50 protein-coding genes and 2 pseudogenes (1 of these 52 running past the window's edge) are annotated in these 57,671 nt (G+C 41.5%); 28 read left to right on the forward strand and 24 right to left on the reverse strand.

Features of this window, described 5'->3' with window-relative positions; all coding sequences use genetic code 11:
• Positions 1–63: 63 nt before the first annotated feature.
• The 6 genes from LEP1GSC185_RS19335 to prfB all read left to right on the forward strand — a co-directional run bounded on the left by LEP1GSC185_RS19335 (position 64) and on the right by prfB (position 7,364).
• Positions 64–801: a TetR/AcrR family transcriptional regulator gene (locus LEP1GSC185_RS19335; protein WP_008593089.1), complete on the forward strand. Its 738-nt coding sequence runs from the start codon at positions 64–66 to the stop codon at positions 799–801.
• Positions 802–829: 28 nt separating this feature from the next.
• Positions 830–1,210 carry an iron chaperone gene (locus LEP1GSC185_RS19340; RefSeq protein ID WP_008593302.1) on the forward strand — a complete coding sequence of 127 codons (381 nt, stop codon included), beginning with the start codon at positions 830–832 and terminating at the stop codon, positions 1,208–1,210.
• Between the two features lie 162 nt (positions 1,211–1,372).
• The gene (locus LEP1GSC185_RS19345; RefSeq protein WP_008593262.1) at positions 1,373–4,021 is read left to right on the forward strand and encodes a valine--tRNA ligase; all 2,649 of its coding nucleotides are present in this window, start codon (positions 1,373–1,375) and stop codon (positions 4,019–4,021) included.
• Between the two features lie 32 nt (positions 4,022–4,053).
• Entirely contained in the window at positions 4,054–5,325 is a 1,272-nt protein-coding gene (gene purD / locus LEP1GSC185_RS19350) for a phosphoribosylamine--glycine ligase (RefSeq protein ID WP_008593093.1), read from the forward strand.
• Positions 5,326–5,329: 4 nt separating this feature from the next.
• Positions 5,330–6,175 carry a hypothetical protein gene (locus LEP1GSC185_RS19355; RefSeq protein ID WP_008593213.1) on the forward strand — a complete coding sequence of 282 codons (846 nt, stop codon included), beginning with the start codon at positions 5,330–5,332 and terminating at the stop codon, positions 6,173–6,175.
• An 85-nt stretch (positions 6,176–6,260) separates the two neighbouring features.
• On the forward strand, positions 6,261–7,364 hold the full coding sequence (gene prfB / locus LEP1GSC185_RS19360; RefSeq protein WP_008593100.1) for a peptide chain release factor 2: 1,104 nt from the start codon (positions 6,261–6,263) through the stop codon (positions 7,362–7,364).
• Positions 7,365–7,381: 17 nt separating this feature from the next.
• Here prfB and LEP1GSC185_RS19365 read toward each other — a convergent pair whose 3' ends face one another.
• The 4 genes from LEP1GSC185_RS19365 to LEP1GSC185_RS19380 are packed head-to-tail and all read right to left on the reverse strand — an operon-like array spanning position 7,382 to position 10,691.
• Positions 7,382–7,954, reverse strand: a complete 573-nt coding sequence (locus tag LEP1GSC185_RS19365; protein ID WP_008593241.1) for a TetR/AcrR family transcriptional regulator — start codon at positions 7,952–7,954, stop codon at positions 7,382–7,384.
• A complete protein-coding gene (locus LEP1GSC185_RS19370) occupies positions 7,951–8,625 on the reverse strand; it encodes an ABC transporter ATP-binding protein (protein WP_008593430.1) in 675 nt (224 codons plus the stop codon). Before LEP1GSC185_RS19370 ends, LEP1GSC185_RS19365 begins: the two co-directional genes overlap by 4 nt.
• Entirely contained in the window at positions 8,625–9,872 is a 1,248-nt protein-coding gene (locus LEP1GSC185_RS19375; RefSeq protein ID WP_008593137.1) for an ABC transporter permease, read from the reverse strand. Before LEP1GSC185_RS19375 ends, LEP1GSC185_RS19370 begins: the two co-directional genes overlap by 1 nt.
• Positions 9,873–10,691, reverse strand: coding sequence for an efflux RND transporter periplasmic adaptor subunit (locus tag LEP1GSC185_RS19380; RefSeq protein ID WP_008593128.1), 819 nt, complete (start codon positions 10,689–10,691; stop codon positions 9,873–9,875). It lies immediately after the preceding gene.
• A 253-nt stretch (positions 10,692–10,944) separates the two neighbouring features.
• On the opposite strand from LEP1GSC185_RS19380, the gene LEP1GSC185_RS19385 reads away from it, so the two are divergent.
• Complete coding sequence (locus LEP1GSC185_RS19385; protein ID WP_008593310.1) at positions 10,945–11,316, forward strand: DoxX family protein; 372 nt, start codon at positions 10,945–10,947, stop codon at positions 11,314–11,316.
• Positions 11,317–11,663: 347 nt separating this feature from the next.
• Here LEP1GSC185_RS19385 and LEP1GSC185_RS19390 read toward each other — a convergent pair whose 3' ends face one another.
• The 4 genes from LEP1GSC185_RS19390 to add form a co-directional block, all read right to left on the reverse strand.
• The gene (locus LEP1GSC185_RS19390; RefSeq protein ID WP_008593168.1) at positions 11,664–13,022 is read right to left on the reverse strand and encodes an adenylate/guanylate cyclase domain-containing protein; all 1,359 of its coding nucleotides are present in this window, start codon (positions 13,020–13,022) and stop codon (positions 11,664–11,666) included.
• An 83-nt stretch (positions 13,023–13,105) separates the two neighbouring features.
• On the reverse strand, positions 13,106–14,473 hold the full coding sequence (locus LEP1GSC185_RS19395; RefSeq protein WP_008593417.1) for a membrane protein: 1,368 nt from the start codon (positions 14,471–14,473) through the stop codon (positions 13,106–13,108).
• A 3-nt stretch (positions 14,474–14,476) separates the two neighbouring features.
• Positions 14,477–15,037 carry a GyrI-like domain-containing protein gene (locus LEP1GSC185_RS19400; protein WP_024864076.1) on the reverse strand — a complete coding sequence of 187 codons (561 nt, stop codon included), beginning with the start codon at positions 15,035–15,037 and terminating at the stop codon, positions 14,477–14,479.
• Between the two features lie 112 nt (positions 15,038–15,149).
• Positions 15,150–16,484 carry an adenosine deaminase gene (gene add / locus LEP1GSC185_RS19405; RefSeq protein ID WP_008597397.1) on the reverse strand — a complete coding sequence of 445 codons (1,335 nt, stop codon included), beginning with the start codon at positions 16,482–16,484 and terminating at the stop codon, positions 15,150–15,152.
• 118 nt (positions 16,485–16,602) lie between these two features.
• Here add and LEP1GSC185_RS19410 point away from each other — a divergent pair, with 118 nt between their 5' ends.
• A complete protein-coding gene (locus LEP1GSC185_RS19410) occupies positions 16,603–17,799 on the forward strand; it encodes a DegT/DnrJ/EryC1/StrS family aminotransferase (RefSeq protein WP_008593346.1) in 1,197 nt (398 codons plus the stop codon).
• A gap of 45 nt (positions 17,800–17,844) precedes the next feature.
• Here the strand turns inward: LEP1GSC185_RS19410 and LEP1GSC185_RS19415 are convergent, their stop codons facing one another.
• The gene (locus LEP1GSC185_RS19415) at positions 17,845–18,444 is read right to left on the reverse strand and encodes a hypothetical protein (protein ID WP_008593406.1); all 600 of its coding nucleotides are present in this window, start codon (positions 18,442–18,444) and stop codon (positions 17,845–17,847) included.
• A 93-nt stretch (positions 18,445–18,537) separates the two neighbouring features.
• Between LEP1GSC185_RS19415 and LEP1GSC185_RS19420 the strand changes: the two genes are divergently transcribed.
• Both LEP1GSC185_RS19420 and LEP1GSC185_RS19425 read left to right on the forward strand, forming a co-directional pair.
• Positions 18,538–19,353 (forward strand): carbon-nitrogen hydrolase family protein, encoded by an 816-nt coding sequence (locus LEP1GSC185_RS19420; RefSeq protein ID WP_008593150.1) that lies wholly within the window; start codon positions 18,538–18,540, stop codon positions 19,351–19,353.
• A 10-nt stretch (positions 19,354–19,363) separates the two neighbouring features.
• Positions 19,364–20,173, forward strand: coding sequence for an SDR family NAD(P)-dependent oxidoreductase (locus tag LEP1GSC185_RS19425; RefSeq protein ID WP_008593125.1), 810 nt, complete (start codon positions 19,364–19,366; stop codon positions 20,171–20,173).
• Between the two features lie 6 nt (positions 20,174–20,179).
• On the opposite strand, the gene LEP1GSC185_RS19430 is transcribed toward LEP1GSC185_RS19425, so the two are convergent.
• The 3 genes from LEP1GSC185_RS19430 to LEP1GSC185_RS19440 all read right to left on the reverse strand — a co-directional run bounded on the left by LEP1GSC185_RS19430 (position 20,180) and on the right by LEP1GSC185_RS19440 (position 23,440).
• Entirely contained in the window at positions 20,180–21,145 is a 966-nt protein-coding gene (locus tag LEP1GSC185_RS19430; protein WP_008593333.1) for an MBL fold metallo-hydrolase, read from the reverse strand.
• 2 nt (positions 21,146–21,147) lie between these two features.
• Positions 21,148–21,723: a TetR/AcrR family transcriptional regulator gene (locus LEP1GSC185_RS19435; RefSeq protein WP_008593184.1), complete on the reverse strand. Its 576-nt coding sequence runs from the start codon at positions 21,721–21,723 to the stop codon at positions 21,148–21,150.
• 115 nt (positions 21,724–21,838) lie between these two features.
• Positions 21,839–23,440: a hypothetical protein gene (locus LEP1GSC185_RS19440; RefSeq protein WP_010516002.1), complete on the reverse strand. Its 1,602-nt coding sequence runs from the start codon at positions 23,438–23,440 to the stop codon at positions 21,839–21,841.
• Between the two features lie 337 nt (positions 23,441–23,777).
• Between LEP1GSC185_RS19440 and LEP1GSC185_RS19445 the strand changes: the two genes are divergently transcribed.
• Positions 23,778–24,314, forward strand: coding sequence for an inorganic diphosphatase (locus LEP1GSC185_RS19445; protein ID WP_024864077.1), 537 nt, complete (start codon positions 23,778–23,780; stop codon positions 24,312–24,314).
• A 2-nt stretch (positions 24,315–24,316) separates the two neighbouring features.
• Here the strand turns inward: LEP1GSC185_RS19445 and LEP1GSC185_RS19450 are convergent, their stop codons facing one another.
• Together LEP1GSC185_RS19450 and LEP1GSC185_RS19455 are read right to left on the reverse strand one after the other, a co-directional pair.
• On the reverse strand, positions 24,317–26,224 hold the full coding sequence (locus LEP1GSC185_RS19450; RefSeq protein WP_008593394.1) for an adenylate/guanylate cyclase domain-containing protein: 1,908 nt from the start codon (positions 26,222–26,224) through the stop codon (positions 24,317–24,319).
• Positions 26,225–26,462: 238 nt separating this feature from the next.
• Positions 26,463–27,284, reverse strand: coding sequence for an alpha/beta fold hydrolase (locus LEP1GSC185_RS19455; RefSeq protein WP_008593283.1), 822 nt, complete (start codon positions 27,282–27,284; stop codon positions 26,463–26,465).
• A gap of 64 nt (positions 27,285–27,348) precedes the next feature.
• Here LEP1GSC185_RS19455 and LEP1GSC185_RS19460 point away from each other — a divergent pair, with 64 nt between their 5' ends.
• The 3 genes from LEP1GSC185_RS19460 (at position 27,349) to LEP1GSC185_RS19470 (ending at position 29,901) form a co-directional block, all read left to right on the forward strand.
• On the forward strand, positions 27,349–28,299 hold the full coding sequence (locus LEP1GSC185_RS19460) for a helix-turn-helix transcriptional regulator (RefSeq protein ID WP_008593107.1): 951 nt from the start codon (positions 27,349–27,351) through the stop codon (positions 28,297–28,299).
• Between the two features lie 87 nt (positions 28,300–28,386).
• Positions 28,387–29,229 carry a GGDEF domain-containing protein gene (locus LEP1GSC185_RS19465; protein WP_008593271.1) on the forward strand — a complete coding sequence of 281 codons (843 nt, stop codon included), beginning with the start codon at positions 28,387–28,389 and terminating at the stop codon, positions 29,227–29,229.
• Entirely contained in the window at positions 29,230–29,901 is a 672-nt protein-coding gene (locus LEP1GSC185_RS19470) for a class I SAM-dependent methyltransferase (RefSeq protein WP_008593446.1), read from the forward strand.
• A gap of 19 nt (positions 29,902–29,920) precedes the next feature.
• On the opposite strand, the gene LEP1GSC185_RS19475 is transcribed toward LEP1GSC185_RS19470, so the two are convergent.
• Entirely contained in the window at positions 29,921–30,460 is a 540-nt protein-coding gene (locus tag LEP1GSC185_RS19475; protein ID WP_008593282.1) for a DUF4442 domain-containing protein, read from the reverse strand.
• 283 nt (positions 30,461–30,743) lie between these two features.
• On the opposite strand from LEP1GSC185_RS19475, the gene LEP1GSC185_RS19480 reads away from it, so the two are divergent.
• Positions 30,744–32,675 (forward strand): ricin-type beta-trefoil lectin domain protein, encoded by a 1,932-nt coding sequence (locus LEP1GSC185_RS19480; RefSeq protein ID WP_010516008.1) that lies wholly within the window; start codon positions 30,744–30,746, stop codon positions 32,673–32,675.
• Between the two features lie 82 nt (positions 32,676–32,757).
• On the opposite strand, the gene LEP1GSC185_RS20065 is transcribed toward LEP1GSC185_RS19480, so the two are convergent.
• The gene (locus LEP1GSC185_RS20065; RefSeq protein ID WP_008593290.1) at positions 32,758–32,922 is read right to left on the reverse strand and encodes a hypothetical protein; all 165 of its coding nucleotides are present in this window, start codon (positions 32,920–32,922) and stop codon (positions 32,758–32,760) included.
• A gap of 125 nt (positions 32,923–33,047) precedes the next feature.
• Here LEP1GSC185_RS20065 and LEP1GSC185_RS19485 point away from each other — a divergent pair, with 125 nt between their 5' ends.
• From LEP1GSC185_RS19485 to LEP1GSC185_RS19505, 5 genes are all read left to right on the forward strand, one after another.
• Positions 33,048–33,491, forward strand: coding sequence for a MarR family winged helix-turn-helix transcriptional regulator (locus LEP1GSC185_RS19485; protein ID WP_232298469.1), 444 nt, complete (start codon positions 33,048–33,050; stop codon positions 33,489–33,491).
• Positions 33,492–33,627: 136 nt separating this feature from the next.
• A complete protein-coding gene (locus LEP1GSC185_RS19490) occupies positions 33,628–34,368 on the forward strand; it encodes an SDR family NAD(P)-dependent oxidoreductase (RefSeq protein ID WP_008593208.1) in 741 nt (246 codons plus the stop codon).
• Positions 34,369–34,376: 8 nt separating this feature from the next.
• Entirely contained in the window at positions 34,377–35,096 is a 720-nt protein-coding gene (locus tag LEP1GSC185_RS19495; RefSeq protein ID WP_008593402.1) for an MIP/aquaporin family protein, read from the forward strand.
• 21 nt (positions 35,097–35,117) lie between these two features.
• A complete protein-coding gene (locus LEP1GSC185_RS19500; RefSeq protein ID WP_008593285.1) occupies positions 35,118–36,074 on the forward strand; it encodes a glycerophosphodiester phosphodiesterase in 957 nt (318 codons plus the stop codon).
• Between the two features lie 33 nt (positions 36,075–36,107).
• Positions 36,108–38,147 (forward strand): PP2C family protein-serine/threonine phosphatase, encoded by a 2,040-nt coding sequence (locus LEP1GSC185_RS19505; protein ID WP_008593258.1) that lies wholly within the window; start codon positions 36,108–36,110, stop codon positions 38,145–38,147.
• 86 nt (positions 38,148–38,233) lie between these two features.
• Here LEP1GSC185_RS19505 and LEP1GSC185_RS19510 read toward each other — a convergent pair whose 3' ends face one another.
• A complete protein-coding gene (locus LEP1GSC185_RS19510; RefSeq protein ID WP_008593293.1) occupies positions 38,234–38,881 on the reverse strand; it encodes a hypothetical protein in 648 nt (215 codons plus the stop codon).
• A 143-nt stretch (positions 38,882–39,024) separates the two neighbouring features.
• Here LEP1GSC185_RS19510 and LEP1GSC185_RS19515 point away from each other — a divergent pair, with 143 nt between their 5' ends.
• The 6 genes and pseudogenes from LEP1GSC185_RS19515 (at position 39,025) to LEP1GSC185_RS19540 (ending at position 46,028) form a co-directional block, all read left to right on the forward strand.
• A complete protein-coding gene (locus LEP1GSC185_RS19515) occupies positions 39,025–40,026 on the forward strand; it encodes a hypothetical protein (RefSeq protein ID WP_008593096.1) in 1,002 nt (333 codons plus the stop codon).
• 332 nt (positions 40,027–40,358) lie between these two features.
• Positions 40,359–41,666: an imelysin family protein gene (locus LEP1GSC185_RS19520; RefSeq protein WP_008593130.1), complete on the forward strand. Its 1,308-nt coding sequence runs from the start codon at positions 40,359–40,361 to the stop codon at positions 41,664–41,666.
• 222 nt (positions 41,667–41,888) lie between these two features.
• Positions 41,889–43,313 (forward strand): annotated as a pseudogene (locus tag LEP1GSC185_RS19525) (di-heme oxidoreductase family protein); the annotation flags it as partial.
• An 11-nt stretch (positions 43,314–43,324) separates the two neighbouring features.
• Positions 43,325–44,563 (forward strand): imelysin family protein, encoded by a 1,239-nt coding sequence (locus tag LEP1GSC185_RS19530; RefSeq protein WP_010516019.1) that lies wholly within the window; start codon positions 43,325–43,327, stop codon positions 44,561–44,563.
• A 119-nt stretch (positions 44,564–44,682) separates the two neighbouring features.
• Positions 44,683–45,099 carry an MAPEG family protein gene (locus LEP1GSC185_RS19535; RefSeq protein ID WP_008593163.1) on the forward strand — a complete coding sequence of 139 codons (417 nt, stop codon included), beginning with the start codon at positions 44,683–44,685 and terminating at the stop codon, positions 45,097–45,099.
• Between the two features lie 209 nt (positions 45,100–45,308).
• Positions 45,309–46,028: a phosphate signaling complex PhoU family protein gene (locus LEP1GSC185_RS19540; RefSeq protein WP_008593292.1), complete on the forward strand. Its 720-nt coding sequence runs from the start codon at positions 45,309–45,311 to the stop codon at positions 46,026–46,028.
• 19 nt (positions 46,029–46,047) lie between these two features.
• On the opposite strand, the gene LEP1GSC185_RS19545 is transcribed toward LEP1GSC185_RS19540, so the two are convergent.
• From LEP1GSC185_RS19545 to LEP1GSC185_RS19555, 3 genes are read right to left on the reverse strand one after another with little or no spacing between them, the layout of a single operon-like run.
• Positions 46,048–46,983: a DUF1554 domain-containing protein gene (locus LEP1GSC185_RS19545; protein WP_008593152.1), complete on the reverse strand. Its 936-nt coding sequence runs from the start codon at positions 46,981–46,983 to the stop codon at positions 46,048–46,050.
• Positions 46,984–46,989: 6 nt separating this feature from the next.
• Positions 46,990–47,703: a hypothetical protein gene (locus LEP1GSC185_RS19550; RefSeq protein WP_008593448.1), complete on the reverse strand. Its 714-nt coding sequence runs from the start codon at positions 47,701–47,703 to the stop codon at positions 46,990–46,992.
• Entirely contained in the window at positions 47,700–48,398 is a 699-nt protein-coding gene (locus LEP1GSC185_RS19555; RefSeq protein WP_029607998.1) for an alpha/beta hydrolase, read from the reverse strand. The genes LEP1GSC185_RS19550 and LEP1GSC185_RS19555 overlap by 4 nt, the downstream gene beginning before the upstream one ends.
• Positions 48,399–48,584: 186 nt before the next feature.
• Here LEP1GSC185_RS19555 and LEP1GSC185_RS19560 point away from each other — a divergent pair, with 186 nt between their 5' ends.
• Both LEP1GSC185_RS19560 and LEP1GSC185_RS19565 read left to right on the forward strand, forming a co-directional pair.
• On the forward strand, positions 48,585–49,385 hold the full coding sequence (locus LEP1GSC185_RS19560; RefSeq protein WP_008593409.1) for a LamG domain-containing protein: 801 nt from the start codon (positions 48,585–48,587) through the stop codon (positions 49,383–49,385).
• A 118-nt stretch (positions 49,386–49,503) separates the two neighbouring features.
• Positions 49,504–50,277 carry a LamG domain-containing protein gene (locus tag LEP1GSC185_RS19565; protein ID WP_008593134.1) on the forward strand — a complete coding sequence of 258 codons (774 nt, stop codon included), beginning with the start codon at positions 49,504–49,506 and terminating at the stop codon, positions 50,275–50,277.
• A gap of 98 nt (positions 50,278–50,375) precedes the next feature.
• Here the strand turns inward: LEP1GSC185_RS19565 and LEP1GSC185_RS19570 are convergent, their stop codons facing one another.
• From LEP1GSC185_RS19570 to LEP1GSC185_RS19600, 4 genes and pseudogenes are all read right to left on the reverse strand, one after another.
• Positions 50,376–51,536 (reverse strand): YheT family hydrolase, encoded by a 1,161-nt coding sequence (locus tag LEP1GSC185_RS19570; protein ID WP_008597358.1) that lies wholly within the window; start codon positions 51,534–51,536, stop codon positions 50,376–50,378.
• Positions 51,537–52,114: 578 nt separating this feature from the next.
• Positions 52,115–52,669 (reverse strand): suppressor of fused domain protein, encoded by a 555-nt coding sequence (locus LEP1GSC185_RS19575; protein ID WP_008593239.1) that lies wholly within the window; start codon positions 52,667–52,669, stop codon positions 52,115–52,117.
• Complete coding sequence (locus tag LEP1GSC185_RS19905) at positions 52,666–53,010, reverse strand: GH-E family nuclease (protein WP_152413510.1); 345 nt, start codon at positions 53,008–53,010, stop codon at positions 52,666–52,668. Before LEP1GSC185_RS19905 ends, LEP1GSC185_RS19575 begins: the two co-directional genes overlap by 4 nt.
• A gap of 231 nt (positions 53,011–53,241) precedes the next feature.
• Positions 53,242–57,671 (reverse strand): annotated as a pseudogene (locus LEP1GSC185_RS19600) (RHS repeat-associated core domain-containing protein) (its annotated part continues 602 nt past the right edge of the window); the annotation flags it as partial.

A 57,671-nucleotide genomic window follows, 5' to 3' on the forward strand; every position in this document is an offset into this window, starting at 1 on the left:
GGATGTATTGTCAAAACCGACTAACGGTCTATACCGACCGTCGGTTTAGCAGGAGGAACCACCATGATCCCAGCGAAAATCTCCACAAAAGAAAGAATTCTCAACGAATCCAGACGGCTATTCTTCGAAAAAGGATACGAAACCACTTCTATTCAGGACATTCTATCCGCATTAGATATAGCTAAAGGAACCTTTTATCACCATTTTCAATCCAAAGAAGAACTTTTAGAAGAAATCGCAGTGCAATTCGCGAAAGAAGCACATGCGGCTATGCAATCAGAAATTGGAGATTTGGGATCAGAAGGCACCGGCCTGGATAAACTCCGCAAAGCACTCATTGTTGCAAGAAACTGGAAAAAGGGTAAATCGGAAGAAGTTCGCTTCCTTCTCGAATCCCTTTTCTCTGCCAGCAATCTTCAATTGAGAGATAAGATCAGACGCAAATCCGTAGACTTAAGTTTTCCGTTATTTGCTTCTTTAATCGTAGAAGGCCAGCAGGACGGATCACTCGAAAGTGCATTGAGAGCAGATCACCTAACTTCCATCATTTTTGACCTAAGCGATGCTTTGGGGGAAAAAGTTGCTTTCTATCTTTTAGGAAGAAGTAAAGATTCCGAAGCCGATATCTACGATCTGATGCTTTCTTATCACAAAACGATAGAAGATCTGCTCGGCTGCCCGGAAGGCGGATTGGATTATTTTAGCAGAGAAGATTGGAGCGAACTCGCTCAGCTTTTCAAAGGTGGTGCGGTTTCTACTCCAAGCTTGGAACCTTTGCCATTGGTTGCGAACGCAGGTTAAGTGAACAGCCTGCCCCTAGGACAAATATATGCTACTTTATGCATTAGTTCCTACACTCCCCAGATTGGATTCCAATTCTAATCCGGACGTGGAGGACTATTTAGAAAAAACTCCTTCCGTTAGGAGTGAAAAATTAAAGGATTTGGTGGATTCGATCCGGGAAGAATTTTCCGATCTAAGAGAAAGTCTGAAATATGGTATGCCTACTTTCGAAAGGAATGGGCGATGGGTCGCATTCTCGAACCATAAAAGCCATCTTTCCATCTATTTCTGTGAAGAATCTTTTGTAAGGGCATTTCGTGCCAAGTTTCCAAAATCGGAAAGCGGCAAGAATTATGTGTCGATCAAGGATAAGGAGAAGTTCCCTTCTTCTTATTTGAAAACCTTACTCAAAAAGACCTTACACTAAGGAAAAGATACTACTCTAGCTACCTTGTTATAAAACTGATCTTTAAGTTTTAAGGCCCTGGAACAACACTCTGGGGCCTTTTTTATAATATTCCCACTTGATTACAAGGTCAGTACGACTTGACCTCACCCTCCGACGGAAAATTCTATCCGAACGAAGGCTATGAAGAAACAAATCAGCGACCGTTACGAACCTACCAGTGTAGAACCGAAATGGATCTCTCTCTGGGAGAAGGAAAAAAGTTTTGAGCCCAACCTCAAAGCAGGGGAATCTTTTACCATCGTTCTTCCTCCTCCTAACGTGACCGGAAGCCTTCATATCGGTCACGCACTCAATCATACTATCCAAGACATTCTGATCCGTATTGAACGTAAAAAGGGTAAATCCGCTCTTTGGGTACCGGGAACGGACCACGCAGGGATCGCAACCCAAGTAGTCGTAGAAAGAGAACTTGCCAAAGAAGGCAAAAAGAGAACCGACTTCACTAGAGAAGAATTCGAAAAAAAAGTTTGGGAATGGAAGGAACACTCCGGTGGAATGATCCAAAACCAGCAAAGACTTTTGGGCGAATCGGTAGATTGGTCTCGTTCCAGATTCACTATGGACGAAGGATTGTCCAAAGCTGTATTTAAAGTTTTCAAAACATTATACGACGAAGGTTTGATATACAGAGGAGAAAGGATCATCAACTGGTGTCCCAAAACTCTAACCGCCATCTCGGACCTAGAAGTAGAGCATAGAGAAGTAAAAGGAAAACTTTATCATTTACGTTATCCTATCGTTGGTCAGCCCGGAAAATACGTTATCGTTGCCACTACAAGACCGGAAACTATGTTCGGGGACGTTGCAGTTGCGGCTCATCCTGACGACGAAAGATATAAATCCCTAAAAGGCGCGGAGTTGGAACTCCCACTTACCGATAGAAAGATCCCGCTCTTATTCGATTCTTTCGTGGATAAAGAATTCGGATCCGGCTTGGTAAAGATCACTCCTGCTCACGACCCGAACGACTTTGAAGCGGGACAAAGATTAGGTCTTAAACCTTTATTAGTGATGAATCCTAATGCTACTCTGAATGAGAATGCGGGAAAATACGCAGGATTAGAAAGATTCGTAGCTCGTAAAAAAGTGATCGATGATCTGCAAGCCCTGGGCCTCGTCGAAAAGATAGAAGAACACACTCATTCCATCGGCCATAACTCCAGAGGTGGAGAAATTATAGAACCATACTTATCCACCCAATGGTTCTGTAAGATGAAACCTTTAGCCGAACTTGCCATCCAAGCTGTCCAGTCCGGAGAGACCGAATTTGTTCCTAAACTTTGGGAAAAAACTTTTTACGAGTGGATGAACAATATTAGAGATTGGTGTATCTCTCGCCAATTATGGTGGGGACATCGTATCCCTGCATATCATTGCAAAAATTGTAAACATATAGAAGTTTCAGAAACCAAAGTTAATAACTGTCCTAAATGTAATTCTACCGAAGTGGAACAGGACACAGACGTTTTAGATACTTGGTTCTCTTCTCAGCTTTGGCCATTCTCCACTCTAGGCTGGCCGGAGAACACGGAAGATCTGAAAAAATTCTATCCTACTTCAGTACTCGTAACCGGATTCGATATCATATTCTTTTGGGTAGCCAGAATGATCATGATGGGAAAGAAATTCTTAGGCAAGGCTCCTTTCCAAAAAGTGATCATCCACGGATTAGTTAGGGATAAGGAAGGCAAGAAGTTCTCCAAGTCTATAGGAAACGTTATCGATCCTTTGGACATGATGAATAAATATGGAACGGATTCTTTCCGCTTCTTCCTGGCTGCTACTTTACCTGAAGCAAAAGACGTCCTATTTGACGAAAGCAGATTGGACGGTTATCGTTCTTTCTGCAATAAGATCTGGAACTCCAGTCGTTTTATCTTAATGAATTTGGATACAGATTGGAAGCTGGAAGATCTGGAATCTAAATACGGTTCCAAGTTAGAGCCGATGGATAAATGGATCCTTCACAGATTCAACGAAACTCTTGCAAATTACGAAAAAGCATATTCCAAATTCCTGTTTTTCGAAATGGCTTCCCAGATTTACGATTTTGTTTGGGGAGATTTCTGCGATTGGTATATCGAACTAGTTAAGCCTAGAATTTATGGAAAACTGGGAGAAGAGTCCAAAGAGATCGCAAAACAAGTACTTGCAAGTATTCTAATCAAAGCTTTAGGACTTCTTCATCCTTTTATGCCTTTCTTAACCGAGGAAATTTACGAAGTATTCAGCGAAGGGGAATTTTTGATCCAAACTCCTTTTCCAACTTCTTATAATGTTTCTGCCGACGATGAAGGCGTTCAAAAGACGATCATTCTTCAAGATGTAGTGACCCAGATCCGTGTTCAAAGAGCGGAGAATGGAGTCCCTTTGGATAAAAAATGTAAGGTGATCCTAAAATCTTCGGAGCCTTTAGTTGTTTCTGCGGTAAAAGACTTTGAGTTTTCTATCTTACAATTAGCTCGTTTAGAAAGTATAGAAGTGAATGCAAACTATGCGGGAGAAAAAACCGACTCCGTCGGTGCGTTCCGTTTTGGAGAGGTAATTCTTCCTTTAGCGGGGATGATAGACTTCGAAAAAGAAAGAGCACGTATAGACAAAGAATTACAAAAGCTGATCCAAGAAGAAGAAAAGCTAGCTTCCAAATTAGGAAACGAGAATTTCATCGCAAAAGCGAATCCGGACGTAATCGAAAAAGAAAAAGAAAAGCTCAAAACTGTCCGTGATAAAAAAGAAGTTCTCCAAAAAGGTTTGGAAAAACTAGGTTAATTTTTTCGGACTTTAAACCGCGGTGAAATATTATGTCTAAGATCCTTTTAATCGGCTCCGGAGGTCGAGAAAGCGCTATCGCTTATAAACTCCGCCAGTCACCTAAACTCGGCCAACTCCATGTTTTTCCGGGTAACGGAGGCTTTCCTGATTCCGAAGTTTTAGCCCCGAATTCTTTCGACCTAAAGGACAAATCATCCGTCCAGAGCTTCATTCAGAAAAATGAATATGATTTAGTCGTAGTCGGCCCCGAGGATCCGTTAGTTGATGGGATCGGCGACTGGTTAGCAGAGATAGGAGTCCCTGTTTTCGGACCTTCCGCCTACTGCGCCCAAATAGAAGGTTCCAAAGAATTTGCAAAGTCCTTAATGATAGAAGCGGGAGTTCCTACCGCGAAATATGCTTCTTTCGAGAATTATGAATCGGCATATGCTTACGTTCAAAAGGAAGGAGCTCCTATCGTAATCAAGGCAGACGGTCTTGCCGCAGGCAAAGGTGTGACCGTTTGTAGCGAACTTTCACAAGCGGAACTGGCACTAAAAGAGATCTTTTTAGATAATAAATTCGGAAAAAGCGGATCGAAAGTTGTTATAGAAGAGTTCATGGACGGACAAGAAGCTTCTATCTTTGCGATCAGCGACGGAAATACTTATTTTACTCTTCCTGCAGCTCAAGATCACAAAAGAGCGTATGACGGAGACCGTGGACCTAACACGGGCGGAATGGGAGCCTACTGTCCCGCTCCGATTGTCACAAAAGAAACATTAGAAAAAGTGAATACTTTAGTGTTCCAACCCGTATTCGAGATCTTCCGAAAGAAGGGAAACCCGTATAAGGGTCTCCTATATGCCGGATTAATGATAGATACGAAAGGAAATCCTAGAGTAGTAGAGTTTAATTGTAGATTCGGTGACCCTGAGACACAATGCGTGCTACCCATGTTAGAAGGCGACTTGTTGGAAATTTTCCAAGCTTCTGCCAAAGGGGCACTCGGCGATGTAAAAATAAGTTTGAGACCCGGAGCATCCACCGTAGTCGTTTTGGCCGCGGAAGGTTACCCCGATTCTTATGAAAAGAATATTCCTTTAAATTTACCTGAAACGAATAGTAAAGATCTGGTAGTTTTTCATGCAGGCACTTCAAAAAAGGATGGAAACTTAATATCGACAGGTGGAAGAATTCTAGGAATCTCTTCTTACGGTAAGGACTTAAAAGAATCTGTGGATAAGGTTTATTCTTATCTAAGCGGTTTTAAAATTCCCAAAACCTTCTTCCGTAAAGATATCGCGAGTAAAGCTCTTTAATTTTATGCCGTTTCTAGTTTCCGGAAATATCGATTTAGTCGAAAGGTCCAACCTTCGCAAATTAGAAAAACATTTAGGGATTATTTTATCTCCTCACCAATATCCGTTAGAGCAGTATAATTTAATTCGTGCTTCCTTAAAACAAAAACTGGATTCGGATACTCTGATTCGTTCCATGACTCGCAGAGAACTATTATCTTTTATTTATATACTAACTCAATTCGGCGACGTGGTCCAAAAAGAAACTCCTGACGAATATTTGGATGTAGAGAATGTTCCGATAGTAATCGAATGGCAGGCCGGTCATTATATGATCCCATATGAAGTTTTGGATTTTCTGGCACAATCAAGGGTATTCCGAAACCAAAATTACTTATTCGCATTGATCCCCGCTCTTCCAAGTAAAGAGAAGAAGGCTTGGTTAGAATGGATCGGAGCAGGTTATGGCAGGACCTTCCCACGCGAGATCAATCACGAACTATATTTCCAATGCAGACATCTGCAAAAACCTTTCCAAGGTAAAAGTTTGGTTCAAGAGGAATCCATTCGATTGGAGCAACTCTGGGCCCCAGGCAAGAACGAGACGGTAGATTGGTTCTATAAAGGGATCATGCCTTTCTACTCTTCCATGAAGGAACTACAACGTTCCGAAAGAGACCCATTCCTACTGCATGTTTTGGACCTGATCCGCTCCGGAAAACTTGTCCTAAAACGACTCCCGGAAGAATTTGGCAGAAAGGAAGAATACCAACTTGTCTCCACGGTAGAAGGAAACACTCCTCAACTCAGAGACACAGTATTTAGCTGGGAAGAAGCCAGAGAAGAAAGCGAAGATTTCCTCTTTCGATAACTACTCTTTCCTTTACAAGACGACCTCGGGTAGCACCCGGAAAATTGCTAATTAGACTAATATTATAATATTTTATTGGACCGAAATGGAAGTTAAGAACGCCAAGGAACTGAAGCGCCTTTCTAAAGAACTTCAAGAGAATTTTTTAAATCGATGGAAACTTCTGAACCTGGATAAAGACCAGGATCAACTCAAATCTTACAATGATCGTATCGCGGAGCCCAGCTTTTGGGATAACCCTGACCAGGCAAAATCGATCAGCCAAAGAAAAACGGAGTTAGAAAGAAAATTAGAGCCTTGGGTCAATATCCGCCGAGATATATTAGATTTTCCTGATTTAGTTGAACTCACTTTCGAAGAAAAAGGAGAAGACGGGGTAGATGAACTTAGTTCCGAATATCAAAGACTAAAATCCGAATTCGAAAGACTGGAACTTTTAGGCGCACTCAATGAGCCGGAAGATATGAAACCCGCCTTCTTGAATATCCACCCGGGCGCGGGTGGAACGGAAAGCCAAGACTGGGCAGAGATGCTTTTCAGAATGTATTTAAAATATTTCGATAAAAAGGGGTATCAGTATAGTGTTGTGGACTTCCAAGAAGGAGACGGCGCCGGGATCAAGAATGCCACCATACATGTGATAGGCGACTTTGCTTACGGTTTTTTAAAATGCGAGAATGGAGTTCATCGTTTGGTAAGGATCTCCCCTTTTGATGCGAACAAACGTAGGCATACTTCCTTCGTGTCAGTTCACGTTAGCCCTGAATTAGACGACGATATAAATATCCAGATAGAGGATAAGGATATCCGAGTGGATGTGTATCGTTCATCGGGAGCGGGAGGACAGCACGTTAACACCACGGACTCCGCGGTTCGTATTACTCACATTCCTTCCGGTATTGTAGTTGCTTGTCAGAACGAAAGGTCCCAGATCAAGAACAGGGATACAGCTTTTAAAATGTTAAAAGCAAGACTCTACGAACTAGAACAAGAAAGATTAAAAGACGATCTTGAAAAAAAATCCGGAGAAAAAAAGGATATCGCCTGGGGAAGCCAGATCCGTTCTTACGTATTCCATCCTTATAATATGGTAAAAGACCATCGTACGGATCATGAAACAGGAAATGTTCAGGCGGTCATGGACGGAGATATAGAACCGTTCATCATGGCTTACTTAAAAACTCTTTAAGGATCTATAATATTACTTTAGATGGGTTTATTTTCTTCCTGTACCCCTTCTAAGAATATGGTAACGATCGCATCGAATGCCATCGTATTAGAATAAGGGCTTTGGAATAAGTAAGTCGGATTTAAGATCCCGTCCACTGCAGCTATTAAAATATCGATCGTTAGCTCCGGAGTGATATCTTTTCGAATTTGTCCCGCCTTTTGTCCTTCCCGGAGGAGGTCCGCTAAACTCAAGATCCTTTGTTTACGGAACTCTCTCATGGTAATAAATAGATCCGGACGCGCCATTTCTATATCTTTTGCAAACGTTTTGGACATCTTAGATCCCAGGTCCGAGATAAAAAACAGGATCTCCTTTAGGCGATCGATTGGATCCTTTGTTTTATCCTGTAAAACTTTATCGAACTTTGCCTGGACTTTGGATCTCATCAACTCGAAAACGGAATCGATCAACTTATCCTTGGTATCATAATATTTATATAATGTTCTTTTGCTGATACCTATATGTTTTGCGATCTGATCCGTATTGGTCTTTGCGAAACCGGAAGACAGAAAAAGGAGAAATGTCCTTTCTAAAATTCTATCTATCATTTCTCCTCCTTTCCATTCGAGATCATGCCATCCACAAGTTTTATCTGTATCTTTGCAGACTTGGCAAAATCGGGATCGTGAGTGACCATGATGACGGTAGTTCCTTCCGTTCTATTGATATCCTTAAAGATATCCATTACGATCTTTGCATTTGCGGAATCAAGAGCCCCGGTGGGTTCGTCCGCAAAAAGATATCTCGGCCTCATAACTAAAGCCCTTGCAATGGACACCCTTTGCATCTGTCCCCCGGAAAGTTTAGAAGGAATATGATCCAGTTTATCTCCCAGATCGAATCGTTTCAAAAGACGAATTGCATCTTCCCTCTTTTCTTTAAGTTTTCCGGCTTTTAAAGCAGGCATCAAAACGTTCTCCAGGGCGGTAAACTCCGGAAGAAGATAATGAAATTGGAATACGAATCCCATATGGAGATTTCTAAAAGAATGCAGATCTGTTTGAGACAAGGAGCTGATCTTCTTTTTGTCTATACTAATAACTCCTTGAGAAGGGTCATCCAAACTGCTGATCAAATATAAAAGGGTGCTTTTTCCGGAGCCTGATTTCCCCGTTAAAGAAACAAATTCATTTTCTTTGATCTCCAGACTGATCCCTTTTATGACGTCGACGGGAGGCTTTCCGAAACTCTTTTTAACGTTTTCTAATATAATTCCCATTATTCCCCCCGAATGATCTCTATTGGAGATAGTTTACTCGCAGATCTTGCGGGAAAAACGCTGGCAATCAAAGTGGCGATAAATGCAAGTAAGAATGCTTGAAAATAAATGGAGGGCGCAAACGAGACCATCATCATGCCGGATTTGGTTTGCATGAGAGGATTTGAAAAGGATACATGCTCTAGTCTCCTGCAAATAAGGTTTCCTAAAACCATTCCCAAAACCCCTCCGGCTATTCCCAAAATCAGACCTTGTATCAGAAATATTTTCAGAATGTCCCCTGCCTCGTATCCGATGGACCTCAGAATTGCGATCTCTCTTCTTTTTTGTCCGATCACTATGTTTAGAATATTATAAATCCCAAATCCAGCTACGAGAAGGATAGTCCCGACTAACGCATAACGGATCGCATCCTGCATTTTAAATAGAGAAATGAATGTGGCATTTACGTCTTCCCAACTTTGAACTTTTACGTCTCCGGATTCTGCCCATTCTCTCGCTTTAAGCGTAGCTTTGGAAACGTCCTTAAGTCGGACCGCAATATCGCTAATACGATTCGGAGTCTGATTTAAACTTTGTACATCTCCTAAATTAGCGAAAGCAGTACTCTCATCGACCGCCTTGTTCCCCATTTGGAAAGAAGCGGCTATCTTAAATGGTATCGGTTCGGATTTTCCAGTGCTGATGTAAACAGTGTCAGATACTCTTGCACCGAGTAATAACCGAAGTCCTTCCCCTATTACTAGTTTGTTACCGCTTTCTTTAATTTCTAAAAAATCTCCTAGGATGATATTCTCTTTGATCCTGGCAACTTTTGCTTGGGATTCAGGTTTCACGCCGATGATCCTTCCTGCTTCCGCAATCTTTCCTCTTCTATATATTACTTTAATTTGAAGCTGAGGAGAACTTGCTTCCACCTCCGGATCGGAAGCGACTTTCTTTTGCCATCCTGCCTGATTCTCGATCTGCTCAGTATCTCTCCTTCCGGATGGAGGAACGGACCAAAATGGAATTTCTTTAGAACGGAAAAGTACCTGATCGAGGTCCTTCTCTCCAATAATTTTTACCTGAGAAGAGATCCTTATATGAGCGTCGTTATTCACTAGTTGATCTATAAGATATTCCCTTAATCCCAACATGATCCCTGAGATCACTATATAGGCGGTCGCTCCCAAAACGATCCCAAGTAGGGTAAGAATGGTTTGTCTTTTGCGGGCAGACATCTGCCTAAGAGCGATAAATAACATTTACTTATCCTCCTGGACAAGCACCTTATCCCCTAAACTCACTTCTCCAGAAACAAGCTCGGCGTATTCTCCATTCGTAATCCCCGTCTCGACCTCTCTAATATGAACATTACCATTTTCTAATACTTTAACTTTTCCGGACTTGATCCCTTTGATCGGGACTAATATCACGTTTTCTTTACTCGAAGTCTCTATGGCGACATCGGCAGTCATGCCGGGAAGGATCTCAGGAGGAATTCCGATCGGAGTGATATTAACTTGAAATTGCCCATCTGCAGGATAAACAGACTTTACTTCTCCCTCGAAGTTTTTATCTCCCAAAGCCTCAAAACGAATACGGACCTTTTGTCCTTTTTTGACCTTTACTGCCCCCTTCTCTTCCAAGGATACAGTCAGGTATCTCTTTTTCAGATCCATCACTGTAACTACAGGCGTTTGAGGAACCACAGTCTCCTTGGTTTCGTAAGCTACGTTAGTCACAACGCCTGAAAAAGGGGACTTCATAGTACCAAAACTGTCAAACTCAACGAGAGGAGTTCCTTCTTGGACCTGATCTCCTTCTTCCACATAGATTTTTCGAATGGCAGAGGGGATTGCCACTCTAAGATGATATACTTCCGACGAGCTAACTGTCGCGAGACCATATACCGATTCAATAATGGAGCCTTTTATGATCTCGGAAGTGTCATTGTCGGAATTCCTACCTTTCCAGATAAGAAGAGCCATAAGCAGGATTATTGGAATACTGCCCCAAAGTAGGAGTTTAGATCTTTGCTTGAGCAAAAGAATCCAACGATCTAATGGAAGAGAAATTTTCATGTCCTTGTCCTACCACCACTAGGACAAGATCCATTTTAAAAAGTAAACTATTTTATTGCATTTTAGTTTACATATAATTGCGCCAAATTGTCATGCTTGGTCTGTATTTACACCTAAGAATTCATAGAGCCCATGTTAGACTGCGGTGTAGGAGTTCTTACAATACATAACCAGTTAACATTCTGCCTCGATTTATATTTACAACTAAGTATGAATTTCTAACTATATCGAATCTCGAAATCAGAGGATCTATATGAACAAAACATTTATTACAGTTTTATATTGGGTAACCACTGGGCTTATCGCTGTTGGAAATTTATTCGGCGCTTATGCATACACAAGCCAAAGTCCACAAGTTTTAGAAGGACTTGCTCATCTCGGTTATCCTGGCTACGTAGCCCTAATTTTAGGACCTGCTAAAGGTTTAAGCGCACTCGCACTTCTTTATCCTAAATTTCCAAGACTAAAAGAATGGGCTTATGCTGGAATTACCTTTAACGTGTTAGGTGCAGGACTTTCTCACCTTTTGGCAAAAGATCCAAACTTCGCGACTCCATTTATTTTCCTAGCATTAGTTGCTGTTTCTTACATCACTTGGAGAAAGTTAGAAGCAGAAAAAGTTTAAGAACGATCCATCTGTAGGAATTCCTACAATGTGTTAGGGCTCGCCCCCACCCTGCATTGGGATTGGGGGGAGTGGCTCGTGGGAGAGCTCTCCCTCCCATATCATTAATTCCGAATCCTTTCAACCAAATTTCACAACCCTCTTGTTGGAATTCCTACAATGAAAATTTACTTGCTCAAAAGACAATTTCACCTCTTACAACCCGCGAGGGATCGAACCGGGGTCATAAAAATCGCGAACGCGATTTTTTGACCGGAGGTGAGAGCCCGGTCCGAGCGCAACTTGTCCTGCCTTTAGGCAAACGCCTCCAGCTTTAAGGCAAACGCGAGGACGCGGCCAAAATATTTTTAAAAGGAAACGATCGGTTCTCTTTTTCCGAATTGTTTGCCGTATTCTTCCCAGAATTTCCCGTTTGGGTTTCGGGGATTTTTTCGATCTCTGAATTCAGGTTTTAATCCTAATAAAAAATACATCGCGGTCTTTTCTTTATTTTTCACCGGTAATTTTCCGCGGGACTTGAATTGAAAATATTCATCGGTTAAGTCAACGATGGATTGGGTAACGTTTACTTTGCCGGGCTCGCTATTGGATTCCATTCGACTCGCAAGATTGACTGTGTCTCCCCATACGTCGTAGGAAAATTTTCGTGCACCGATTACTCCTGCGACGAGAGGTCCGGAGTGGATCCCTATTCTTGCCTTCCAATTTGGGCCTTTTTTCAATTTGGATAATTCTTCCAAACGTTCGAGCATTTCTAATGCAGCGAGCAGGCTATCGACTGCATGTGAGGATCTATAAGAGGGAACTCCGGCTACGCACATGTATGCGTCTCCGATCGTTTTCAATTTTTCTAATCTATGAGTTTCAGTGACTGAGTCGAAATGCCTAAAACAAAAATCCAACTCTTTCACTAAGTCGTTTGGGGTAAGCTTTTCAGCAATCGAAGTGAATCCGTAAAAATCCGTGAATAAGACGGTAGCTTGAGTGATAAGTCTGGGTTCAGAACTTCCCGTTTTTTTGAGTTCTTCCGCAGTCTCTCTGGGAAGTATATTCAATAAAAGTAATTCTGTTTTGGCTTTTTCCTCTTTTAGGGAACGATCCGCTTCCCAGGCGGCTTGCGCCAATTCCTTTCCTATAAACGAAAACCAGGCGACCACAAGGATCAAACTGGTGAAATAGAAATAACTCCTATATTTTGGGTCCAAACTAAGTATAGGATCAAAAAAATACGGTATAATATGCACAGAAACGAACAAAAGAGCAAGTGCAGCTTCCATCATGTAAATGTATTTCTTTTCTTCCGGAGGAAATATATAAAAAGGAAATGCAAAACTTGCAAGAATGTACAGATCCAACCCTGCTTCTTGCGGCAATATCCTTGAGATCATCAATAGCTGCATTGTTCCTACGACTGCAAGTAATAGTCTCGCCGCCTTATGAGAACGTATAAAATTAAAAAATAGAACGAATGCGTATCCGAATACATTTACGGTCCAGAGTAGATACAGCCAGATCGGAAATACTAATCCAAATGTAGTGAATACAATATAATAAACTAATGTAAATATAGCCGTGATCAACACTACTGCATTAGTAGCGACTATATATCTGGCTCCAAGGGCGTCTTCTACTCCGATCGATAGTAATTTTTTCCAGATCTTTTCCGGGACCCGGCAATATTCGAACAAGGTTTTGAAAACGCTCATAGGCGACTATTTCGTCGGAATTTTCAGAAGTTGGAAATACTTATTTTCAGATATCGCAAAATTCTAAAACAGCGACTTTAGCTTTAGGAAGAAACTTCGACGGAGTTACGAATATGATCCAAAACCCTGTAATGAATCTTATGCAAAATCCAATGTATCCAAACATTCCAATATGTAGTAGGACCGAATTTATTTACAAACCAAGTCCTCCCAATCAGAAGTGTCTCATTCTTGCCTAATGAAATGAGTTGAAAACTCCCCTTTTTAGAAGCGAAGTATCCGCCCAAATGTGTAGGCCTAAGATTTTTATAAGGACTAAGCTCTTTCATTGCATCCGGTTGGCGAACCACATCAAACTCTAAGGAATTATTTTCGTCCCATTTGGTGATTGCTTCCACAAATACTCCGTTATTAAACTCACAGTATCGAATGGCGCCGATCCCTTTTCCTTCCACCCTTGCTCTAACCGGATAAGAGACTCCTGCATTAAAGATCAGTTCTTTTGGTTCCGGTATATCAGAAAATTCGAATAAACCTTTCCAGACCTTTTCTTTGGACGCGGAAATTTTCAGACTGGTTTCTACCATATACCAATCGGATTCCTTATCCAAATTCGCTTCCAGATAAGCGATAGAAGGAAGGACCAAGAATAAAAAAGGTATAACAGAGGATACAAACTTGGATTTTGCCTGCAGAAGATAAGCGATCCCCCCACCTAAAAATCCCAAAAAGTAGGCCAATGGAGCCGCCATCATAAGACAGATCGCCCCTTCCATCGCAACTATAAACGTTAAAAACCCGGCCAGAGAAATGGAACTTGCAGAGATCAATAACGCCTGCTTGAAACCTACGAATTCCGTTCTGGAATACAAAGCAACGGAAGTGAAGCCGATTATAAAAGGTCCGCCTATGAACAAACTAGCTCCATATGTCTTTAGTATATCCGTTGAAAAAAGACTGAATAAAAGAGTGATACTCGCAGTGATGAGGATCGACCAAATGGAAACGATCAGTTTTGATTTTGGAATGAATTCTGCGGAAGACTCCGATCCTGGAGACTTGTACAAGTTCTCCGGGAGCACACATAACAGAAAGAACATGAGAAAGTTCAAAGCTGGTACAAAAAATAAAAATACCCAAAAAGGACTTAGGCCGATGCTCCTGAGCCTTTTCAAACAAAGAACGGTTCCCAAATATAAAAACGGAAGAGAGAATCCGATCAGAGTGAAATAGAAAACAAAGTCCTCGGAAGAAGGATCCAAGGTAAACAAGCCTGTCGGATTTTTTATATAATCAGCCGCCCACCATTCCCGATTAAACACGAAATAGGACAAGGATCTATCTATTCCATATTTGATGAAGAAAAGGATCGTCCCGGAGATAAAAAATTTTTTACGATCTATCGGGACCGATACTTTTAAGATCTCACGAAGTTGAGTAAGTATTCCCATGGTTCAATCGATCCCGGGAGAATCCAAAGGAAATAGATATTTCGTTTGTTTTTCAACAATCGGTTCGTAAATTTCCATAGAGGCTTTCCCATTCATATCGCAACCTTTTTCCAGACAGGCTTTCGTAAGTTCCGGATAAACTTTGAAAATTCCAAGAAAGATGGAAACGAAACTTTTCACAGGAAAGTCCGCAGTTAGATATCTTTTCTTTTCGATGATCTTGTATTTTAAAGGTAGAGAAAATCCGGAAGGAATTTCGGCTATAGGCTCGGAAAATAAAGCTCCGACTTCACATCTTAATTTTTCCTCCGGAACGTTTTTTGGATTATCCTTATAGATCCCGAAAAGTTTATAATTTTTAAGTCCCTTTTCCGGAAATTCCTTTTGGATAGTTTCGAAAGTTTCTCCAACATTCCTGTAATTCCCTACTCTATCATGTGAAAGAACATAGAATGGCCCCAATGTTTCTTCCTTTACCTTAACGGTATCGAACGCACCCAAATAATAGAAATAACCGATCCCTGAAATAACTAAGGCAAGAATAACGCCTAAAAAGACTTTCAACTTCATCATCAACTCCGGAAGGGAATTCTAAACGAAGTACGATAACGAATGCAAGAAAGATTTTGATAGAATTTAGAACTGTATCAAGCTGATCTGCGACCCGGATGGAAATTTATTGGACGCTGTGCTCTAAAAGGCCGTATTTCTCTTTTACTTTTTTGATCTGGACTTCCATATCCTTCCAAAGTGTTTCTTTTTGAGGATGGAAAGTAGCATATACACCTTGTCGGATCAGATCCACGATCTCATCCAAGGAGAAGTCCAAAAATCTCCAAAGTTTAAAGTATTCATAAGTCAAGTTGACGTTAAATATCTCAGGATCGTCAGTATTGATACAAAGAGGAAGCCCTTGGTCGTAATAATAACGAACCGGATGATTTTGCTCTTTGCGTACATATTTTCCAGTAAACACGTTAGACGTAACGCAAATCTCGATCGGGATCTTATTTTCTCTTAAATAATTTACCAGTTCAGGATCTTGGATGGCGGAAGTTCCGTGACCGATACGTTCCGCCTTACAAAGTTCCACAGCTTCCCAGATTGCCCAAGGGCCGTCGTCCTCTCCAGAGTGAGCAACCGTTCTGAGTCCTGCTTCTTTAGCTTTTTTGAATACTTCTGCGTAATCTCTGGCCGGTCCCATAAGTTCCGCTCCGCCCAATCCGATCCCGATGACTTCCTTATGTTTGAGCTTAAGAACTCTATTTAAGTTGTTCATCGCATTTTCAGGACCGAAAGATCTGGAAACATCCACAAGAAGTCGGATCTCAATGCCGTCTTTCTGCTTCTCTTCTCTAATTCCCTCCACAAGTTGACTTACCATCTCGTCGAAGTCCAAACCGTTTTGGATAAATTTAGAAGGGGCGAAGAATACTTCGGTATAAAGAATCCTGTTTGCTCTCATATATTCCGCGAGACTTCCCACAAAATAATAAAGATCGGCAGGTTCTTTCACCAAACTTTGGATGAAGAAAAATACTTGGATAAAACCGTTCAGGTCCTTAAAATTAAACTTAGCTTCGAACTCTTCGTCGCTGAGTTGGATCCCGTTCTTGACCATGAGTTTTTTCATGGTCTCCTTATTGACGCAGGCTTCTAAATGAAGATGGATCTCCGTCTTAGGCAATTCTCTGATCAGGTTGATTACATCCTGATCTTGCAACTTTTTGGAAGAAAGATCCGCAGGTTCCAAAAATGCGGAAGCTGTTCTCTGCCCTGAATCGTAAGCGTCAGTATCTCCTAAAAGCCAACGAGGTGGATCTGAAATTTCCAGATCCAAAAGTCGGATCCTTTCGTTCAGAAGATTATTGATCTGCTTGTCGAAAGAAATTTGAAGAGAAGAAGAATAAGGCCTGTCAGCGGGAAGTCTGCTCTTCAGACGGTTCAATTCGGAGACATCCCGGTCTAAGATCCGGATTCTTTCCAAAATTTCTGAGAAGGTCACGCCCACGGGAGCAGGGTAAGAAAACCCCGTCGGATTTCAATTCAGAAAAAGATTCTGAAGGTTTTCCCCTTATCTTTTCCGGAAATCTTCCGATCCTAAAAGAAGCGCCGGAGGATTTTGTCTCATGATCACAGCAAGAAAAACGTTTTTACCTTTCGCTCTCCCCTCGATTTCAGAAAAAGCGATCGAAGAAGTGGCGGCGGTACTGCGCTCCGGTTGGATCACCTCAGGACCAAAAGTAAAAGAATTCGAAGAAGAATTTGCCAAATACACAGGAGCAGAATTTGCCCTGGCCTTAAATTCCGCAACAGCAGGACTTCACCTTGCTTTGGAATCCATCGGACTTTGTTCCGAGGACGCAGTACTTGTTCCTGCAGTGACATTTACCGCGACCGCAGAGACAGTTTGTTACTTCGGAGCCGAGCCTATCCTTACAGACGTTGACCCGATCTTCAACCTAATGACAGAGGCTACCTTAAAGGAAACCATCGAGAAAGAATGTGTGTTCTCCAAAGGAAATCTTGTTCATAAAAAAACCGGAAAGACAGTCCGTGCAGTCATGCCGGTGCATCTTGCAGGCGCTGTCTGCGATATGGATTCCATCAATTCACTCGCGAAAGAATATCATCTTTACGTAATTGAAGATTCCGCTCATGCCTTCCCCGCAGTTCATAAGGGAGAAAGGATCGGAACTCACGGAGATTTTACAGTATTCAGTTTTTATGCTACTAAAGGGATCACTACCGGAGAAGGCGGAATGGTCACAACTCGTCATGCACATTTTGCAGAAAGAATGAAGCTGATGAGACTTCACGGTATCAACAGAGAAACGTACGGAAGACCGGGCTGGTATTACGAAGTAGTTTCTCCGGGATTCAAATATAATATGAGCGATATCGCCGCAGCTCTCGGACTTGTGCAGCTTGCAGAAGCGGAAGATCTTTGGAGAAGAAGGATCCAAATCGCCGAGATCTACCGCTCGGAATTTGCGGATCTACCCTTTTTACATCTTCCTCTTCCTGCGATCGACGGAGAACATTCTTGGCATTTATTCAGGGTAGAAGTGGATACTGTTCCAGGAAAGATCAACAGAGACATACTTTGTAGTGAATTACAAAAACGAAATATAGGTTCCAGCCTTCACTTTATTCCTCTATACGAGCACCCTTTCTACCAAAGATTCGGATTCGAAAGAAAAGATTATCCGAATGCGGATGCAATGTATAAGAGGACTCTTTCACTTCCTCTATTTGCCGGAATGACCGACGGAGACATCGACGATGTTGTCACCGCGGTAAAAGATATTTTTACGAACCTGTAAGGATCGAAGAAGAATTCGGCCGGAAACAATATTCCGGCACTTCTTCTACTTAAAGAAAATATAAAACAAAAATACCTTCACAAAAAGGACCAAAAATCCGTCTTCCAAGTCGGAAGCTTCTTCCGCTTTTTCAAAAGAAGAAAGTGCGATGATCCATTCTTCCACTTCTTCCGCAATATCAGAATCGTCGAATGCTGATAGATCTATCTTTTTGTAACCTGCTTTTGGGATCTCTACCCCGCATACCGAACATAGATCCGAAATAATATCCAAAGATTCCTCTCGGACCAATTCAGAAAATTCTCCCATTTCCTTTGTTTCGATCAAAACCGATTGTCCGAGTTCCAACACATCTTCCATCACGGATTCAGAACCTTCTTCATCCGCTAAATCTCTCCAAGAACGTATTGCTTCCAGAAGAAGGTCCGCAAGTTCCAAAACTTTTTCGGAAGCTTCTTTTTTGTCTTCTTCGGACAAACTCTCAGGAAGGCCTTGCAGCCAGGAAGTTTGGACCGCTTGGATGGCTCCTTCTCCGCTGCTTAAGTATCTGAGTAAAAGATAAACGAGTGCCCAAACATTCTCCTTATGCTTTTTTTCGGAGTAAAACTTTTGGATAGATTTGAATTCTTTCAGGGCGAATGCCATACTTCTCCTAAATTTTGCAGGGAAGCCGCTTCGACAAGCAGAATGTAAAGAATATCATTTTCAATTTGTTCGAGGATCTGGAATACTGAGTCTATGCACCGTTTTCTATTAGGACTGATCCAATTAAACAGCGGATCCGATGTGGACCTAAACTTACAAAAATGTGAGAACTTCATCCGTGAGGCGGCCGCCGAAGGTGCGAAGCTCGTCGGTCTTCCCGAAAATTTTCCTTTTTTAGGATCGGAAAAAGAGAAGTTAGAAAGGGCAAAAGAGATCAAAACAAAAACGGTGGATCTTCTCTCCGTTATTTCAAAAAAACTGAATCTAACTATCCTGGCAGGCGGATTTCCAACCCCTGCTCCTAATGGAAAAGTTTTCAATACGTCCATTATCTTCGGACCGGACGGAAAAGAAAAATTCGAATATCATAAAATCCATTTATTCGATACAGATCCGGGAGACGGAATTGAATATAGAGAATCCAGAACCGTGGAGTCAGGCAAAACCGTTCCGGAAATATATAAAAGTCCGGAACTTGGAAATATTTCCTCTGTGATCTGCTACGATCTTCGTTTTCCGGAATTGTTTCGGGAGATTGCAAGGAAGGATGTGGAAATGATCTTTGTTCCTTCTGCATTTACTAAGATCACGGGACAGGCTCATTGGGAAATTCTATTGAGAGCAAGGGCCATTGAAAACCAATGTTTCATATTTGCACCTGCCCAAACCGGAATCCACTTAAACGGAAGAGAGACCTACGGACATTCTATGGTAGTAGATCCTTGGGGAAATATCCTGGGCAACGCGGGAGAAGGAGAAAAATTACTCGTGACTGAAATAGATCCGGAAGAAGTGCAAAAAGTCCGCAAAAAAATACCGGCTCTAAAACACAGACAAATACATTCTTAAATTCTAATATATGAAAACTACCAGAAAGACTGCGATCATCACCGGAGCCGGAGGCGGCTTAGGAGAAGCGTTAGCGATAGAATTCGCCAAAAAAGATTACGATCTGGCCTTGGTGGATATAGACTCTAAAGGACTTTCCAAAGTAAAAGAGAAAGTTAGGACCCCAAAAAACTTTGTCAGCACACATATCGCGGACGTTTCCTATCCTTCTCAAGTGGAAAAAACGGTCCGAAGTGTGGGAAAACAACATGGCAGAATAGACGTTTTAGTAAATAATGCGGGGATCTATATTGCAGCTCCATTTTCCCAATTAGATCTAAACGATTTCAAAAAGGTAATGGATGTGAATTTTATGGGAACGGTATATTTTACTAAATATGCACTCCCTATATTAAAAAAATCGGATTCTCCCTCGGTGATCAATATCTGTAGCGATTTCGGATTGATCGGCTTTCCGAATAAGATAGCATATTCTTCTTCCAAGGCGGCAATGAGAGGTTTTACGAATTGTTTATGGACGGAAGAAGGAGATAAAAATCTGAATGTGATGATTGTTTATCCTCCTGCGATCGATACAGGCCTTATCAAAAATGCAAAATTCTGGAAAATAGAAAAAAGGACCTTAGAATTCGAATTTGTGCGTAAAAATTCCTTCTCTGCGGAACTAGTGGCAAAACGTATTTTAGATGGAATGGATAAAAGGAAGAAGGTCCTAAGGATCGGATTCACTATCCGGATGATAGATATCGCCTCCAGATATTTTCCGGAGACGACACATAAAATCCTCACTAAATTGAAAAATAGATTCGATTTCGTTTAAAAGAATCTATTCTATCCAATGAGGATATAAGCCCAAACGGTCTATCGCTTCCCCGTCGTGCGCTGGAACAACTTCCAAGTTCGGATAAGCCTTCAAAAGGGAATGCACTCTATAGATTTCTTTACCAACTAATTCCTGGTCCCTGTCCACAATGGATCTAAGCAATCTGGTCCTATGAGAAGGAAGTTCGAAACCTTCTTTTGCCCAAGTAATATCTCCCGTAAAAAAGAATCTTTTTCCGGACGGCAAATTTAGGAACATTCCGATATCTCCCGCGGTATGACCCTCCATCGGGACAAATACAACGGAACCGTCTCCGAACCAATCTAGACTTTTGGAATAGTTCTCATACGGTCTGGAAGAAAAATCCAGATCCTTCCATATTATATTTTCTGAATCTAGTTGTTTTGGTAAATAGCCCTTATTTACTCCGAATTCTTGCAGATGTTTTTTGCCTTCTTCCGTGGACCAGATCCTTGCTTTAGGAAAATCTTCCACTCCGCCTGCATGATCCCAATGCAAATGAGAGAGAACGATATCTCCGATCTTTTCAGGATCTATACCGTATGTTTTTAATTGAGAAACCAAAGGATTCGGATTCTGATAGGCTACCATAGGTTTTACGTAAAATCTATGGTCCTTGTATTGTTCCTGGATCTGTGTCCCAAGGCCTGAATCGAATAAGAAGGTCCCCTTAGGATGTTCTACGAATACGACACTATGATAGATCTGTTTTCTGTGAAATATTGGCCCGCCTTCGAATATGAATGCGGAGGATGCCTTCTTTTCTCCAGTTTTAAAGATCGTAAATTTGAGTTTGGTCATCCCGGAAGGATTTTCCAATCTCGTGTCCTTGGATAATTTTTCGAACTCTGGAACTTCTGAGACTGCTAATTTAGGAATTCCTAATGCAGTGCAGAATACTAAAAGTAAAACGGCGAGTATCGCCAAAAAAGTAATTTTAAGTTTCATAATTATTTCTCCGAAACGAGAAGTTTTGCCGTTTTAGAAGCGGAGCGTATCGCGTTCGTATTTCGGCTTGTCCTGGAAATCAAAATGGCACCTTCCAATAAGGAAAGAATGCCTATCGCGAGTTCGCCGGATTTACTCTCCTCGAATCCGTTCTTCCGGAAAAACGAATCCAATATGGAGATCCAATCCTGGAAAACCGCGGCGCAGGTGGAATTTACTAAAGAAGGTTCCGAGGCTGTCTCGGAAGCTGTGGTCATGATCGGGCAACCCTTGGAAAAACCGGAAGATACAAGTCTGTATTCCAAAACAGAAAATATCCTTTGGATACCGGCCGGAACCGATTTAGCAGAATCCAAACCCGCCTTCAATTCCTTGGCCAATTCATTGCCTGATACCAGAAGAGCTAAAGAGGCCAATTCCTCCTTTCCGCCGGGAAAATGGAAATAGATCGAACCTTTGGGGGCTTTTGCGTCACCTACGATATCGTTTAAGCCGGTTCCCGCATATCCTCCAATCTCCAAACGTTCCGCCATGGCACGGACCATCTTTTCCTTAGCGATTTCTCCCTTCTGACCCATAGGAGCTTTAGATCAGATAAAAATAGACCGGTCAACATATTTTTTAATCTATATAAACAAATTTAAAAGGAGAAGAATAGGATCATATTGAGGAATTGGAACCTTTCCTTTTAATTCAGGGCGATTTTGGGGATTTACCTTCCAGAATTCCGGCCATTTGTTCTCGGACTTCTACGATCAATTCTTCTTTGAGCTTTTGTCTGATGGCGTTGATCTTCTCCTCGAATTTCAGTTTTTCACCCATTTGGTGGTATTGGATATCTCCCAACTCTCTGAAAACATCGGTAAGCATATTCCCTTTAAACCCCAAGAAAAAGACCAACCTCCTATACCAAGGAAATGTATGAGCAAGGCAGCTATAACCCACATTTCGAAAATCTTCCGCAGCGGATTCGTCAGAAAGTAAAGGAAGCAATTTGTCTTTATTTCTGAATAACATTAATAGGAAGCTTAGACTGGTCATATTGTGAAAGGCGAACTTTTCGGATAACTCATGGAGCATATTTTTGATTAAAATTTTATCCCAGGGACAGATGAACAGTTCAGGACCTTCCGGACCGTAATATATGCAGCTCAATAAACTGGAATCGTGTTGGACTGACTTAATAACTTCGGAATCGAATGGAAGATCCCTTCCAATTGACAAAGACATATAACGTGATATCGCGCCTTTTCCGTTCAGCACTACTTTTTTGAGCCCATTCTCCACGCTTTTTTCTCTGGCTCCCTTCAGGAACATATCGCTTTCCAGAGATTTTTGAGTAATTACCCTAGATAAACGAAAGAAGTCGGAATAGGCGCCCTTTTTTCCTGAAAGTTGGGTCAGCTTGGCAAACTCTTCCGAATAAATCGATTTTCGGATCAACAAAGGATCGTTGTTCAATAAGCCAGATTCGTCGGAAAGAATAGTTTCCCTTATTGAGATCAATTGTTCCGCTAATTTTGGATTTTCGGTAACTAACTTAGGAATTACCTTTTTTTCGTATAATTCCGAAACTTGATTAAATAGTATATCTGCATCCTGATCCGGAACATGAATATAACCGCAAGTAGAAGTCCTGGTAAGGATCTCTTCCTCCTGAATAAAAGAATGGATCAGCTTGTAATAATCATCCAGCAAATCCTTATGCATTAAGTTTTTATGATATATTTTTCCTAATAACTCTTTGGCCTTATCCGTATAAGCGTATTTAAAATGAGGCGTATTACCGTCCGCCAAAGAATACAATACCTCGTTCAAAACGATCTCTCTATCCTTTTGGGATGTGATCTCGAAATTTCGGATCGTTCCGGCGGATTTTCGGGCGATTTGGAAGAATGTATCCCTAACGGTATCGGGGTTTCCCTTTTTAGAAGATTTGGCTCCTAATACATGAAGTAGTATCTCCAACTCTCCCGTGTTCTTTTTGGCGTAGATCCTTGGAACCACTAATAATAGACCTTTAGAGATCAGTTCCGTTATCTCTTCTACAAATTTGTAATCCAATTCCGTGGTTGCGGGGTATACCGGGAGTTTGCCGGAATTTAAACCTTCGCTATTCGTATTCTCCCCCGCTATTAACAGAAGCCTTTCCATTTCGGGGCTAAAATAGGGCCTTTCATCGTTGGGATAAGAATCTTTGGATTTGATCTGTAAATATGTGGGCCTAAAAGAAGCGAACTTTCCGAACTCGGTTATTTGTTGGTTTTGTTGGTCAGGTGTACTCATCGCTACCATTTGAACATCCCGAAAAGAAATCAATAAATTTCTTCCTAAAACAAGAAGACGGAAATAACGCAGAAATTATTCGGAATTTTAATATAGTATAATAAATTAACATTCCATTATTGTAAGTAAAATTTTATAAGCGTTCCAAAATTAGTTCCAACGCCTTATTTTTAACCGAAAAATATGTCTTATTACATTTTTTGAATAGATATAGTATACTTCTTGAAATTGAAAATATAAGGAGCGTTCGTTTTAAAACTTTATGTATCGACTTGTCAAAATTCCTACAAAATTTTAGCAGGAATCTGCTTGCTATACATCCATCCGGTTCCAAGATCTCCGCATGATACAACATCCTTGGCACGAGGCCAGTCCTGGCCCAAATCCTCCGCACGAAGTCCATGCACTTGTGGAAATTCCTTCCGGTAGTAAGGCAAAGTTCGAGGTGGATAAGGACTCCGGACTCATCAAACTGGATCGTGTACTTTTTGCCTCCGCTCACTATCCTGCTCATTACGGTTTTATCCCGCAAACTCTAGGAGATGATAAAGATCCTTTGGATATCTTAGTGCTTTGTTCTGAAGAAGTCCCTCCACTATGTTTAGTCCCGGCAAGAGTAGTCGGGGTAATGAGGATGATAGACAGAGGAGAAGGTGACGAAAAGATCCTGGCAGTCGCTTCGGGAGACAGAAGTTTCGACGGAATCGAACATGTCTCTCAGCTTCCGAACTCGTTTAGAGCTGAGTTAACGCATTTCTTCTCCGTTTATAAACAATTGGAAAAGAAAGAAGTCAGGGTAGAAGAACCGGAAGGCCCGGAAGTAGCAAAGGAACTGATCCTAAGAGCATTAGATTTTTATAAACAGAAGTTCCCTAAAAAGTGAGATCAGCCCAAGACCTCGTATACATGGCTGGACTTTGATTTTCCCTTCACTTTTACTTTGCCTAATTTTTTAAAGGAATACTTTCGGCGATTCTTCAACTTGCGGTATGTACTTTCGCTAAGTAGAAGGTTCGCATGAAACTCCTTAGTAAGTCCTTCGATACGAGAAGCAAGATTGACCGCGTCGGAGATCACTGTCCCGTCCATTCTTTCTTCTTCTCCAATCGTTCCAAGCATCAACGTACCTGTATGAAGACCGATACCGATCTGTATCGGCTCATAATGTCGATCCATCCTGGATTGGTTTAGATTCTCAAGCTCTCGGAGCATTTCCATCGCAGCATCCAATGCCTGATCCGGCAAATTTGGGAAAAGCGCCATAATCCCATCGCCCAGATACTTATCCACGAAACCTCCGTGTTTACGAATAATCGGCCCCATTTTTCTCATATAAGAATTCAGGAAGTCGAAATTGTCTTTAGGAGTCATCTTCTCGGAAAGTTGAGTAAAGGATCTAATATCCGAAAACAGGATGGTCATCTCTCTTTGGACCTGATCTCCCAATCCGATCTCTGTGATATTGCTTTTATTTAAAAATTTCAGAAAAGCCAAAGGAACAAATCTACTGTAGGCCTTGTTCACTTCCAACAGGTTATCGGATAGGCGTTCTATATACAAGAATGCCTGAGAAAAACGGAATGAAAGCAAATAGGACTGCACGAATATAAAAACGAATAATCCTAAAGGAAGATAATATCCCGTATTTACCACCGCCTGAGAATATAAACTATCGTTGATAGCTGCAGCAGTTAATGCGATCATCCCGGCGATTGCCATCAGGGAACCTTCTGCTCCGTTTTTAACTAACCGAACTAAAACGAAAAAAATCCACAAGATCGCGAAAATTAAAAATATCTGAAATGGGATCAAAGTATGAGTATAGATACTCGCAGGAGTGATCACTACCGTTGCGGATACGATCAGATTGAATGCTATGAAAAACTTTTTTAGTTTCGCTGAAAATGAATGCGGATACAAAGCATCTAGATAATAAATGAAGAATGGAACAGCTAAGTAGAATGAAATATATTCCAGTTTGTTAAAAAATTCCCAAGGCAGATGAGGGAATTTTTGGATCAAAAATCTTTCTCCGGTTACGAATATCCTAAGACAGATACTAGCGCAAAATGCCCCGAAAAATAATCCGGTCATGTCCCTTCTTCTTAAAGAATACAGACCGAAATGATATAATGCCATTATGATAATACTTCCGAACAAGAACATCTCGCTGAAAGAATTATTATCCCTAAAGTTCAGAAGATCAGCTTCGGTTCCCATCCGTAAGGATTCCCAAAGTCCGCCCTTATAATGATCAAAGTTCGAGATCTCTACCTGAAGTAACATTTCTTTGTTTGGCTGCCCGATAGAAACATAAAGAGGAAGATATTGAGGACGAGATGAATTTTGGTCGGGCCCTACCACTCCGTTTCCCATGATCTTCTTCCCATCCAAATAAATAGAAGCGGCAGTTCCGGCTCCTTGGAAATGTATCATGAGCCTTCCTTGATTTTGGCCCGGAATAATTTTTAAAGTATAAGTACCGTATCCGAACGCCATCAAAGGATTCATTCCTTGCAGCTTAGGGATTTGATTCCAGTTGCCCGGAATATTCACTATATGAGATTGAGCGTCCTTAGGTCCAAGATCCGGCCTGGACACCGCAAGTTTCATCCATTGGAATTTCCACTCTCCATCCAATTTTACGATCCCGTCTTCCCCAAAGTTCCAATCTCTCAGATCCAAAACTCCGTTCTCTGCAAGTGGAGAAATTTTAGGAGAAGTTTTGTTTCGGCAGGAGAATAACGTAAGAACCAGAAATAGAACGAGTGGTATAACTTTCAGAAATTTCATATGGCTTTGATTCGAGATTAGACGATGAGTGTCTCTGTTTTCCTCGGATCGGAAGATGAATTTCCCGGTCCTTCTGCGGAAAGCGGGAGCAATACTAATCAGATTCCCAAATCTATTAAATAAGAAATTTAGAAATTCCGAAGCATTTTTGAAAAATTTTTCCTGCGAGAATCAATAACTCTCGTTCGATGAAAAGTGTCAAAGGGTCCCCGGACAAAACATCCGGGAATTTTATATGTTAGAATTTTTGTAAGAAGGTCTCCAGAATATTTCGGAATTCTTCCGGCTGGTCCATTTGCAACCAATGACCGGCATCCGAAATCACCTTGTGAGGAAATCCTAAATGTAGCCTATGTAACGAAAATTGATCGTCGTTATCCGGAGTGACTATCGCAAGTTTTGGGCCCACATATCTTTTTAAAGAATGGTTTGGATCATAATCCAATAACTCGGAGGTGACCTTGATCACCATATCTTTCGGAGTTCTCGTTAATTCTCCCATAATTCTTTCTTTCACTTCGGGTTTGGAATTTGCCAATAATTGTTCCCAATAGGATTCTGCGGTTTGCACATACGAATCCGAATGTAATGCATTCTTGATTTGTGTACGAACCGATTCAGGTATTTTTTTTGGGTCACCGTTAGAATCCACGAGTACAAGCCCGGCGACTCTACTAGGATTTTCTCCTGCGTATTGTAGCGCTACACTTCCTCCCATGCTATGACCGACGAGAACGAATCTTTGTAGTCCCAAAAGATTTACTACTGTCGCAAGGTCCTGCGCCATGGAAGAAATCCTATAATCTCCATCTTTAGGAAATTCGGAATCCCCATGACCTCTGAGTTCTATCCTGACCACTCTTCTGTTCGGAACAAGGGATTCCTTGATCTCTTCCCAATGAGAGACATTCCCGCCAAAAGAATGGATAAACACCACCGGCATTCCGCCGAATCCCTCGTCTTTATAGGAGATTTTCCCAGTAGGACCATGGACGGAAGTTTTGATAATTTCACCTTTACAAAGAACAATGCCAAAAACGGAAGTTGCTAGAGTAATCATAAAAACAAGTATACTAGAATATACATGACAAGTTCTGTCATATTTAGAGATTTATACTAAATTTATGAGAGCTGATAGGCTTCTAAATATTCTTCTCCACCTACAAGCCAAAGGAAGGACAACCGCAAAGGAGCTTTCCAAAAAATTAGAAATTTCGGAACGAACAGTTCATAGAGACATGGAAGCTCTCTCTTCTGCCGGAATTCCAATCTATGCAGAACGAGGGATCGGCGGAGGTTGGAGTTTAAGCGAGGGTTATAGGACAAACCTTACCGGCTTTAAAAAAGAAGAAGTGATCTCTTTATTATTAGTACATTCTTCTCGAGTCTTGGAGGATTTGGGAAAGAAGAAAGATTTTGATTCTGCTTTCGTAAAACTTATGGCGTCCCTACCTCCCGCGTATAGAAAAGATGCGGAAACTGCAAGACAAAGGATCCATATAGACGGTCTTGGCTGGGGTCGCGCAATCAGGGAACTTCCACTTCTTCCAATATTGCAAGATGCGGTTTGGGAAGAAAAAAAAGTAAAGATCATCTATGAGAAAGAAGGCGGAAAGCCTGAACCTCGAATAATAGAACCTTACGGTCTTGTCGCAAAGGACACGATATGGTATGTTGTTGCCAGACGTGGAAAAGAAATGAGGGTCTATCGGATCTCTCGTATCAAAGAGGCATCGATAACAACGGAGAGATTTGAAAGACCTAAAAAATTCGATCTGAGCAAATATTGGGAAGAATGGATCAAAGAATTCAAGTCTCGAGTTCCCAAATACCTGATCAAAGTAAAGGTCACGGATGCCACCGCGGAACATATCAAAAGTATTCCCTATATGAAATGTCTGAGCCAAAAACCGATGGAAAAAGGTTTTACGGAAATGGTTATCGATATGGAAACCAAAGAATGGGCGTTAGGCAGTATGCTACAGTATTGCGACTCCGTTTTTGTTTTAGAACCTTTGGAATTGCAGGAAGCAATTCGACATAAGGCCAAAGAAATCCTAAAAATTTACGAATAAAAACTTCTTATAGATCGAATTTTTAGAGAGCCGGAAGAAGATTGATTTTCCGGGCAGATCAGGGACAATTTTCTAAATAGAATTTTCATGTCTTCATCTCTTAAAAACTACTGGATACGAAACCTCCACTTTCTGGAAAACCAGGAAGATGCGATACTCATCTCAGACAATAAGGGAAAACTTTTGGATTCCAATGTTCAGGCGAAAGAGCTTGGACTCGTGCCCGAAAAGAATGATATAAAACATTCCGCTTGGTATGCAGAACTTTCAAAAGCAGATTCGAAAGATCATTTTCATCTGACCTTGCATCTTTCTTCCGGTAAAAAAAGATTTATATGCAGGACTATTCCTATCCTGATAGATGAGAAAGAGCCCGCAAAGGCCTTCTATTTTAGGGATATCACTGAAAAAACTTTTACGGAAGCGAAGGCAAAAAGATTCGAGTCCCTCTTTAGAAGAAGAGAAAGTAGAATCAAAGAATTAGAAATTCGTGATAAACTTACGGGCCTTTTCAATCGAGAATATACGATCGAATCCTTCCAAGCGGAACTTTATAGAGCTGAAAGGAGTGGCTCCTCCATAGGAGTGGTCTATTTACATATCGATGGATTGAAAGAGATCAACGAAACATTCGGTAACAGCGGAGGGGACCTTCTTCTGAAAGAAATGGGCCGGATAATTTTAGAAAATTCCAGAAAGAGCGATATCTCTTCCAGGATTGGAGGAGAAAAATTCTTACTTCTTCTTCCTGGAGCACACAAGAATATAGTTTTGGAAAGAGCGGAGAAGATCAAAAGATTATTTTCAGAATCTTGCTCCAACGGTTCTTGGGGAGAAATAAACATCACCGTGTCCTTAGGAGTAGCAATGTATCCTGAAGACGGTTCCACATATGATGTTCTTTTACAAAAAGTCCAGGCAGGAAATTAAATGACACACGTAGAAAAGTTCGAAGGTGAAAGGGCGCAGGTTTATGAGAGAAGGATCGGTAAAATGATCCCGTTCTATTCAGGGATCATGGAATTGGTAGCGATCTATCTTTTAGAAAACACTCCTGAAAAGGGAAAAATATTATCCGTTGGTTGCGGAACTGGAGCAGACTTTTCTAAATTGTTAAAAATTTTCCCGGATCGGTTTTCAATTACCGGTTTGGACCCTTCTCCCGAAATGATCGAGCAGGCTCGGAAAAAATTTCCTCAACTAAAGTTCATCTGTGGAACTGTAGGAGAACTTCCACCTGCAGAAGAATATGATTCGGCCACCCTGTTATTCGTTTTACATTTTCTCCCGGATACCGGGGACAAACTTTCTCTCTTGAAAGAGATCTGCTCTAGATTAAAAAAGGGAGGAAGCCTAATTTTATTCGATCTATTCGATCCGCAAACAGAAGGATCTGAAACTTTATTTAAAAATATAAAATCCTACTTAATCAACTTCCAAGGTTGGGAAGAAGAAGCAGTTGGAATCTATCTAAAAAGAGTATTCGAATTACATCGCATCGGCAGCGCCAGATACACCGAACTTTTTCAAGAAGCGGGATTTTCGGAATATTCTCAAAAATTCAGATCCTTGCATGTGGGCGGATGGATCGCTACTAAATAAGAATCTCCTAAAATGAGTATTAGCTTCTCTTACTCGGCTTAAATGCCGAGGTCATGTTCTTGGAAGCCAACTTCTTTTCGTAAAATTCCTTAGAGGCCGCGTAAATCGTTTTTTCGAAAGTAGCGTACACTGTCCCTTCTTCATCTTCGTATTTTGCGGGAAGATCGAAAACGATTTCACCTTTTTCTAATATATCTTGCTTTGTTTTTTCGATCAACTCTTCCGTGATCAAAAATCTGATCTTTACTTTGTCGAGGATCGGTCGAACGAATTTCACTTTTGCAGCCTTGTCCCAGACCACATAGTCCGATCCGAGTATCCACATCATCATCAGCATATAGTACGGATCCACGGAACTATAGATACTTCCGCCGTAAATTGTACCGACTCGATTTAATGTGCGTAGATTTTTCTTTAGACTTACATGAAGTTCTCTAAGATCGGAAGAGATGAATTGTATTTTGCCGCCGGTGCACCACAAACAAGGCCAATGGTTCAAACGAAAACGCAACCACCAAGAAGATAAGGATTCTTTTTTATCGCTAAGATATAATTTCATACGGATTCTTTGCTGTCAGATTGAAAGTAGTATTCATCTCTGCAAGGCGATTTCCCTTCTGCTCATTCCCGAAAACTACCACTTATATTCCGGTTATATTAAGATAACAAACATAGAACCTTTTTATTCTTTAGAAAACGATCGTTATGTTAACTTTTTAAAAATATTCGAAAGGACGTTGACAGGGATAAGGTTTCGAATATTTCTTTTTCTACTCCGGATATCGGAGCTAAGCATTAAACTTTTATAATGCAGAAAAACAGATCATTTGAATGGTGAAAAAATGAAAAGATCCAAGGTGCTTACTACCAAAATCGTCGCAGCCGCATTTATTTGTGCTGTTTCCCTGATGGGAGCCGGATGTAAAGATTCCTCCTCAAACTACGATTCATTGTTATTTTTAGTCCAAGCCAACGGTAAATCCGGCGGTTCTCTTCCAGCGGACATAAATTATAAAGCGGAATACCTCACTCCTGCGCCTTTAGACCAGCCGAGTGGAATACCTTTCGAAGGGGGCGGCACCAAGGGTAAAAACGGAAGAAGTCCTATCCCTGTTTACGCTCCAAAATTGCAGATTGACCCGCAGGCTTGGATGAGCAGCGGATACCAGTCCAGATCGAATACCCAGCTCAGAAACATTTGTATCCCTGGAACTCACGACTCGGGAACTTACGGGATCAACGGAATAGACGAAAATATCTCCCAAACTCAGGAATATAACGTAGGAGAACAATTGGCTCTAGGATATCGCTACTTCGATCTAAGGATCAAAAAGATAGACGGACAATTTAAGATTCACCATGGGTCCAGCGTTTCTGTTTCCGCTCAGGAAGTGTTCCAACATATCTCCAGCTTCGTAAATAATCGTAAAAAAGAGATCGTATTCGTTCATATCCAGAATGTGGATAGCATGAGCGATGCAGAGCATTACGAACTAAAGGACCAATTGGTTCTTCCATACTTAGGTTCCAGAATGGCTCCTCGTAATTTAGGGAATTCGGTGAACTTTGCCCAACTTTGGGACCTAGACAAGAATGTGATCCTAATCTGGGGCGGCGGAAATTACGCGGACTTATCTCAATTGTATTGGAACCAAGGCCAAACGATGAAAAGCGACTGGCAAAATACCGGAAGCGAATCCGATCTGATCAATGGACTTAGAGCACGTATCAAAGATAATAGAGAAGGTAAATTTTACGTAGCTCAAATGATCCTAACTCCGAATGCGACTCAGATCATCTTCCCACCTTATTGGGGAAGTATAGAAGATCTTACCAATGATAAATTGGATCATGCAAGTTTTGTTTATGACTTGGATAGAGAAGCCAAAAAATCGGGACAACGTTTGAATATCGCAATGGTAGACTTTGCAGGTCCACGCTTCTCTCAATATGCCTTCGAAGCATGTATGGATGTAAACGATCTAGAACCTAGATACTTCACTTTAAAAAGTAAACAATCCAATTTATGTTTAGATGTGAGCAGCAGCGGAACTGATAACGGAACTCGTGTTCAAGTATGGAACTGCAATAACACGAACGCCCAAAAATGGTTCTATGAACATTCTACAAGTTATCTAAGAAGCAAACTGAATAATGATAAATGTTTAGATAACGGAGCGGAGAATTGGAACGGAGGAAAGATTGTACTCTGGGATTGTAAAGATATGAACAATATGAGATTCGATTTTTACGACGATTCTATGCGGGTTAGACAAAACGAATCTATCGCTGTGGATGCAAACGGTTCTACGAGCGGCTCCTTGGTCAGCCAATGGACCTGGCATGGCGGAAACAACCAACGTTGGGAGAAAAATTACGAGTCTCCTTACTTCGCACTCGTAAACCAAGCTTCTAATCTTTGTTTGGATGTAAATAAGAGCAGCACTGATAATGGAGCAAGGATCCAAGTTTACAACTGTAACGGAACGGACGCTCAAAAATGGTATTACGATGCAGGGAACGGTTTCCTCAGAAGCAAACTAAATCCTTACAAATGTATGGATAACGGAGGAGAGGCTCGTAACGGCGGAAAGATCGCTCTCTGGGATTGTAAGGATATGAACAATATGAGATTCGATTTCGTGGGAGATAGTATCCGAAATCGGATCAACTCGTTGTATGCTGTGGATGCAAACGGAACCTCCAGTGGATCTTTAGTGAGCCAATGGGAGTTCAAAAATACGAGCAACCAACTCTGGAAAAGATCATATTAATAAATCCTAATAAGATTTATCCTCTCGGTTTTGAGGCCGGGAATATACAGAAGGTCCGGATCTTGCGGACCTTCTTCTTTTTTTAGCCCCCAAAGCTTGACTTCACAGTTGTATAAGCCTGGGCTAAAAAATACACAAAAACCGAGAAGGAACTAGAAGCAGAGATCATCCAAATCCCTAAACCGATGGGAGATCCCCAAGAATACCAAGGATAATCCGGAATTTCGTTCTTGCTATTTTCTGCCATATTTGTTCTCCTTAAATCGAATTAACTCGATGATTAATTATCTTGATTATCGAGATATTAGATGGTCGAAATAATTGCAAGATAAAAAAATCCCAAAAACGAAACCCGATCTGATGGAATCCATTATGAGCGATTCCAAAAACCTGAGTACAGTATCCATTTTATTCCACCAGACTATCGCCGATCGGCTCGGGCTTTATATCACGGATCACAAATGTGTGGACTTTTTGTTTACTCAGGGCCCTCAAACAGCGGGAGAGATCGCTAAAACGATGGGACTAAGCACTGGCGCAGTAACTTCTCTGATTGATCGATTGGAGAAAAAGGGCCTGGTGGAACGCAAAAACGATCCAAATGACAGAAGAAAGGTGAGAATTTTCCTGACCCAAGATATGGCCGCCATGCAGAAAATAGGAAGCCTGTTCGAAGGTTTAGCCAAATCGGTTTGGGAACAACTTTCTGCTTACACCGCCGAAGAACTAAAGATCATTTTGGATTATACCCGCAAATCGATCCGGATCATGGAAGAAGAAAGAGAAAAACTTTTGCAGAACCGACCGGATTCATAAACTTTTTAGAAGGATTCTACTATTTTGCTTATATTTTTAAGCTTGCTCAACTAGCCGATTTTGCGGAACAATTCTGCGAAAACTTTTAGAACTGAATGAATTCCTAATTTTTCGGGAATTTTTGGGGGAGGAAAGGATGAAAGCTTTAGTCACCGGAGCAAGCGAAGGTATCGGAAGAGAATTCGCAAAACAACTAGCTGCAAAAGGTTATCAGATCACCGCGGTTGCAAGAAACGAAGCAAGACTCAAACAACTAGTAGATGAACTTGGAAAAGGTCATTCATTTATCGTTGCAGACTTATCCGATCCGAAATCAACCGCAAAGATTCAAAAAGAGTTAGAAGATAATCATTACAATTTGCTAATAAATAATGCAGGTTTCGGAGTATACGGACCGTTTGATAAAGCGGATCTCCATAGGTTACAGGCGATGACTCGTCTTAATATCGATTCTCTCGTTTCTTTATCATATTCTTTCTTAAAAAATTCCAAAGAAGGAGATTCTTTGATGAATATATCTTCTACTCTGGGGCTTGTTCCTATGCCTTCTTCCGGAGTATATTCCGCGACCAAAGCATTCGTAACTTCTTTTAGTGAATCCTTATGGTATGAGCAGAGAAAAAGAGGTGTCTACGTTATGGGCCTTTGCCCTGGAGTGACCGTTTCCAACTTTTTCGAAAGAGCGGGAGGAGATCCTAAGGATTTTCCCAAAGCAATCGCCCAATCCGCAGAAACCTTGGTTGAATACGCTTTGGCGGCCTTGAAAAAAAGAAGTTCTCCCACTGTGGTTTCCGGTCTTCCGAATAAAGTTTTAGTAAAAGTTTCTAAGCTGATCGGAAGGAAAGCTACGGTTAAATTGATGGGAAAAATGAGGTAATAAATAAGATGACGTCCCCTTTTTTTGGAGAATTTTTAGGCACATTTGTGCTCATACTTTTAGGAGACGGAGTAGTAGCCGGAGTTTTATTAGAAAAATCTAAAGCAAAAGATTCCGGTTGGATCGTGATCACTGCAGCCTGGGCATTCGCGGTTATTTTAGGAGTTTTTACGGCCAAAGCATTCGGAAGTGCGGATGCTCATTTAAATCCCGCAGTTACTTTAGCTTTTGCGGTACAATCAGGAGAATATTCCAAAATTCCAATATACCTTCCCGCACAATTTCTGGGGGCGTTCTTAGGAGCCGTGGCGGTATACCTGCATTATCTTCCTCATTGGAAGGAGACAAAGGATTCCGGAAAAATTTTGGCAGTGTTCTCCACTGATCCCGCAATTTCTAACCCACCTTCCAACTTTATCAGCGAATTTTTAGGCACCTTCCTATTGATCATCGGACTACATTCCATATTCTCCCCTCAGATCGCAGATGTGACCACTCCGATCGGTGTAGGATATGTGGGCGTTCTGGTCTGGGTGATCGGACTTTCTATGGGCGGAACCACGGGATACGCGATCAATCCGGCAAGAGATCTGGGACCGAGGCTCGCGCATTATATTCTTCCTATCGCAAACAAAGGAAACTCGGGATGGAAATACGCATGGCTTCCAATTCTTGCTCCTTTAGCAGGCGGAACAGTCGCAGGAATATTCTTAAAATCTTTACTATAATCGGCAGGATCGAATCGAAGTATGAAATCACTCCATATCAAGCAAACATTCTTAATACTCTTTTTAATCTATTTATCTTGCGGCGGAGAACAGATTCGAAACGTTCCGATCGACGGAAACTTGGATCTGCAAGGCCATAGAGGTGCCAGAGGTTTAAAACCGGAAAACACCTGGCCTGCATTCGAAGAAGCTCTTTCCCAAGGAATGACCACACTCGAGTTGGATACTGTCCTGACCAAGGATCAGAAAATCATAATACATCATGATTCCGAATCCAATCCCGCATTATGCTCCAAAAAAGACGGATCAGAGATCATTTCCAAATCCATTTACGAACTTACTCTTGCCGAATTAAAACAACTGGACTGCGGAGCTAAAAAAAATCCTAAATTCCCCGAACAGATCTCCGTTCCTGGAACCGAACTTTTAACCATCCAAGAATTTTTTGAAAAGGTCCAAACTTGGGAAAGAACCGGAAAAAGAAAAATTATCCCTAAATTCAATATAGAGACAAAATTCCCGAATGATGAACAGTCACAAGTCTCTAACGAAATTTTAGAAGCTCACGTTAGTCTTTTGATCAAAGCAATCGAAGCTGCTAAGGTTGTAGATCGCACAACGATCCAATCTTTTTATCTTCCAGCACTTCCTTTAGCTAAGAAAAAAAATCCTAAGATCCAAACTTCTGCGTTATTCTCTCTCACTTATCCGCAAGGAGCGGCTATGAAATTCGGGCTCGGTGGTTCCAGACGAGAACTTGTTTTAAATCAAACAAAAGAGTTAAAAGCGGATATTATTTCCCCTTATTTTTTATATGTTACGGATGAATTCGTTTCAAAGGCGCATTCTTTAGGAATTAAAGTGATTCCTTGGACCGTGAATGATACAGTTGAAATGGAAAGATTGATTAAAGCAGGCGTAGATGGAATTATTACGGATTATCCGGATCGGTTGAATTCCGTTCTTAAAAAACATTAGACACACTTTCGGTTCTGCTTATCCTAACTGGAAGTGAAGCGGTCTCTTTTACTTCTTTCCACTTTTTTGTTCTGCTTCTCTTTAGAAGCGGCGCCGATCCGAGACGGAGTGTTGCAAATTTCCCCTCAGGATCTCGAGGAACATTCCGAACTCATTCCATTAAACGGGAATTGGCAATTCTTATATGGAGAATTTGTTTCTCCTGAAAAAAGTTCCGCAGCTAGTTGGGACATGTTATCCGTTCCTCACTCTTGGCAAGATACCAAAAAAGGAGATCAAATTCTTCCGAGAGAAGGAGCGGCAAGCTTTCGTTTATCCATCATCTTCCCGGAAGAAGATCTAAAAAAAGAGATCGGATTGATGATGCCTGACTTCGCATCAGCTTACAAATTATATTATAACGGAAGATTAATATATTCTTCTGGAAACCCGAGCTTAGAACCTTCTTCTGAAATACCTAGGATCAAATCGGTATATTTACCTTTAAGAGTAGAAAGAACAAATACTGAAATTTTAATACAAGGCTCCAACTGGATCAATAATTTCGGCGGTTTCTGGCAGGTTCCAAAAATTGGGACCTTAGAAGCGATCTATAGGGAAAAGCTGATCACTCAATCAAGAGAATCATTTTTGTTCGGTGGACTTCTTCTCATCGGACTTTATCATACGGGACTTTTTCTTTTTAGAAGAAAGGAAAGATCCGCATTCTATTTTGCATTATTTACATTTTTAGTAACTTTGAGAGTCGCATTGATCGGCAATAGGCTTGTTTTGGAAATTTTTCCGGATTTCCCTTGGGAGTCCGTTTTTAGATTGGAGTTCTTCTCTTTCTATACGCCGGTCCCGATCTTTTTAATGTTCCATCGTTCCTTATTTCCGGAGGACACATTCTCTTGGGTACCTGCTGTTGCTTGGGTGATAGCGATCGTTTACGATATTACTTTATTATTCCCGATCGGATTTTTCACAAAGATCGTAGGTCCGTTCCAAATCGTAACTGGGATCGGCTTACTATATGTACTGTTTACAGTTTGTTTGGGAGTTTGGAGAAAAAGAGAAGATTCTCTCCTGTTCCTTACAGGATTTTTCGCATTTGGGATCACTGTTGGAATAGACCTACTTTGGGACAAATTAAATCTAAGAGGGATCAATCTTTCTCCTTACGGACTTCTCGTATTTACTCTTTCCCAGTCATTGGTGCTTTCCAGAAGGATAGCAAGAGCATTCAGAAAATCTGAAATACTCAGCGAAAATTTAAGGATCACTAACAGCGCTCTGAATATTTTAAAAGACAATTTAGAAGTCCTCGTTCGGGAAAAAACCTCCGAATTGAATCATTCCCTGGAAAGAATACGTAAAGACTTACTCGTTGCCCAAAGAATTCAGAAGAAACTTTTCCCGGAGAATGTGGAATCTTATAAAGAATTAAAATACGCAGTAAAATATTTGCCAAGAGACGAAGTTGGCGGGGATTTTTACGATATTTTCGAAGTTTCACCAGGTGTGTATCGGATCTTTCTTGCGGATGCCACCGGACATGGAGTCCAAGCTGCGTTAGTCACTATGGTGATCAAGGCGGAATATGAAGGTATCAAATTCGGAGCAAAAGATCCCGGATTCTGCTTGGATCTTCTGGATGATAAGTTCCAGAGAAAATTCTCCTCTTTAGGAACGATATTCTCTTCTATTATCGTGGATATTTATGCCAGAGAGAACAGATTAGTTTACGCGTCTGCAGGACATCCGGATCAGATTTTGGTACATTCTTCTCATCTTATGAATTTGAGAAGGACAGGCGCTATCATAGGTTTGAAAAACAAAAAAAGTTACGAGAACCAAGAAATGGATTTTTCAAACGGAGATAGGATGTTCCTTTTTTCGGACGGAGTATTCGAACAATTCAATTCCAAACGAGAAGCCTGGGGAGAATCCAGATTGAGAAAACGGATCTCCGAACTTTCGCAAGAGCCTATCGAAAATATCCCTGACATTGTGATGAAAGATCTGGACCTGTGGTTAGAATATTCCCAGCCTCAGGATGATATCAGTTTGATCGCAATAGAAAGAGTTTAATTAACTTACGATCCTGAGTTCGTCGATCGTAATCGTTTTTTCCAGAAAGTAAAAACTAAGAGTTGGAGAAAAGTCCGTAGAATGATCTATTCTTCGTCTTCTTCTAACCCAAGATAAAATAGGGCCCATAAAGTATCGAATAAGATCTGCATTAATAGTGCGAACCTTTCTTCCCTATCTTCTACCGTTTTGAAATCTTCGATCAAGAAGGTAACGAAAGGCTCTAAGATCCTTCTTTCTTCCAGATCGGGGATAGAATTCAAACTTTTGATGGAAAAGTTTGGCTCCACAGGTACATTATGATAATTTAATCGACTGTTTAGGACTAAAACGGCTATTTCTAGAAGTTCTGCATCCGACATCGTTTTTACGCCGGCATCGTTCAGTCCGGAAAGTAGGCCCGAAATTGCCTCGTCGGTGATCTCTTCGCTTCTGTCCTCGTCTTCGTCGCTATAGGCTTCTGAAATTGCGATTAGCACCGCAGTGGCTTGATCCCAAAAAGAAGACAATACCTCGTCCAAACGAGCCTCGTCCTCTTCGGTTAATTCCCTTTTGAACCCTGAGTCCAAATCATCATAAAAAGGTTCCGGATCATCGGTCTCGCATGCAGCGGAAACGAATGTGCGAACAGCGATCCAAAAAGGCGACTTTTCGTGGCCGATGCGAAGAATTTCCTCTGCATATTTGGCGACTGTAGCTCTCCAATCGGAAAGAGAATAGGAAGGAATCTCCATATTCAAATGTTCCTCACTATCTTCAAAATCGTCGACACTATAAATCTTTTCATATTATTTTTTAAGAAGAAATTTAAGCTAGATCTTTAACTAACTCGCAGATTCTAGTTGCTCCTTACTATGAAAGACCGAATATTTTCCCCATGAATATTGACCAAGATTATGATTTTCCCAGATTTCGTTCGGATTCGAACAAGGGTCATTATGAAAGCTGGTTCGTAAGAGGAAATCATCCGGTTCGTCCTCTTGCAATTTGGATCCGTTATACTATTTTTTCTCCCAAACGTTATCCTCAAGATTCAATAGGAGAATTATGGGCGATCTATTTCGACGGAGAAAACGGAAAACATTATGTTTCTAAATCGGAATATCCTATCTCAGAATGCGAATTTTCCGGAGATCCTTTTAAGATCAGGATCTCTTCTTCCGTTCAAGACCATAAAGGTTTAAAGGGCAAATCCGGAAACAAGCAAGGTTCTACGAATATAGAATGGGACCTAAACTTCTCCGGAGGCGATAATCCTCTTTTTCTATTTCCTAAAGATCTATATTCGGGAGGTTTCCCAAAGGCAAAGGTGCTCGTCGGAAAACCTTCCCTACTACTTAATGGATTTATAAAATTAGAAAATAATAAAATAGATCTAAAAGATTGGAAAGGTAGTCAAAATCATAACTGGGGCCCGAAACATACGGACCAATATGCGTGGGGACAAGTAGCTGGCTTCGATGGAGAAGAAGGCTCCTTTCTAGAACTGGCAACTGCAAAGATCAAGATAGGACCTCTCTGGACTCCAGCTATCACTCCAATTGTCCTACGTTTGCACGGAAAAGAGTATGCACTAAACGGCTTATTCTCCTCTTTCGGAAGAGCGAGCTATCATTATTTCGATTGGAAATTTCAGGCTTCTTCTCCTGAAATAAAAATAGAGGGAAGGATACACGCGGATAAAAAGGATTTTGCCTGCCTGCGTTATGCGAATCCTCCGGGCGGTTGGAAGTTTTGTTTAAATAGCAAAATAGCAAGGGCAGAAGTTTTGGTCCAAAGAAAAGGGGAAACTTCTCCGCTTCGTTTAAGATCTGCCAGAAGTGCAGCCTTTGAAATACTTACTGAAGATCGTTCTCACGGTTTACTGACTGAAGTTTAATATTCTTTTACCTCGGACCTTTTTCGGATTGACCAGGGTCCCTTTCTCGAAAATTTTGAGAGTCAGCCTCAGTTTCTTTTAATCCAAAAAGACCGTTCCTTTTGGATATATTGGAGCAAAACGGGATTTAGACAAAAAATTCCTGAGGCGGCCGAGATGAGATAGTGGTGAGGAAAAAACCTCATTGACTTTTTTTGAGACTTATTCTCACTTGCAAAATCAAGCCGGTCCCTGTCCCAGGAGCCGGAGGGAGTCATCCCCACAGTTCATCTCTGGCCCCGGTCGGATTTTATCCAGACCGGGGATTTTTCCCAAATTTAAAGGAGATTTCCATGCGAAACATCCATACAAGAATATTCTCAATTCTGTTCAGCGTTACTCTGTTCGGTTCCCTGATTTCTTGCGAGGGTCCTGGTAGCAATAATGCTGCCGCAGCGCTTTTAGGTTTGGATATTCCTGCCAGCGCAACGAAAGTCCAAGCACTCAACCGTTATGCGGACCTTGCCTATGAATCCTATAACCAAGCGGCAACAGATGCAACAAACCTACTTACTGCACTTACTACCTTCACTACTACTCCCAACGAGGCAAATCTGACTGCTGCCAGAAACGCCTGGGTTGTAGCAAGATCCAGTTACTTGGTTACGGAAGCCTTTCGTTTCAGCAACGGACCGATCGATGCAGATCCGGGCTTCTGCGGAGCTCCGGGAGGTTCCAATTACTCCGGAACCGATGAGTGTGAAGGCGCACTCAACGCATGGCCTTTAGATGAAGTAGTCATAGACAATTACCTAAATAGCTTATCTTCCGCTCCTACTTTTGCGGACATCTACTCTAAAAACGGTGATTCTTCCTTAGCTTCCGGTAGCGAAGGCGATACCGAGAAAGTAGTTATGACCGGCTATCATGCGATCGAATATCTTCTTTGGGGACAAGATAATGCAAGCAGCGGAAACAACTCGGTTCCTGGGCAAAGACCAGCAACTGATTTTTCAGGAGGCGGAGTACCCAGTTATAGAAGAGCTTATGTTTTGGCGGTCACTCAAGGCTTGATCGGTCATTTACAGCAAGTTAGAAACCAATGGGATCCTGCAGTTACTTCCGGCATTTACAGAACGGATACTTTTTTAGCTTCCGGAAATACGGATACGTCCTTAAAGAATATTTTCGACGGTCTTACCGCATTCATGGTTCAGGAATTGGGAGGAGATCGTTTATCGGGTGTGGATAGTGAACTCCAAGAAGACGAACACTCCTGTTTCAGCGACACTACTAAAGCGGACTTCTATTATGATGCGCAAGGTGTTTATAATATTTGGACCGGGAACTACAGCATCAAGAAAGGAGTAAATATCAGTACGGGAGCGGGACTCGTCAATCTTCTGAGTAGCAAGAACCAAGGCTCAGTCGTTTCCGAAATTGAGAGAGCAAGAGATACTTTCTGTATCAATCTGGACAATGAGAGTTCCGATCCCAATTACACTTCGTCTTGCCCAAGCGGAAGTTTATCTCACCGTTATGATCAAGTGATTATGCACCCTACAGATAGCCAACATAACGTTTTGGAAAATGTAGGTTTACTGATCAATACGACATTGGCTCAAAACATAGTTAGAGCGAAGAATGTTTTAGGACTCTAATCGATTACAATGTATGGGAGTCGGACTCTTATTTTCCGACATAAAGATAAAAAAATGAACTGTGATAAAAACAAAGGTCTCCACAAAAACGGGGACCATAAAAAAAACCGGATCGGTCTAAAAGGATCGATCTTATTTCTTACGATTGCGTTACTTTCACTTGGATGCGATCCTTCCGGTGGAGATAACACCATGGCTCTGTTAGCCGCTTTAAATCCTTCGAATGGTTCTGTGGATCCAGGCGAAGAATATTCCGGCGGTTACACTACGAACTTCGTCTCAAATGCTTTTGCATTCGATATTCGCGCCGCAAATTTAAGATCCGGAGGAGCGACTAAGTTCAATAAAGGAAACTCATTCTTCAATATCAATTGGGTCTCAGAAGGAAGCAGTTCTCCTGCGGGACTCGGACCTACTTTTAATACGAACTCCTGTCAAAATTGCCACCAAGGCGACGGCAGAGGAGCTCCACCTTCTTCCGGTTCCTTGAATAACTTCCCGGGAATTTTAATCCGCCTTTCTCAGAACGGTTCCGATCCCACTACGGGAGGACCTGTCGGCCTAGACAAATACGGTCTTCAATTGAATCATAAAGGTTTAGGCTGTAATCCGGCGGTTTATGATTCCAATTTCGATTGCGATAGCGGCAGTATAACAGGTTCGAATTTTACTCCTCCGGAAGGAGCCGCCTCGGTATCTTACGGCTCCATTGCCGCTCCCAATTATCCAAGTGGAAGCACTACTTATCCGGAAGGAACTAACGTAACCCTAAGTCAGCCTACGTATACTTTTACTTGGAACCCTCTATTCGGAGATCCTACTTCTTCCCCAAGCGGTTTTAACTTCTCTCCAAGAACCGCTCCTATGATCCCAGGTTTAGGTCTTTTACAAGCGATTCCTGAAAGCACTATACTAGGCTGGGCGGATCCGAGCGATTCGGATGCAGACGGTATATCAGGAAAAGTGAATATGGTTTGGGACGCATCGACCAGTTCCAAAGTCCTGGGAAGATTCGGCTGGAAAGCGAACGAGCCTAGTTTGTTCCAGCAGAATCAGGGAGCATTTTTAGGAGATATGGGAATCACTAGTCCTTTATTCTCTACGGATAATTGTCCTTCCGGTCAAGCTGCATGTATTACGAATTCTTCAGGAACTGCAAGCCCGGAAATCTCCGCAACCCTGGTGGATGCTGTCGTCTTCTATACTATGTTGGTTGGAGTTCCTTCCAGAAGAAATATTACGGATCCGGATGTAGTCGCAGGAAAAGCTCTCTTTACCAGTGTAGGTTGCGCGGGCTGTCATAAACCTTACGTTCAGACAGGAAATGTTCCCGGATTTCCGGAAATTTCCTACCAGCATATCAAACCGTATACCGATCTGTTGCTTCATGACATGGGCCCGGGACTCGCGGACGGAAGACCCGATTTTGATGCGAGCGGTCAGGAATGGAGAACTCCTCCTCTTTGGGGTTTAGGACTGATACAAACAATAAACGGACATTTAAGACTGCTTCATGACGGAAGAGCGAACGGGATCGAAGAAGCGATCCTTTGGCATGGAGGAGAAGCGAATACAGCTCGTGGAAATTTCCAAAGCCTCACAGCAGCACAGAGACAACAATTGATCACATTTTTAGAGTCCCTATAAGAGAGGAAAATATGAACCTTACATCTGCGATAAAACATTATAAAAATATAATTATCCTAACGTTGATCTCCTCTTTCTCCCTGACAGGTTGTGAAGGGGGATCAAGCTCTAACATGGGAGCGCTCGCCTTCTTATTTTCCTCAAACGCTGATTATACTAAAGTGCTAAGATATTCCGGGACGAACGTGGTTCTTCCAAGCTTGCTTGCTCTTAAAAACGATACTGCCGTCTTGGAAACCAAGGCTTTAGCTTATTATACCACTCAGAACGCCACAACCTTAGGAGAATTGCAAGACGCTTGGAAAGCCGCTCATGTTTCCTTGAAAAAAGTGGAAGCTTTTTATTTCGGTCCGGGAACCTATCCATCTACCAAGAACTATTACGTTAAAATGGATGCTTTCGAAACTATTTCAGCGAGACCTTTATGGACTTACGTGAATAAAATTATCACGAACACTGCGTCTTGCGCGACTACTGATCCGATCACTAAAACCGATCTAGCGGCTTGTTCAGTGATATACAAGGGATTTGAATCTTTGGAAATGCTTATCTTCTCTTCCGACGGTTTGGCGAGTACGATAGATGATGCAACTTCAATCAATTCTGTCAACACTGCGGGTTCTAGAAGATTAGAATATCTTAAATCGCTTGCTCAATTAATCAACCAAGACGCGAATAGTTTGTATAATTCTTGGGATCCTTCCGGAGAGAATTTCTTAGGAAATTTTATCGCAGGGAACGGATCTTATTTTTCCAATCAAGGAGTCGCCTTCGATACATACGTTCAATCCTTGGGAAATATAATGTACCAAATCTGGGATGCTAAATTAGGAGGACCGGCTTGTATAACTCCAGGATGTTCTACAAATCCGAATCCTAAATCCACAGAGGCCACCTTCTCGAGGAATGCTTACCAGGATCTATATGACAATCTTTTGGGTTTCGAACTTGGATACCAGGGGAATCCGGCGGATACGGATTCAGTTACTCTTTCTACGATGATCCAAGCTCAAAATTCCCAATTGGATTCGGATATCAAAGCTGCGATCGCTGCCTTAAAATCTGCGATCAATACCTCCAACGATTTGTATGCCCAAATAGATGCCGATGGAACTTCGGTAGGGACAAGTATTACTACAAACGTGCAACCGATATACAACCTTGCCGATACTCTAAAAGTCCTTTTTAATGTGGATGCGTTCTCAGCATTGGGCGTTCCGAGTCTTCCTCCAGCGGCGGACGGAGACTGATCCTTTTATAAAATGCTAATATATATTGTTTGAGATAAAAACGATATATATTAGCATTCCGTTCTCGCACTCCAAATTTGTCTTGCAAACATTGCCGTTAGACTTTTCTCTATCGGACTATGTTTAGTTCTCTATTTCCATTGATCGCTTTTACAGCTTGGACAATTCTACTCGTACTCATCGTAGTATCTTTTAGAACAGTGCAGGTATTGGCAGGCTCCAAAAAATCTAACGAGTTCCCGGCTTGGATACAACACGGTTCCGATCTGTATTGGAGGATCCACCGAGCTCATCTGAACTGCGTAGAAGGTCTTCCTGTTTTCGGAGTTTTAGTTTTGACCTTTATTCTCTCAGGATACCAAAACGATACTTTCGATCTTCTTGCTTGGATCGTATTCGGAGCAAGGATCCTACAAACAAGCGCTCATCTAAGTGGCGGAGGCGTTTGGAACGTGAATGTGAGATTTACCGGATTTATTATCCAATATATTTGTTTCACTGCGATGTTGGTGATTTTAGTACGTTCCATTCTTTAATCTAGGAACGACGGGGAAGGTCCCCGGTCGGAACCGCGACAGCGATGCGTAGACCTTTAGTCCGGGCACTGCCCGGATGAGCGCGAATGCGCGAAGTCGAAGCAGCGCGGTTCCCGCGAAGCGGGAAGTCGCCATATAATCTCTTCCCGAATCCGATTTTGAAAAACCTCTTGACCGTTGTGTACATTTGCGGTTAACCTTCGGGATACATGGCTTCCAAGTTCGATTATCTCCGCAAAAATCTTTATGCAATGGCGGAGCTATGTTTAGAACAAATCCTTATTTTGGATGATGCGATCGAACAGGAAAATCCGGACCTTGCCAAACAAGTGATCGAAAGAGACGATCTCATCGACAGTTTGGAAAAACAAAACGATAACCTTTCCCAAAATGCGATCTTAGAAGCGATAGCAAATCGTAACTTACTCGGGATGGACCAAATCGACGGAGAAGTTGTTCTCAAAAAAGATCCTCTTCGATTTGCACTCTCCTCCATTCGTATCAACCGAAGTTTAGAAAGAATGGGAGATCAGATCGTAAACTGCGCCACCTGTTATAGAAGAGGACTTCTCCCAAAAGGATTTTTCAGACAGGAAGAAATTTTGGACAAGATGCTCTCCAGAGTAGTTACTCTTGTAGGAATGGCTGTAGAATCCTTGGTGGAAGAGAAAAACAGATTTTACGGCTCGGTCCATACGGTGGAAGAAGAACTAAATAATCTTTGTCACGCTGCATTCTTAAAGTTCGTGTTGGACCCAAGATTGGACAAAAACCAATTCGCAGACTTGTACAGAATAATCCTAGGGATTGAAAGAGCTGGAGACTATGCGGTAAACATCGCAGAAGAATTGGTACGTTTAAATACTGGAATGGACATTCGCCATCTTTCAGATCCGGTCCAGGTCACAGAAAAAACAAAAGTTTCTTAGATATATTATAAAATCCTAATTATTGCTGAACGCAAACTAAAGATTTTGTTACACTACAGAAGTCCGGAGTTCCAGTCGATATTCCTCCGACGTTTGGATCGGCAGAATTTGCAAAATTTCCTTGGTCGGAAGGGTTATTGGAAGTCCAACCTTGGCAGGTATTTGCTGTAGACCAATCCGTCTGCAAGCCGGTCCAATATCCTGCGGCAGTCGCTGCTACCCCACTCCCTGTTCCGAACGCAAATAATGCGTTCGCATCCGTTGAGAAAGCTTTGGTAAAAGCGCCACCGTTAAAATCTATATAGTCTTTATTCGGCTTTAATACCCAGTCTATCTTAGAAGGCATTGCTCTCCTCCATGTACCTGCGACCGCGAAAGTTTTGTAAGTCCCGGAGGGAAGTCCGGTCAAAGAGTCCGCCGCATTCTGACAAACAAAATCCGCAAAGCCGCCGAATCCGAAATTTCCCGCAAAGGATGCGCTTGTCGCAAACAAAAATTTATCATTATCTTTTTGTAATATTGAATAAGGGATCGTTTCGGAATTCGGAGTAAGAATGGAGATCACGACTGAATTATCCGTAGAGTCGGAGTCATCGGACAATCCAGTCACAGTCAAAGTTTGAGGAATATTATAATCCGAGGGAGTAAATATCAGAGTAGATGGAGAGATCGAAGCTATCGCAGGATTACTGCTGGAAAAATTATAAGTTACCGAAGAAGAATCAGGCTTATGCACCAGATAAATGGATAGAACAAGAGACCCGCTCTCCGGAAGAGAATTCCCACCGGTAATGATAATCTCCTTATCACATCCATTGATCAAACAGTCGATAATTGCGTTCTCATAATATTCCTTTGTACTAGGATCTCCGGAATTTTCGGATTTAATTGCACAAGACGATTGAAGGACCGAAAAACAGATCGCAAAGAATAAGACAAGTCGCTTGATCAGCATAAAAAACTAAACCGGATCCTTAAAACGGGTGGTCTCGCTTCCATTATTGGATTCGAGACCTTCTCCCTGTTCCAAATAACTTTCTAATTCTTCTTTTAAACCGTGAGGTAGCTGCAAGCCGGTACTTTCTATCCTTTCGTTGTATTTACTGAAAGAAAATCTATGCCTAGAAGTCCCAAGATAAACGCTCAAAGCCTCGGAACCCCATTCCAAAATGTCCCGGATATATTCTTCGTTCTCTTCTAACTTTTCCGCGTACGGTATGAAAAGAGGGCGATTCACCGGACGGCCTATAGTTCTATAAAATAAAAGTCTGCGAAGTACTTCGTGATCCTTCCAATTTCCCGCGTCGAGCGCTCTTTCCACCATTCTAAGATTGATACAGTCTAAAAACTCTATCTTTAGATTTTCGTTTTTCAGTCTTCTGCGAAGGCTCGCCTTGATCTCTTCGGACTCGTATAAAAAATTAGGACAATATTCGGGACATTCTTGGTCCTTATGTAAATCACAATAATGTAATAGAATACAATCGATGTCCGAAGAAGGTTCTACGATCCCAAAATTGATCGAACCTAAAATTTCAACACCGGTGCGAAAACCTTTGTCTTCCAATTCCTTTAAGGCGATGCGGCAAGCCTGCATTCTTCTTAAAGCTTCTTTAGTATCGTAGTTGCGGTATTTACTTTTTAGGGCTACGTATTTTTCTATTAGATAGGTCATTCGAACAGTTCTCGCAAATAGCGGTTCATACCGTGTAATACTATCTCCGGGATTTCATGTCCACCCGGAAATGCCAACAGCTCACCTATCCAACCTGCGTCATTTAACACTGTTTCTAATCTTTTCGCGGCAGGATAACCGAGTACAGGGTCCATTCTACCATGACTTTGAAAAAATTTATAGCCCGGAGTTTGTTTAGCATACTGGGACCAGTGAGTCTCATCCAGCAGAGTTCCAGACAGAATGACAAGACCTTTAGGCTTTTTCTCTGCCTTAAGAGTAATCTCGGTCGCAAGCATTGCCCCTTGGGAAAAACCGCCTAAGATGATCCGATCCATCGGAACATCTAAAGCCTGGATCATCTCTTCTACCTTTTGTTTCGCTTCTCCCAGGCCGGCCGGATAACGTTCAAAAAGTTCTCTAGAACCTCCTGCTACCATGGCTCTTTGTAAAGCTTCCATATCTATAGGGAACCAAGCCTTTCCGTTATAACCTGGGGCGATCGGAATATCCAATATCCCATCCGGAAAAATGAAATTCGTACCCTCAGGAACGTCCATGTAAGAATACAAAGGAAGAAGATCGAATGCATTCGCACCGTAACCGTGCAGAAAGATAACGTAAGGCCCTTGTGGATCGCCCGGAATACGAGCTGCTTTAACGGGACCTAATTGGACAAGCGGGATATCATACATGATTTCCTTGTAAGCAAAGAGTTCTAATTTGGCAATACCATTTAAAGTCAGAAACCCTTTCAACGGTTCTAATCTCAAATCTTAATAACCTACGAAATATTAGAATTTCCAAAGGTATTTCATTAAAATTTAATGGTCTATATGAAAAAAGCAAGGCTCTGTTAGGTTATTTGAAACAAAGTGCTTATGCGGAATTTTATCCTAATTTTTATATCTTCCTTTTTTATCCAAAACTGCGGAATTGTCCTTCTTACTCAGGACTTAAATTCTGAAAAAGATAACGTTCCGACCTTAGCAAGACTACTGCTCGCAATAGTTCCTTCGGAAGCGTTGATCCATTATTTTCCGATGGATAACACTACAAGTCCCTTAGATGTAACACAAAACGGTTTAGATATGAACTCTTACGGAGTCGATATGGCAGTATCGGTTCCCGATCGTTTCGGGATTCCGAATCACTCACTCTATTACAACGGAGCGGTCGGAACGGGAGCAACTACACAAAGCGCAAATAACGGAGATCAGATCTTAAACGGAAGCACTTCTTCTTATACGATCAGCTTTTGGGCAAAAGGAACTTATCCGGCTTCTCCCGGCGGAGGAAGTATGGGAATTTTTATAGCACAGGGTAGCGGCTTCGGGATCCAATATTATAAAAATTATCCGTCTTCTTGCGGATCGCTTAGGGCTTTTACTAATAATGGAAGTGTGGGAGATGTGGATCTCATCGGCCCGTGCAATTTTATCCCGGAAGCTTGGCACCAGATTATCTTTGTTTGGAACTTGGAGCAATTTACCGCAAGTTTGTATGTGGATAATATCCTGATCGCTCAACAAACGAATGTAGGAAGCCAGAGACCTTGGAATGTGAACGCAAAATTATCTTTCGCATTTTCCACTTTAGGTAGCAATTACGTAGAAGTAACGATAGACGAATTTAAGATCTATAATATGGCTTTATCACCCAATCGATATTGGATACCTTAATCACTTAAATGAATTCGCTTTCGTTCATTTATTGAAACAAAATTTAAAAAAAGTCCCCGAATAATACTTCCAAAGGTACATCCTCCTATCTCAGAATGTTTTTCGAATTGAATTTCATATGCGAAAGATCTTACAATTACTCTTGATCTCATATCTTTTCCTAGATTGCGGGACTTATCTTCTTCTCGAAAACCAAGAACAAAACGACCAAACAGCATTCCAAAATTTCGTAAATATTACATTACTAGATTCTTCCATCGGACTCGTACATTATTGGCCGTTAGACGGGGATCTAAAAGATAGAGTCGGCGGATTGGACCTGATAGCAGTAAGCGGCACTCCAACTCCTACATTCGATCGATTTGGATTTCCTGGAGGAGCATATTATTATGATGGAGCCGGCGGCTATCACCAATCTTCAGCACAGGGACCGCTATTTTTCGATGGGACCGTTTCCTCATTTACAGTTAGCGTTTGGGTAAAGGGAAAATTTCCTCCCGGAAATAACGGCAGCGAGTTTATTTTTTTGAGCCAAGGCGCCGGATTAGGTCTCCAATTATACGCATTTTCATCTGGCTCTTGTAGTGGGAGACTGAGAGCTTTCACAAACAATGGAGGCTCAGGGGATGTAGATGTCGGCACAGATTGCGGAATATATCCGGAAGATACTTGGTATCATATGGTTTTTACTTGGGATATCAACACATTGACAGGTTCTCTATACGTGAATAACGTCTTAGTCGACTCCGGAACTTTCGGAATAAACCGTCCCTGGGCTACTAATAGTTTTTTTCAATTGGGTCAATCCGATCTTTCTTCTCAGCTTTTTGCGGGAAGTGTGGACGAGGTCAGAGTTTATAATCGGGTGATATTTCCTGTTTCAAGTTTGTAGGGAGTAGGAGCACCGAGGAGCAACAGTATTGCTCCGAATGCGAGACTAAGGACTTGGGGGACACAAAGCGGAACCTCAGGTCCATGGCACAAAAGCAACTAACGCTTTTTTGCAGTTTTAGTTTTTGGCTTCGGCTTTTTTTTAATTTTAGGCAATTGGTCCTGGACAGCTTTAAAATATTCGCAGACAAGATGATCCGACCAAGAGATCGCTTTCCATCCTTCGAAATAAGCGATATGGCTTCCTCTTTTTGTATAAACATGAATCGAATTCGGAAGGTTTTCCAACCAATGCAAATTTTCTAAAACATTCTGATTTACGCAGATGGGATCATCCTTTGCATTCAAAATCATAATCGGAGTTCGAATATTTTTCATTACAAGTGCAGGATTCGAATGCCGGTAATATTCTTCCTTATCTTCAAAACCGGAGAGGCTGTGCAAACGATCCTGGAATTCGCCCAAAGTTTTTGATTCCAACACTTCCTGAAATCCTCCAACTGAAGATAAGGTTTCATAATGGCGTTTCAAAAAATAATTAATCAATCTTTGGCCCATGATCTTACTATAGACCGGATGAACCCTATGAAATGCCTTTTCGATATCATATGCGGGAGAAATTGCTACCGCGGCATCCAATAAACTTTTAGTCCCGGATTCACCCAGGTATCGAGCAAGCAACCCGGAACCTGCAGAGATCCCCACTCCGAACAAAGGACTATTCGGAAATTTTTTCTTAATATACAAGAGTTGCTCTTTTAAATCCGAACTAGACCCCATTGTGTTTATCTGCGGCTTAGGAAGGGGAAGATTCCCATGTCCCCTCCTAATACAAACCACAGAGGCCCATTTCAACTGGGTCCGAATTGCTTTCACAACAGACTTAACGTCTTGCTCGTCCCCACTGATCGTATGAAAGACAATAGTGATTGGATTTGAATCCTTTTTTTTCTTTCCTATCATATTGGACCAGGCAAGTCCAGTGATTCCACCGTCTTTCATTTTAAGATGTTCCAGTTTATCATAATGAAAAAATTTGGAACGGTGTTCTCTAAAAAGTAAAAGAGCCAGCATTAGATGATTATTAAAACACCAAAACGTAGGAAAATATTTCCTAGTTAAACGAGGACAATTTGCAATTACCCTCCTCACAAACTCGCCTTCACCGAACTGAAGAACCGGTTTTTCTATCACCTCAAGAAAATAGTAAAATAGAAATGCGAGAATGAGAAATAAAACAATAGAGAAGAACGAGAGCATTCAATAGTCCAAATGAAATTACTTTGGGAAAGAATAGGCGGAGAAAGGTTAGGGTCTATTACTTTATGATTTTTAGTTTATAGGCGGGGGATGGCTCCCCCTCGCTCCAGCCGCGTCACGGGTATTACGTTACCCCCGTTCTCGTCTCCGCATCCGGATTGGTTTTTTATTTTCACGGAGACCTAAAACGCGAAGAGTTAGAGTGAATCAACGATATCAATTTGAGCCTATTTTGAATTTATTGGCTTTTAAATCTCACGCTGTATGGCGCAAAGGCTTGCAAAACCTGTTTTTACTTTAAGCGAGCATCATCAAAGATGCAGGAATTACCACGGGCAGTGCGTGAGGAAAATGAATTGTAAAATTAGAAACCACTGCTACGGGTTTTCTCGTGTGGAATTGAGAGATCTTCCTCAACCGACAAAAGTAGGGATACTTAAAAGAGCGCGATTTCGCAAAAATAAAACTATCAAATGTTCCAATTACTAAATATTTAAACTTCTGGATTTTCGGATCATATTTTTCGCTTCAGGCATAAATTCTATATGCCCGTCAAGTAAAGACTATTAAAATGAAAGCTATTTAACAAAAGACATTCTTTCTCTATCCAAATCCCAAAAGTCGCAGCTGCCTTCTTCAAGGAGATCTTCAAATTTTTCCCACCCTACAGACTGTATAAAATCTATTTCTTCAGTATATAGTGGAATTAACCACGCAATTACGATCTTCATACTTTCTGATATATATACACAAAAATCATCTTCAAAAAACACGGGAATAGCAACATATAAACCGTAAAAGTCTTTTCCCGGAATTATCCGATGATTCATTTTTAGCAACTCACCCCTTAATAGGGCGTTGTGATTTGTAAGGATACGTTTACATACTAGTGCAAGACACATAGCAATATCATCGAAGCTGAATTTATCATAAGCGGAAAAAATCAGCTCTTGCCGAATTTCCCGATTATTAATTTTTAAAATATGTTTGCTTAGTCCAAGGGATACAAAACTAGAAACTTCTTCAAGAGGAGTATTCTTGAATCGAATAATTTGTAGATCTTTATTCCATTCTGGTGCCCAACCTTCTTCAATTTCCCCAAGATAGTTTTCCAGATGATCGATCAAACTCATTGATTATCACTTCGATTGCAATTTTTACATCTTAGTCTAGTATTTTCGTTATAATTGTCCAATACTTCTTTGCGAGTGTTTCCCTTTTCCCTATCTTTCCATTTAGGATTATGGTCTACATCCCATCCATCTTTTCCATCACGTCGTTCTTTTTTGTGAGGATTTCCTTCGACATCCTTGCCACAATCTGGGCATTTTTTCGTGCCTGGTTTACCGCCAGGCGCAGCATTATCCCAATTATCAGTGACCGTTTTCTTTCTAAATTTTGAGGGGCGTCTATCTACTGCGCGTTTACCTTTATCTCCGTCTTTGGCAACAGAATCAGGTTTTTTGTCAGACATATCCGGAATATCAAAACCAATTTGCTTTGAAGTTGGTTCTTTATTTGTGTTACTTCCATCAACACTCGTTTTCTTTGAATTGTCGATAGGTGCATTTTGATTCCTTCCATTAGATGGCGGCGCATTAGCTGGCTCCTTTAGATAATAAGCCTCGATAAGTGCTCCTGCAGCTAAACCGACAACGATAGTTGATTCAGCGATTCCAATTGCGACCGGTGCAAGAAATAAAAGATGTCCGGTTGGATCTTTATAAAGAACTGGATTTCCTTTTACGTAAGCAAAGCGATTCCACCCCTGAGTATCTCCGCCTCCATCAATGAGCGTATCCGCACTTGTAAACCTAGCGATCTGCGGATCATAATATCTTGCATTATAAAAATAGAAATTAGTCTCTCTATCCAACTCTTGTGAGTTATACTTAGGAGCAAAATCCAGAGTTCCTCTTTGAACAAGAGTCTCTCCGTACGGCTCATACTGCATTCGAGATAGTGTATGAGCACCTTCATCTAAAACATGAGCGACAGAATCCACTTGATCTGTTAAGAAGTAAGCAGTGACTCCATCTTCGTTTAGAGCAGCGATCCGGACTCCATTTAGATAAACGTTATTGATAGAGCTTAGGATATTTGTTTCTTCAGAATATTCTAAACCGTAGAATTTACTTGGATATAGTATCTCTTGGTTTTTGAAAGAAGCACCACTCGGAACTAATGCTTTCTTACGAACTCTGAAGCCACCTTCGTCATACCAATAATTCCCTATTGTTGTGCTAAGAGCGTCTTGTACCTGAGTGATCCTGTTTTGAGAATCTACAGTAATTGTCTTAGTTAGATCTTTGAAATTATCTCTCTGAGAAGTCATGTTCCCAGAGGAATCGTAGCTCATGACCAGACGATTGTTTCCACTTTGGGTGGAATCTATATGAGTGACTTGGTGGTTGGAATACTGGTAATTCCACTCATCGATGAGGGTATTATCGTTAAAGTTATGATTTCGTTTTGCGAGTAGGTTTCCGTTCTTTGCATAAGCAAAACTTTGGCGGAAAGTTTTCGTATAATTATCAGCAGATTCTTGGTATTGTCCGTCTGCTGCAGTGAGCCTATTTAAACCATCGTAACTGTAATTGTAAGCAGTAGTGTATTCTGAAGAAGTATTTGTGATTCCAGTGATATTATTTCTGCTATTGAAAGCATAGACTGCGTCTTGGAGAGTTTTAGTAGTTCCATCTACATCTCCAACAGAGTTGATACGAACTAATCTTTGTTTAACATCGTAGGTATAATTTGTTTGGATACCATTTCCAAGTCCAAACCCGGAAGTTTGTCCGAATTCGTTATAAGCAATATTTTCAACGATTGTTTTGCTGCAATAGCCTGGGATGACTCCGTTTGTATTTACTTGGACTGAAATTCCTGTGATATAACCTGCAGTTCCGTAGGTGTAGCAGGCTTTCATCCTGGTATGGCTGACTGGGTGTTCCGGATAGTCTATGGAACTTACACGTCCGAGTAGATCGTATTTGTATTCTGTAATATACGGTCCGTCTGCCAGTTCGATCGTTAGATTTTTGATGTTTCTAGTTTCTTTTTTAGCTCTTCCTAATTTATCGTAGCTGAATGTTTTGATCTGTACGTTGTCTTCTACTCGGACAAGTTTTCCGAGTGCGTTCTCCGCTCCCGAGCCACTATCGTAATCGAAATATACGGTGCCTTCCGGGGTGTCTTTTGTGAGCATTCTTCCAAGAGAATCATAAGTGAAACTAGTAGTAATTCCGCGAGCGTCAGTGGATTGAGTAGTGTCTCCGAATGCGTTATAGGAAGCTGTGCTTACCCCGAAATCTGGATCGCTGTTTTTCTTTAATCTTCCGAATGCGTCGTAAAGCCAATAGGCTTGGTTTTGGCCGGAAGTATCTTTTGTATTGATCCCGCTTGTATCGCAAGATAACGCTCCTCCGTTCATATCGGACTTTTTGATCATTTTGCCCGCAAGATCGTAACAGAATCCGATCTGTGCCTGGGTGCCGTCCGATCCAAAGTCCTCTATATAAAGAACCTGTCCTCTTCCGTCTTTTACGGTTCTTTTACTTGTCCCACCGCTATGTGTTTCAATAGTCTCGAATGGATCGTTATAGGTGACGGTTAACGTGGTCGCTTCTGTTTCTCCGGCGGCGATCGGTAAGATCGTCTTTTTTGCCCTTCCGATCGCATCGTATTCTATATAACTCGGATTTCTTTCTTGGGAATGTAGTACGAAACTGTCTATCTCACCAGCATCTGCCCAGTCCGGTTGTCCGGATCGTACGACCTGTCCGTTCCCGTTGTATGTGATCTTTCCGGACCTTACGAATTGTCCGTTAGATCCTGTTTTGACGGTATGGACCACTCTTCCCATCCCGTCTTTGTAACTTCTAAGTGCAAAACTCGGATCTGCTCCGCCTGTGGGGAATGTGGTTTTTGCACTGAATGGAAAATTGGAACCGTATTCGTAAACAGCAAGCACCTTGATCCCGGAATCCGTGTCCGCACTGGACTCCACTAATCTTCCGAAATCATCATATTCAAAATAACTTTTATTTCCGTTCGGATCAGTGGAATCGTCCGGTGATCCGAACGCTTTTCCATAATTCGTAGTGTATCTGGTCTTGAGTTGGAGAGATCCACCGAAACTTGTCTGCTCCTTTACGAACTGATGAAGTTGGTCGTCATAAACGTAGGAAGTCCCACGAGCAGGACTTGAACTTACATTTCTTTCTTCTGTTTGGTTTCCGTAAGTATCGTATTCGTATTCCGTAATGTTCGCTGGAACAGAAGGAAGTCCGCTTCCGGTATAGGTCACTGCATTACGAGTCAAATTTCCCTGAGAATCATAAGTAAGATTGCTTGTGGTTTCATGAGAAGAAGCCGACAAAGAAACTGTCTTTTTAGGACGGGTCTGGTTGGTTGTAGAATCCGTCTCAAAATCGGTTACACTCGTAAAACTTTGAGAAGAATGTGCCGAATCCGCATAATGATCCGTGCTTATATCCGTCTTCTTAGTGAGATTATATCCGTTAAATACCACAGAACCTTCGGAAGTAGTGGTAGCAGTTCCCTTGATAAAGTTCTGGGTTTTGCTCAAACGAGCAAGATAGCTGATCTTTCCCGGGACCGTTTCTATTTGTTGGATCTCATACGTTTTTTTAGAAGATCCGTAATCTTGGTTATCCGAACCAATGATATGCATTTCTTTCTCTGCACCTGCAAGTGCTCGGTTATGCATAAAATTGGAATAAGGCTGACTGAAATAAGAATGAACCGTTCTAGATCCGGTTGCATCCGTCATTGTAAAATCCGTAAATCCGAACGCATCCGTTTCTTTTTGCCGTTTATGAATGCGGAAAAAGAAACTCCGTTTTTATAACTATAATTCTTAAGGATCGTGTTCCCAAGCCCGTCATCTAAGGTAATCTTTGTGCAGACCCTGTAATTGATCGAAAGATCCGGGATATTATCTCCACCATTATTATCAAACTTAGTAGAATTATCATATTCTAATGTATAAGTCCCACCGATCCCGTTCTTGATCTGTTCGATCACATCCGGAACGGTTCCTGTTGACATCGCAAAATACCAAGTTGGTTCTTTGAGATGGATAATACCGATGTCAGTGAGTCCGTCCCCATTATAATCTCCTTGGATCCATTGGAAAGGATACACCTTAGTCATTAGATCCGAGCGATCCATGGACAATGCAAATACAGGAGAAGCAGCGGATATTATCTTACTCTGGGAAAGATCGTAAACTTTGCTCTCGCCATCAGAAACTACAATTGGATTTCCTCTATGATCGAATTGGTTCGAGAATCCTACAAGTCCTGGGTTAAAAACAGTTCGTGCAACAGTAGTTGCAGTAATTCTAATTTTAGAAAATACAACAGAAGCAGTGTCTGTCGGATCCTCATAAACAATCGAATTGCCGGATACTTCCGGAAAGAGCGCGTATTGGATCCCGGCCTGACTTGTTTTATCATAAACGGTAGTGGATACTGGAACATTCACAGAACCGGTCAGAAGTTTGAAGTTGATCGCAGTAGAACCGATGGTTCCTAAATACCATTTATGAGTAGTTCCAGTCCTATCTACGAGTAAGATCTGAGCTTTCCCAACTCCAGCAAAGTCTCCCGAAAAAATACTGAAACTTGTTCTTCTGTTCCGATTGGTCTCACTTCCTACTTGGAATAGATTTTGTAGATAAGAATCTAATACATCACCCGAAACTGTTAGGTATTTGGTTCCACTCGGGCCTGTGAGTAAAAATCTTTGAGCGCTTGTGCTTGTTTGGCGTTCAAGACCAAAGCAGATTTAGAAGTGGTACGTTAAATAATCGATCGCATACGCACTGGAATTGATATCAAAGAAACAACTTGAGAATCAGCAATGCTAGCAAGATCCGTTCTTTTAAAAGCATTTCCGCTATCTTGGGTCACTACAAAAAACTTGCTAGTAGTTCCAAAATCTCCGAAGAATAAAACTTCGTCGCGAGTGTTTACTGTGTAACGATCCGCCTTGCCGTTATTTACAGTTACAATTCCGGTTGTTTCCGGATTAAAACCTGTAAGAACTGCTTCTGTAAATGTGGAACCTTTCTTAAAATCGAAAACCCCTGTTTTTCTATCAAAAAGA

Origin of the sequence: Leptospira licerasiae serovar Varillal str. VAR 010 (assembly GCF_000244755.1) — a bacterium.
GTDB lineage: Bacteria > Spirochaetota > Leptospiria > Leptospirales > Leptospiraceae > Leptospira_B > Leptospira_B licerasiae.

Excerpts from the sequence above, each read along its gene's own strand:
- LEP1GSC185_RS19335 (WP_008593089.1), top strand. The coding sequence starts at position 64 with ATGATCCCAGCGAAAATCTCCACAAAAGAAAGAATTCTCAACGAATCC.
- LEP1GSC185_RS19340 (WP_008593302.1), top strand. The coding sequence starts at position 830 with ATGCTACTTTATGCATTAGTTCCTACACTCCCCAGATTGGATTCCAAT.
- LEP1GSC185_RS19345 (WP_008593262.1), top strand. The coding sequence starts at position 1,373 with ATGAAGAAACAAATCAGCGACCGTTACGAACCTACCAGTGTAGAACCG.
- purD (WP_008593093.1), top strand. The coding sequence starts at position 4,054 with ATGTCTAAGATCCTTTTAATCGGCTCCGGAGGTCGAGAAAGCGCTATC.
- LEP1GSC185_RS19355 (WP_008593213.1), top strand. The coding sequence starts at position 5,330 with ATGCCGTTTCTAGTTTCCGGAAATATCGATTTAGTCGAAAGGTCCAAC.
- prfB (WP_008593100.1), top strand. The coding sequence starts at position 6,261 with ATGGAAGTTAAGAACGCCAAGGAACTGAAGCGCCTTTCTAAAGAACTT.
- LEP1GSC185_RS19365 (WP_008593241.1), bottom strand. The coding sequence starts at position 7,954 with ATGATAGATAGAATTTTAGAAAGGACATTTCTCCTTTTTCTGTCTTCC.
- LEP1GSC185_RS19370 (WP_008593430.1), bottom strand. The coding sequence starts at position 8,625 with ATGGGAATTATATTAGAAAACGTTAAAAAGAGTTTCGGAAAGCCTCCC.
- LEP1GSC185_RS19375 (WP_008593137.1), bottom strand. The coding sequence starts at position 9,872 with ATGTTATTTATCGCTCTTAGGCAGATGTCTGCCCGCAAAAGACAAACC.
- LEP1GSC185_RS19380 (WP_008593128.1), bottom strand. The coding sequence starts at position 10,691 with ATGAAAATTTCTCTTCCATTAGATCGTTGGATTCTTTTGCTCAAGCAA.
- LEP1GSC185_RS19385 (WP_008593310.1), top strand. The coding sequence starts at position 10,945 with ATGAACAAAACATTTATTACAGTTTTATATTGGGTAACCACTGGGCTT.
- LEP1GSC185_RS19390 (WP_008593168.1), bottom strand. The coding sequence starts at position 13,022 with ATGAGCGTTTTCAAAACCTTGTTCGAATATTGCCGGGTCCCGGAAAAG.
- LEP1GSC185_RS19395 (WP_008593417.1), bottom strand. The coding sequence starts at position 14,473 with ATGGGAATACTTACTCAACTTCGTGAGATCTTAAAAGTATCGGTCCCG.
- LEP1GSC185_RS19410 (WP_008593346.1), top strand. The coding sequence starts at position 16,603 with ATGATCACAGCAAGAAAAACGTTTTTACCTTTCGCTCTCCCCTCGATT.
- LEP1GSC185_RS19415 (WP_008593406.1), bottom strand. The coding sequence starts at position 18,444 with ATGGCATTCGCCCTGAAAGAATTCAAATCTATCCAAAAGTTTTACTCC.
- LEP1GSC185_RS19420 (WP_008593150.1), top strand. The coding sequence starts at position 18,538 with ATGCACCGTTTTCTATTAGGACTGATCCAATTAAACAGCGGATCCGAT.
- LEP1GSC185_RS19425 (WP_008593125.1), top strand. The coding sequence starts at position 19,364 with ATGAAAACTACCAGAAAGACTGCGATCATCACCGGAGCCGGAGGCGGC.
- LEP1GSC185_RS19430 (WP_008593333.1), bottom strand. The coding sequence starts at position 21,145 with ATGAAACTTAAAATTACTTTTTTGGCGATACTCGCCGTTTTACTTTTA.
- LEP1GSC185_RS19435 (WP_008593184.1), bottom strand. The coding sequence starts at position 21,723 with ATGGGTCAGAAGGGAGAAATCGCTAAGGAAAAGATGGTCCGTGCCATG.
- LEP1GSC185_RS19440 (WP_010516002.1), bottom strand. The coding sequence starts at position 23,440 with ATGGTAGCGATGAGTACACCTGACCAACAAAACCAACAAATAACCGAG.
- LEP1GSC185_RS19450 (WP_008593394.1), bottom strand. The coding sequence starts at position 26,224 with ATGAAATTTCTGAAAGTTATACCACTCGTTCTATTTCTGGTTCTTACG.
- LEP1GSC185_RS19455 (WP_008593283.1), bottom strand. The coding sequence starts at position 27,284 with ATGATTACTCTAGCAACTTCCGTTTTTGGCATTGTTCTTTGTAAAGGT.
- LEP1GSC185_RS19460 (WP_008593107.1), top strand. The coding sequence starts at position 27,349 with ATGAGAGCTGATAGGCTTCTAAATATTCTTCTCCACCTACAAGCCAAA.
- LEP1GSC185_RS19465 (WP_008593271.1), top strand. The coding sequence starts at position 28,387 with ATGTCTTCATCTCTTAAAAACTACTGGATACGAAACCTCCACTTTCTG.
- LEP1GSC185_RS19470 (WP_008593446.1), top strand. The coding sequence starts at position 29,230 with ATGACACACGTAGAAAAGTTCGAAGGTGAAAGGGCGCAGGTTTATGAG.
- LEP1GSC185_RS19475 (WP_008593282.1), bottom strand. The coding sequence starts at position 30,460 with ATGAAATTATATCTTAGCGATAAAAAAGAATCCTTATCTTCTTGGTGG.
- LEP1GSC185_RS19480 (WP_010516008.1), top strand. The coding sequence starts at position 30,744 with ATGAAAAGATCCAAGGTGCTTACTACCAAAATCGTCGCAGCCGCATTT.
- LEP1GSC185_RS20065 (WP_008593290.1), bottom strand. The coding sequence starts at position 32,922 with ATGGCAGAAAATAGCAAGAACGAAATTCCGGATTATCCTTGGTATTCT.
- LEP1GSC185_RS19485 (WP_232298469.1), top strand. The coding sequence starts at position 33,048 with ATGAGCGATTCCAAAAACCTGAGTACAGTATCCATTTTATTCCACCAG.
- LEP1GSC185_RS19490 (WP_008593208.1), top strand. The coding sequence starts at position 33,628 with ATGAAAGCTTTAGTCACCGGAGCAAGCGAAGGTATCGGAAGAGAATTC.
- LEP1GSC185_RS19495 (WP_008593402.1), top strand. The coding sequence starts at position 34,377 with ATGACGTCCCCTTTTTTTGGAGAATTTTTAGGCACATTTGTGCTCATA.
- LEP1GSC185_RS19500 (WP_008593285.1), top strand. The coding sequence starts at position 35,118 with ATGAAATCACTCCATATCAAGCAAACATTCTTAATACTCTTTTTAATC.
- LEP1GSC185_RS19510 (WP_008593293.1), bottom strand. The coding sequence starts at position 38,881 with ATGGAGATTCCTTCCTATTCTCTTTCCGATTGGAGAGCTACAGTCGCC.
- LEP1GSC185_RS19515 (WP_008593096.1), top strand. The coding sequence starts at position 39,025 with ATGAATATTGACCAAGATTATGATTTTCCCAGATTTCGTTCGGATTCG.
- LEP1GSC185_RS19520 (WP_008593130.1), top strand. The coding sequence starts at position 40,359 with ATGCGAAACATCCATACAAGAATATTCTCAATTCTGTTCAGCGTTACT.
- LEP1GSC185_RS19530 (WP_010516019.1), top strand. The coding sequence starts at position 43,325 with ATGAACCTTACATCTGCGATAAAACATTATAAAAATATAATTATCCTA.
- LEP1GSC185_RS19535 (WP_008593163.1), top strand. The coding sequence starts at position 44,683 with ATGTTTAGTTCTCTATTTCCATTGATCGCTTTTACAGCTTGGACAATT.
- LEP1GSC185_RS19540 (WP_008593292.1), top strand. The coding sequence starts at position 45,309 with ATGGCTTCCAAGTTCGATTATCTCCGCAAAAATCTTTATGCAATGGCG.
- LEP1GSC185_RS19545 (WP_008593152.1), bottom strand. The coding sequence starts at position 46,983 with ATGCTGATCAAGCGACTTGTCTTATTCTTTGCGATCTGTTTTTCGGTC.
- LEP1GSC185_RS19550 (WP_008593448.1), bottom strand. The coding sequence starts at position 47,703 with ATGACCTATCTAATAGAAAAATACGTAGCCCTAAAAAGTAAATACCGC.
- LEP1GSC185_RS19555 (WP_029607998.1), bottom strand. The coding sequence starts at position 48,398 with ATGTATGATATCCCGCTTGTCCAATTAGGTCCCGTTAAAGCAGCTCGT.
- LEP1GSC185_RS19560 (WP_008593409.1), top strand. The coding sequence starts at position 48,585 with ATGCGGAATTTTATCCTAATTTTTATATCTTCCTTTTTTATCCAAAAC.
- LEP1GSC185_RS19565 (WP_008593134.1), top strand. The coding sequence starts at position 49,504 with ATGCGAAAGATCTTACAATTACTCTTGATCTCATATCTTTTCCTAGAT.
- LEP1GSC185_RS19570 (WP_008597358.1), bottom strand. The coding sequence starts at position 51,536 with ATGCTCTCGTTCTTCTCTATTGTTTTATTTCTCATTCTCGCATTTCTA.
- LEP1GSC185_RS19575 (WP_008593239.1), bottom strand. The coding sequence starts at position 52,669 with ATGAGTTTGATCGATCATCTGGAAAACTATCTTGGGGAAATTGAAGAA.
- LEP1GSC185_RS19905 (WP_152413510.1), bottom strand. The coding sequence starts at position 53,010 with ATGTCTGACAAAAAACCTGATTCTGTTGCCAAAGACGGAGATAAAGGT.